This window comes from Micromonospora sp. NPDC005305 (assembly GCF_040607315.1).
Lineage (GTDB): Bacteria > Actinomycetota > Actinomycetes > Mycobacteriales > Micromonosporaceae > Micromonospora.
Map to the genome: position 1 here is coordinate 466,016 of NZ_JBEXGL010000001.1, position 56,307 is coordinate 522,322.

Here is a 56,307-nt window from a genome sequence, read left to right on the forward strand (position 1 = left end):
AGGCGCAGCTGGCAGTAGACAACCGGACGTGGCGCAGGTTGCAAGTTCTCGAGCCGATGGTTCCCCGATAAGTGAGTTCGCCGCGGCGGTGCACGCCCTTCGGGTTCGTATGCCTGAGCTGGGGATAAAAGGTTTGGCGAGATCTTTGCGTAACTCCGGCTGGCCCCAGTGCACTCGCGCTCAGGTGCGCGCCGTTCTCCAGCCGACGCCTTCCGGCGCCTCAAGGACACGAGCGGCTGCGCCGGTATCCCGCGGACCCTCCCGACAGCTGCTGCCGGCCCCTGCCCGTCGGGCAGCGGCGGTGTCTGCCGCCGAGATGTGCCCATCGTGCGGCGTACGCGTGTCAGCTCTGGGGTGGTGCCGCTGCACGTAAGGAGGCCGCGAGAGCCTACCGGGGTCAGGGCAGCAGTGATCCGAGGGTGTCGATGACCTGGTGCGCGGCGGAGTGCAAGAGACCGAACAGCGGGCCGGTCTGCCGCATGGTCAGGTTGGTACGTCAGTACGCGGCCACCAGTAGCACCCGGTCGGGCAGGTCGAGGGCCTGCTGCCGGCCGGGGCCACCATCCGAGATGGCGTCTCCGCGACGTTCGGCGGCCAGCCGGACTAGCTTGCGGAACTGGGCGGGCTGCAGGCCGGTGATCGGAAGATCCACTTGATGTGCATCGGACGTGCGCTGGGCAGCTCGCCTGCTACACCATCGAAGGGCTGATCCGCGCGTGGATACGTGCGGTGTCAACACCGGCGCTGAATCGTGACCCCATGGTCCGGGCGGGTTCCAGGGCGGATTCGAGCAGCCGTCCTGGCCGCCGTGACCGTGGCCCCTTCGCCAGACACGCTGGAAGGTGATCGCGCGCGCAGGGACACCGAGACAGTCGAGGTGCTGCGCAGGGTACGACACGGAGCCGGAAGCCGTTATCATGATCAACCGCCTCCTATGCGCCGACACCGCCGGACAGTGGCGCGAACAAAAACGTCGGGCGGGGCTGGCATCATGCCCCGACATGAGCAGGGATGACAGCGACGAGGCCTATGTGATCGGGCTGTGCAACGAGGTGCTGGGCGAGCAAGCCGCGACGCAGCACCGGTTCGCGTGGCTGCTGGGCGATCCCTCCACCAACGGACGGCGAGCGACTCTACCTGTCGATGGATACTGGCCAGCTCATCAGCTCGTCGTCGAGTATCGCGAGCGCCAGCACGACCAGCCCGTGGCACACTTCGACAAGCCCGACAAGCCCGACAAGCTGACCGTCAGCGGAGTCCACCGCGGCGACCAGCGAGCCCTGTACGACGCGCGGCGAGACACCGACATCCCCGCCCACGGACTTCGGCTGGTCGTGATCCGTCCCGCCCATCTGGACGCCGACAGCCGAGGCCGGCTGCGCCGCAGCAGGGCATCCGATCTCCAAGCCATCCGCAAGCTGCTCGGCCCCAACAGCGACGAAGACCGAGTCACGGACGCGTTCCGGACCTGGTTGATCTCGAAAGGCTGGACGCCTGTCGCGCCGACCGATCGGTTTACCGACATCGAAGCCACCCGGGGAGGGGAGCGGCTGATCGGCGAGGTGAAGGGAAAGACCAGCGATCCCGGCATCGACGTCGACACCGCATACGGCCAGCTGCTGCGCCGCATGACCGAGGTCTCCAACGACGTCCGCTACGCGCTGATCATTCCGACCGCATCCGTCAAAGCCGCCCAACGGGTTCCCGCCCACGTGCGAAACCAGCTACGCATACACCTGTACGAAGTGACCGGCGACGGCCAGGTACGGCAGCTCGACTGAGATGTAGGACCGGAGCCGCCGTCCACCATCGAGATGCCGGGCCCGCATGACTGAATCCGTCGACCGCCCATAATTCAATTATTGGCACACGTCGCCGGGTCGAGGCCATGTTTTCCGACGATGCCCGGCCGTCGGTCAACTGCAATCGCAGCTCTGGCATTTCGAAGCCTCGGCCCTCACTGTGCGGTGGGACGACACTGACGGCAGGGCTCGCTGGCTCGCGAGGGCGACTGACGCGGTCAAGTTGCCTCCGCCGCTGGCGCTCGGCTGACGCAGGGCCAGTTCGTGCACCTCCGCTGGAAGTAAGAGCCCCGGCCTCCCGACCTCCCGCGTCAGCCCGGCGTGGTCCCTGACCTGCGGAAGCGCCTTCCGTCAGTTTCCGGCATCTTCCGCCGTTGCTCGCGCTCGGTTGTGCCGCATTTGTGCCATGTGATCATGACGAGCTTGTCAGCTCCCGCAGCCGGTCGATGTCGAGCAGCGCCACCGGACCGACGGGCGACGCAGTGGCAATCCGTCGCGAAAGCTACAGAGGTTTCGAATCCCCTACCTGCGACCACGTGCGAGATCGGCCCCCGACCAGCGAAAGGCGTTCGGGGGCCGATCTTGTCTGGTCTCACTGAGTCCAGCCGTTGCCCGCCGCCGCTCACAGACCGGACGTATCGGGGGAGGGATCGGGAGACGAGCTGGTGTCGGCGGCCCGTCGGCCTCCGATACCGCCCGCACCCCTGTTACTGCATCAACTGCACAACAGCCGTGAGCGGGGTGGCAGCCCCGAATCCCAGCAGACTGATCGCGATTATGATGATCACCAGGATCAGTGTGAGACGGATGGTCGTACCCCATCCTCCGGTGACGGCGGCCTGCACCGTGGACCACATGGTCGGTCCTGTCGGTGCAGGCCGGTCCTCGGCCGGTGAGTCTCGTTGAGTCACTCGTACCCTCCCTTCCTTTGTCACGCGGGATTACCTCCACGCCTTCCCGTCGCCGGCGCTCGCGGCGGCCTGCAGCGTCTAGATCTCACACTCGAAGTCGGCGAGCGAGTCGAAGGACCGGTAGACGCTGGCGAACCGCAGGTAGGCCACCTCGTCCAGGTCGCGCAGCGGCCCCAGGATGGCCGACCGGACTTCGTGGCTCGTGATCTCGGCGGCCCTCTTGGCAGTGAGTAGGCCACTGAGGTTCCGGATTCACTCTCGGGCAGCAGCGGAGCCAGAACAGCCCACTGCCGGTCGGTCAGGTCATGCCGCCTCGTCACCGCTACGCTGGCCACGAGGTCTCCGGTATGAAGTTCTTGCTTGGTCGCAGAACCAGATACCGGAGGCCTCTTCAGTTATCGATCACCGCCACGCCGTGACTTCGACCGGCCCATGGGACTTACGAAACACGCCTTAGTCCACCGCTACCCACAGATGTCAACCCCGTGCGCTCGCACACACATAGGCGACCAGGAGTAGGAACCACTCGCCAGGGCTTGGCCTCCATGGCCGCCTTGGCTATGGATTCCCGGCGACGTGGTTGGTGACGCACGGCTTAGGAAAGCAGTCCCGCTGCGAGGGCAACGGTGGCCTGAGCAGCAAAAATACCGCCGAGTCATCCCCTGGGCCCCTAGATCACCCCGTGCACCGCCCGGATTTGTCGGACGCTCTCCCTTGACTGGATCTTTCGGCGCGCCAGCCACGGCGGCAGTATGTCCATGTGACATCGGTGGAGAGAGAACCGCGGCTCCTTGAGGCGCTGGTGCACTTCGTCAAGGAAGTGCGATCTCATGGCGAGGACTTCAGGCACCTGTCAGATCAACAGGTTGCAGAGCAGGTCGCCCGGCTGGATGCCACGCACGAAGTGAACCGGCGGGCAGCCAGCGCTGCGCAACGCGGCAATTACCTACACCGGCCTCCTGCCATTAGGTTCGACGGAAAGCCGGTGGGCGGAGAACGCTGGGGAAGGCAACTCGACGCTCAAGCGCTGCATCGACTCGGGCTTGTGGGGGTGCTCCGCGGCTCCCGAATCCCGCCCAACCTCGTTGACCAGCTCGCAGACTACCTCGCTGGACCGTCGATCCCGATCTGGCGATACGTGGTCACCGATGCACACTTGGCGCCGCTACCACCTTCCACCAGCGTGGCCGGCTGGAAGTTGTACCAGCCATCCAACCGCACCCTCGATCTGCTACGTCCGGTTCCCGCAGCCCGGAAGCATGCCCCTTCTCAGGGCTGGGAGGATGCACTATATCGTGGACAGTGCACGGTTTTGGCACGAATAGACTGTTCAGCGAAGGCCCTGCCCCTGTCTCCGTTCCCTCGGTCCCTCGTAGCAGATTTATGGGAGCCGGAACACAGACTCCTTGCCTGGGAGCCACTACTGTTGCTCAATCTGTTCTCGACCCAGCGCGTGCTAGTGGCTTCAGAGTATGAGGTAGAGCCTGGGCGCTACCTCGAACGCCTCAGCGGGACTGGATTGGACCTAGTGCCAGACATCCCGGAAGGCGAAGATGAGGTACCCGCCTTTGGACCCTTGGGGCTCGACCCCGACGAAGTTCAGGGATTTCTCCGCTTTCTCTCGATCATGTCGCCCCTACTCCTCGCATGGCAGGCGGCCGAGCACGACCCGAGGCCTCGCAAGAAGGCGGCGGAGCGGCTGAGTCGAAGCGCACACAGGTTCCTCGCATTAGGGCAATGGCTCGGACCCGACGGCGACGTAATCTATGCGAGCAAACGGGCTGAGGTAATTTTCTGGTACGTAGCTGCCCTAGAACACCTCGTTGCAACGGATGGGGTTGAAGGCCTCACGCGGAGGGTCTCGCAAAGAACGGCAGTTCTCATTGGACGAGGTGACGACGAACGTATCACTGTCGAGAAACAGGTTCGCGAGGCCTATAGCGTCCGGTCTAAGGTCGCGCATGGAGATACACCCAGTAACACCGATCTCCAAGATCTTGCAATGACAATGCGCCGGATTACTCGGAGAGCATTTCTTCGCCTGATCACACTCGGGCCGAGTTTCGATGTAGCGGCGAACTGTGACGAAGCCTTGCTATCGCGGAGGGCGCGCGAACGGTCCATAGAGAAGCCTTTGTCTTCAACACTCTCTCGTCTCGATAGGGTCTTCAAGGGCATTGGCTGAGCCACGCGGGTACATCGACCTACTCATTACGAGTCAGTACCCCAACGCTGGTCCACCGCCTGGTCCTCCTGCTCACCATCGGGTCCAGGTCCGCGGTCGTTCGCTGCTGCTCGCGGCATTGGCTGCTCGCGTGGCTGCTCGCCGAGCTGACGATCTCCCGTCGCCAGTGCTTATCCTCCCCCTGCGGCCGTCCGTGTTCGGCTCGGGCGACAGCGGCTCGACGAGCGACCACCGGGCGTCGGTCAGGTCGGAGGGGTAGCCACGGCGAGCAGACCCTGTCCGGCCTGTCGATCGAGGCCATGCCGCTACGCCGTCCACAAGAGACCGTTCCAAACATGCTCTAAGGGCAGTCATCCGAGGTCCGTCCGTGACTCTTGCAGCTCCAGTCACTGCCTGCAAGATCGCGAACCTCGCCGTTCGGGCAGTAGCTCGATCAGCGGGGCCGGCCAACCTCTTCGCTTGTGGCGCCGTCGCCGGCTTCGTGCTCGTCGCTGGCTCCTTCCTCGGCGACCGGGTTCGAGTCCTCGGCAGAAAGTCCTGCTCGCGCTAGGCGAAGCTCCTCGCCTTGAGCTCCCGGTACCCGAAGGCGCTCCCGCCGCGAGGCTCAAACGATCGTCGCGCCGGCAACGATCGTTTCGCCCTTGGCGCCCTTGGTGAAGCCATCATCGAAGCCCAGGACGAACGGCAGACCGGCGACCGCCGCTACCTCGCCAAAGGCGGCAAGGCCCAGATCAGCGTCCCCGCGAAGGCCCTCGCCAGCGAACTCATCGCGGCGGACCAGACCCGTTGTCAGCCCGACAACGATCCGGAAACCTGAACAGCGCACGGAGGCCTCAGGCAGGCGACCTACACCACGCTACCGGGACGTGATCCTTGCAGCTAGGCGACCTGTAGCCTTGGTCTTCGCCTTGACCCCCCGGAAGGACACACAGGTATGACGGCACCGCAAGCGCCCGCAGTCACGAACCGCGCCGGCGCCGCTAACACCCAGAAGATCGCTTCGTTCATCTGGGGCATCGCAGACGACGTATTGCGCGACCTGTATGTCCGCGGCAAGTATCGGGACGTCATCCTTCCATTCACAGTATTGCGCCGCCTCGACTCGGTCCTTGAGTCCACCAAGCAGAAGGTTCTAGACCTCAAAAAGGTACTCGACGATGCCGGGATCGTCGACCAAGATCAGTCACTGCGAGCCGAAGCTGGTCAGGCGTTCTGGAACATCTCGCCATTCACACTACGTGAACTGCGCGGCCGTTCTTCACAGGCCCGCCTGCAGCAGGACTTCGAAGCGTACCTGGATGGGTTCAGCCCGAACGTGCAGCGCATCATCGAGAACTTCGAGGTGCGTCGACAGATCCCGAAGCTCGCCAAGGCTGATGCCCTCGGTGCGCTCATTGAGAAGTTCCTCGACCCAGCGCTCGACCTTAGCCCGGCGGGCTTGGATAACCACGCGATGGGCACCGTGTTCGAGGAGCTTGTGCGTCGCTTCAATGAGGTAAATAACGAGGAGGCCGGCGAGCACTGGACTCCTCGAGATGCAATCCGTCTCATGACCAGGCTCGTCTTCGATCCGATCGCTGACCAGATCCCTGACGGCCTGTACACATTGTACGACGGTGCGATGGGCACTGGCGGGATGCTCACCGTCGCGGAGGAGACCCTGCAGGGGCTCGCGGAGGCAAGCGGCAAGCGCATCACCACAAAACTGTTCGGTCAAGAAATCAACTCTGAGACCTATGCAATTGCGGTAGCAGATCTGCTCCTCAAGGGTGAGGGCGCGAATGCCGATGGCCTTGTGGGTGGCCCAGAGTACTCGACTCTGTCCAACGACGCCTTTTCCGGAAAGTCGTTCGACTTCATGCTCTCCAACCCGCCTTACGGCAAGAGCTGGGCAACCGACCAGGAGCGCATGGGTGGCAAGAAGGGGATTATCGACCCGCGATTCGTCGTCGACCACGGCGGCGACGCCGAGTTCAGTCTAATCACGCGATCGAGCGACGGCCAGATGCTCTTCCTAGCCAACATGGTGTCGAAGATGAAGAAGAGCACAGCGTTGGGCAGCCGCATTGCGGAGGTTCACAACGGTTCATCGCTTTTCACGGGCGACGCCGGCCAGGGCGAGTCCAACATACGCCGCTGGATCATTGAAAACGATTGGCTGGAAGCAATCATCGCCCTGCCACTCAACATGTTCTATAACACTGGTATCGCGACCTATATTTGGGTGCTGACCAACCGTAAGCCTGAACACCGCAAAGGCAAAATACAGCTCATCGACGCTTCGGGATGGTACACGCCCCTTCGCAAGAACCTCGGCAACAAGAATCGCGAACTGGGACTCGACGACATAGAACGCGTCGTATGCACCTTCCTCGACTTCGAGAAGTCCGACGAGGATGGCGAGCACTCCAAGGTGTTCGCCAACGCCGAATTCGGCTACTACAAAGTCCAAGTCGAACGCCCCCTTCGACTCGCCCAAGCAGATCCGGCCACTGTTTATAGCGCCGCTCAGGTGCAGAAACTTCTCAAGAACGGCGCAGAGCGTGATCCGAGCGCTGCACCTGTCATTACTAAGGTCTACCCCAAGGGCACCGCGGCTGACCCGTACGTCGGCCGGTTCGAGGCGACGTTCAAGGGTGATACTCGCGTAGTTTCCTACGCGCCCGACTCCCAGCTCCGCGACATCGAACAGATACCACTGCTAGAGCCCGCTGGAGAGTGGCGCGACGGCATTGAGGCGTTCATCCGACGCGAAGTCCTGCCGTACGTGCCCGACGCATGGGTCGACGAGGCGAAGATCAGAATCGGCTACGAGATCAGCTTTACTAAGCATTTCTACAAGCCCGCAGCGCTACGCACACTCGACGAGATCCGCGCCGACATTCGCGCCCTCGAAGCGGAGTCCGACAATCTCATCGCGGAGATCGCCAACTGATGTTTCAGGACCTGAAGCTCCGCGAGGGCCTAGTATGCACCGACATCCCGTGGCTACCCCATGTTCCGATCGAGTGGCCTTTGGTCCGACTCAAGCGACTGCTGCACGAGTCGAAACAACTAGTTGGCGAAGGGTGGAGTACCGCCCAGCTGTTGGCCCTCACGAAGCGCGGCATTATCGACCGCGACATGGACAACCTCGAGGGAAAAATCCCTACCTCGTTCGCGGGATACCAGATCGTCGAGCCATCGGACCTCGTGTTTTGCCTATTCGATATCGACGAAACCCCACGCACGGTCGGAATGGCAACTCAGCGTGGGATGATTACTGCTGCCTACACGCGCTTTAAGGTGCTCGAGGGCGTGCTGCCACGGTTTCTTGAACTGCTTTTCGCCTCACTCGATGATCGAAAGCTTCTTCGCCCTTTGTATACCGGACTCAGGAAGACCATTCGTCCGGCCGATCTTGTCGCGAGCTTCATCCCACTTCCTTCTATCGGCGAGCAGCAGGCGATCGTCACCTACCTCGCGCACGCGCATAAGCGGATCAATGAGGCGATTTCCGCGAAACGTCGCCTTATCGCGTTGATGGAAGAACAGAAGCGAGTTCTGGTAAACCGTATCGTCATGCGAGGATTCGAGGCGGATAATCCGGTGGTGGATTCAGGTATCCCCTGGATCGGGGCGATTCCTGCCCACTGGGAACTCCTCCCGGCGCGGTACCTATTCAGGCCCGTGACGCGTCCGGTGGATCATCCGGACCTTCCGCAGCTTTCACTCACACGCGCTGCCGGCTTGATCATAAGCGGAGCTGAGGGATCGAACACTAAGGCCGCCGAAGAATCGCGGAATTTGCAGGAATGCGTGCAGGGCGACTTTGTGCTCAACAAGTACCGGGCACACCTGGGACTCTTCCGCTGGTGCCGTGACCCGGGACTTGTGACGAGGAACTACACCGTGTTAGTGCCGACCACGCGTGTGGACCGAGACTACTTCGAGTATCTCTTCCTCGATCCGGTGTTCTCCGACGGCCTCCGGATCAACGCACGCGGCGTCGGCGAAGGGATGAGCCCGTTGTATACGGCGACGCTCATGTCAATGAAGATGCCGGTCCCCCCTCTGGGCGAACAGAGGGCAATCGTGGACCGGATCAGGGCAGAGACAGCGCCGATCGACGCCGCGGTTTATTTGGCAGGCCGTGAGCTCAAGCTTCTCGACGAGTTCAAGGTTCGACTCACGGCAGACGTAGTAACGGGGCGGCTCGACGTTCGAGATACCCACGCGAAGTCGGCGCCGATCGATCTAGATGAGGCCTTCGCCGCAGTTGAGCCCATGCCGGACGATGAAGGTGACGGTGTCATGGGTGATGACCTGGGGGATGCATGAGCCCTACATTGATGAATGAGGGGAGCCTGGAGGCCGTCATCGTCAAGCAGATGGTGGGGGTCGGCTGGACGCAGGGTGTGGCGTCGGACTTCAACGCAAGCTACGCGCTCGACGTGAGGCACCTCGCGTTGTTCCTGCAGGAGACACAGCCCGCGATTGCTACCGCGGTCGGGCTCGGCGACGACTGGGCGGCGGAGAGCCCTGCCCGCACGAACTTTCTTGCCAAGTTGCAGGGGGAGATTACGAAGAACGGCGTCGTGCACGTCCTGCGCCATGGTTTCGGCCACGGCGCGGTGCCGCACATCGACTTCTACTACCCGATCCCAACTCCGGGGAACCTCATGGCCGTAGCACGGCACCAGACGAACCGCTGGGTCGTTTCGCGGCAGGTGCACTATTCGCCGGTAGACAAGGGCAAGTCGCTAGACCTAGTCGCGTTCGTGAACGGGCTGCCGGTGGCGACGTTCGAGTTGAAGAACTACATCACCAAGCAGACGGTGGCCGACGCTATCGCGCAGTACCAGGTCAACCGCAACCCGAAGGAACTGCTTTTCGTTCCTGGGCGGTGCCTGGCTCACTTCGCGGTCGACGACAAGCGCGTGAAGTTTTGCGCTGAGCTCGCCGGCCAGAAGTCGTGGTTCCTCCCGTTCGACCGTGGGTACCAGGGGGGTGCTGGCAACCCGCCGAACCCCGATGGTCTCATGACGGATTACCTTTGGCGGCAGATACTTGCGCCGTCGTCGCTCGCCGACATCATTGAGAACTATGCCCAGGTCACCACAACGAAGGACCTGAAGACGGGCAAGAAATCGCAGAAGACAATCTTTCCGCGCTACCACCAGCTCGACGTAGTACGGCGCCTGCTCGCGGACGTCGCTGCGAACGGTGTCGGGCGTCGTTATTTGATCCAACACTCGGCTGGGTCGGGCAAGTCGAACTCAATCGCGTGGCTGGCCAACCAACTCACGGAACTGCAGCACGACGGCGGCGCCGCGGTGGACTCCGTGTTGGTAGTGACGGACCGACGGGTACTCGATGGGCAGATCAAGGAGACGATTAGGTCGTTCACCCAGGTCCGCTCTACGGTGGCTCATGCCGAGCACTCCAGCGACCTTAAGGCCGCAATCGAGCATGGCAAGCGGATTATCATCACGACGGTGCAGAAGTTCCCGTACATCGTGGGGAGCCTCGGCACCGAGCATCGCGGACGAAAGTTCGCCGTCATCATCGACGAGGCCCATTCCTCACAGACCGGAAAGGCTGCCGCAGCGCTTTCGGGCTCACTGTCCGCCAATGGCGCGCAGGGTGAGGATGAGACCGCTGAGGACATGCTCCTACGCCTAGCCGAACAGAGGAAGCTTCCCGCCAACGCTTCCTACTTTGCTTTCACGGCGACGCCGAAGAACAAGACGCTCGAAATGTTCGGCAGCCCCATCCCCAACGAGGACGGCAGGCAGCCCTTCCACTCGTACACGATGAAGCAGGCGATCCAGGAGGGCTTCATCCTCGACGTACTTGCTGGTTACGTGCCTGTCGAAAGCTACTACATGCTGGTCAAGACTGTGGACGACGATCCCGAACTAGACGCGAATAAGGCCAGCAAGAAGCTGCACGCGTATGTCGAGGGACACCAGACGGCGATCCGCAAGAAGGCCGAAATCATAGTCGACCACTTCCACACCCAGATCATCGGCAAGCACAAGGTCGGCGGCAGGGCCCGCGCGATGGTCGTGACCAAGACCATAGCCCGTGCGATCGACTACTACGATGCCATCCGCGATTACTTAGTGGAGCGCGGCAGCCCGTACAAAGCGATCGTCGCTTTCTCCGACTTCGAACGGGATGGCAAGTCCGTCACCGAGGCCGACTACAACGGCTTTCCAGGCAAGGAGATTCCGGCCCGGATCCAGGAAGACCCGTACCGCATCCTCGTCGTGGCCGACAAATACCAGACCGGATACGACGAACCGCTGCTACACACGATGTACGTGGACAAGCCGCTTTCTGGGGTGCTCGCGGTTCAGACACTGTCGCGGCTCAACCGCGCAATGCCCGGCAAGACCGATACGGCAGTTCTCGACTTCGCCAACACTGCCGAGGGGGTCCGGGCGTCGTTCGAGCCGTACTACCGAGCAACGCTGCTAGTGGGTCAGACCGACCCAGACAAGCTCCACGATCTACAGGCAGCGCTCGGGCAGGTGGGCGTCTATGCGCCCGAGCATGTAGACCGGTTCGTCGAGCTGTTCCTCGGCGACGCCGACCGCTCCCAGCTCGATCCGATGCTTGACCGCTGCACCGCCGAGTACGTCGAGCACCTCGACCAGGACGAGCAGATCTTGTTTAAGAGCATGGCCAAGGCGTTCGTGCGGTCGTACTCGTTCCTCTCACTCATCCTGCCCTTCACTAACATCGGTTGGGAGAAGTTGTCGATCTTCCTCGGGATGTTGATTCCCAAGCTGCCGGCTCCGGAAGAGACCGACCTGGCGGCCGGGATCCTCGAAATGATTGACATGGACTCGTACCGCATAGAGAAGCGCGAAGAGATGCAGATGGTCCTAGCGGATGGCGAAGGGGAACTGCACCCGGTCCCGACTGGCGGCGGAAGTCACCTTGTCGATCCCGAGCTAGAGCGACTCTCCGAAATCCTCAGCCAATTCAATGACCTGTTCGGGAACATCGACTGGGAGGACGCCGACCGTATCCGTGAGCGGATCGCGTCCGAAATCCCGGAGAAGGTGCTCGCTGACCAGGACTACGTTAACGCACGTGCGAACAATGACGCCGACAACGCCAAGCTCGCGTTGAACCTGGCCCTCCAGCGGGTCATGCAGGGCATGCTTCGCGACGAGACGCAACTATTCAAGCAATTCGTTGACAACCCGGACTTCAAGGCATGGCTAACGGATGCGGTCTTTAGAACGACCTACGAGAAGAAGGGGATATAGCTAGGGCCTGCGACCGCACTGGGACGTTCTGCTCAGCGGCGCGCTCTATCGCCACCTGGTCCTCCCTTGCCCAGCAGATACGCCGCTACTTGTACGGTCCCCGCTCGTCACCGTCGCCGGCAATGTGTCCGACTCCGGATGATGCGTTACACGGCGGCTTCACAGATGCGTGACACTCCGCCGAGTGCTGGTGGAGGTGAGCGTGGCCGAACCGCGGTATCGGGCCGTGTCGGAGGTTCAGGCCGGGCTTGCGGTGACGGAGGTGGCCGGCCGGTTCGGGGTCTCTCGGCAGGCGGTGGACCGGTGGCTGCGCTGGTATGCCGAGGAGGGCTTGGACGGGTTGGCGACAGCTACATAATCGCCGACTACCTCCGCACGGACGGTCACCGGCTGCGCCGGCTGCGAACGGCCGGCCACGGGCTGAGCGAACTGCAAGGCCTGAGCCGGCTACGGGAAGGACCATGTCCGCGCCCGCACGGCCGCGACCAACCAGCTCGCCGCACTGCTGGAGGCCCTAGTAACTCGCAAGGCGAAGCTCGGCTTGCGGTCGCCCGGTGAGTGGCCAGGTTGTGCCCGATCTGTTCCGTTCCCACCGTTTCGGGCCGGCTTAGCGTTGCAAGTCAACGTCCGTTTCGACAACGATCCGGGGTGAGCCCGATCAAATAGAAGGCCCGGGCCGAGTGGACGCGTGGAGTCGGTCGCCGACCATCTGCCAGTTGGGATCGCTCGTCATCGACGTTGCCTGGACGCCGGCACTCACTAGTTGTCTCAGGTGTCGGTCGTAGCTCGGGTGGGCGGCAAGCTGAGCCTTGACGTTCGGGAAGGCGTATACCGGGATGCCGGTGCCGAGTGCCTCGTTGAGGATGCCGAGCGCGAGCGTGTCGTTGATCCCCAGCGCCCACTTGTTGATTACGTTGAAGGTCGCCGGCACCACGGCAACTACATCCGCCGACGGATGCGGTTCCGGCTCACCAGGCGTTCGCCACTTCACCCGCACCGGATACCCCGTCTGGCGCGCCAAGGCTTCCCGATCAATCCACGTCGCCGCTGTCGGAGTAGCGGTGACGCAGACGGTCCATGCGTCTGCGAGCAGCAGTTCAATCAGCTCATCGATCCGCAGTACGGGAGGAGCCGCACACACCACCAGCGCCAGCACACCAGGTTCAGTCATGCCAGCAGCCCAGCCCGCTCCGCCAGCGGCCGCAGCCCTGGCGTAGGCGCCCGCCGTTCCTTGGCCAGCAGGTCCAGCAGCAGCGTTCGCGCCTGCACGTTGGCGTAAACCACTTCGGCGCCCACCCGCTCTGCCTCAAGAAGGTGCAGCACCGAGACTGATCGATCGCCGGAGGAGATGAACGCCGCTGCCGCCATGTCGACGTGTACCTGGGCCCTTCGGCCGACCAGCACCGCCGGTAACCGCGACGTGTCGAGCCGCGACCCGATCTCCAGCGCCTGATCCGTATTGCCAGCTCGAACTGCAGCCGAGACCGCGTGGATGATGACATTCGTCGGACCAAACCCGGTCCACAGCCGGTTGCGATCTGAGCCGAGAGCCGCCGCCAGGTCTTGGGCCTGTGCAAGGAACTGGCCCGCTTCCTTAGAGCTGCCCTTTCCAGCGGCCATCACGGCAGCCAGCAGTAGCAAGGCTCCCTGCGCAGACAACAGATCCGGGTCATCAACGGCACCTAGGCGGTTGACGCTGCCGAGCACGATCTGTTCGGCGTCGTCCGCTCTCCCGGGCAGCCGCATGAGCCCGCATGCCGCCTGATAGGCGGCCACGGCTGCCAAGCCCTGGTCGTCCGCCAACCGGGCGGCGGTGGAAGCCCGATCGGCGGTCAGCAGGGCGGTGTCACCGTCACCGACCTTGGCTGCCAGCTTCGATGCCGCGATGTAGGCGGCAGCGAGTAGCCGAAACGCGCTGCTGCGATGCAGTCCGCTGGCGTGGCCAGTCATGGCCGTCGCCTGGCTGAGCACGTCCGGCAGCAAACGAGCGGCCGACGTGTAGCTCGCCCGCTGGTAGAGGTTGTGTACCCGGCCAACGCCCCGCCGCACGTCGGCAATCGATGGCATTGGCCCGCCAGGCGCGGTCAGGTAGCTGGTGAGGAAGGTGCGTAGGCCGCTGAGCAGCTCCGGCCGAGCGGCGCCGGAGGGGGCACTACGAGCGTCATCTCCCATGGCCTGCCCTCGATGTGCTGGCACCGACACGTCAACAAGCATGTCGTCGAGCTGTTCGAGCGTAACTCCCAACGCGGAGGCGATCCGGGTTCGATGCCACGGCTGAGGATCTGTTTCGACGTTCTCCCAGCGCACCACGGTTGACCGTTCCACGCCGAGCAGTTCGGCCAGGCGCTCCTGGCTGAACCCGAGGGCCTTGCGTCGCTGACAGAGCCGGTGCCGCTTCAGGGCCACGCCCAATCTCCCTCCGGTCTGCCGCCACTGTAATAACACCCCCGTCGATCCGGCGGGTACGCAAACGCCTCACTTCTGCGTCACTGAGGCTCCTCCGGCGCTGTAGTTCCGGCTCAGCAAGAGCACGAGGCTGGACGCATGGCCCGGGGCGGGTGCTGGGCTCCGGCCGCGTCGTTCCCCCGTACGGCGGCGGCCGTCCCCGCCCGCCCCGGCGCCACTCCACGCACCCCACCACCGGAGGCGCCCACCGATGTCCGCCGTACTCGCCGAGAGTCCCGTGCTGATCCCGGTCACCGACGAGGACCTGGCGCTCGCCGTCCACACGGTCCGGGTCCACGCCCCCGAGCTCTGGCCGCAGGGCCTGCTGTGCCGCAGCGAACGCGTCCCGTACCCGTGCCGCCTGGCCCGCTGGGCCCACGCCGCGATCCACGCCGCGGGCCTAACGGGGGAGCAACTCGGGGAGCAGGCGTGACGGAACAGGGGACACCCGAGGCGGTCGCCCGCTGGCTCAGCCTCGTCGCGGCGGACGCGGAGCTCTCCCCGTACCTGATCGGGGTGGACCGGGACCGGCTGACGGAACAGGTGGCACGAGCGTTGGCCACCGGGACCGACCTGCCGTACCTCGGCTGGTCGGAGGCCGAGCACCGCCGCGCGGAGAGCTATCTGCGGCGGCGCTCGTTCTGGGAGGAGGTCGACGACCGCTGCCGGGGCCTGCTGCCCGAGCGCGACGCCCCATTGCTCGGGGCCGCCCTGGGCCGCCTCACCGGCCGGCCGGACCGCCCCGAGAAGCTGGCGCTGCTGAGCGTCCTGGGCCGCGCGTACCGCCGCTTCGGCCTGCGACCAGAGCATCAGACGGTCATCGACGACGCGCTACGGGCCACCGTGCCCTGGCAGGAAGTCGAGTCGGCAGCCACAACAGCGGGGGACGGCCCGGCCTGGTGGCCGGTGGAGGTGCTCGACCACGATCTGGCCTGTGACGGGGTTGCCATCATCACGGTGCGGCCGTGGCGGCGGCTGCCCTACCGGCCCGGCCAGGCGGTGCCGGTCTGCACGCCGCGCAGGCCCGGCCGGTGGCGTTGGCTGTGCCCGGCGAACGCGCCGCGCCCGGACGGCACCGTCGAGCTGCACGTCCGCGCGGTCCGCGGCGGCGCCGTCTCCACCAGCCTGGTCCACCAGGTACGCCCCGGCGAGCTGCTCCACCTCGGCCCGCCGGCGGACACCGGGCTGAGCCTGCACGGCGGGGACCTGCTGCTGATCGCCGGCGGCACCGGGCTGGCACCGCTGCGCGCGATCGTCGAGCAGGTCGCCGCCGCCCCGGACGGCCGGCAGGTGACGCTGATCGCGGGAAGCCGTGACGTGGCGGGCCTGTACGACGCGATCACCCTCGACAAGCTCCAGCAGGCCCACGACTGGCTGACCGTCGTGCCGGCTTTCTCCCACGACCCGCTCGCCGAGCCGGGGGAGCGGGGCGACGCGCTGACCGTCGCCCTCGACCACCTGCGAGGTGAGCAGCAGGTCTACGTGTGCGGGCCGCCGGCGATGCTGGCGGGCTCGAGGTTGCGGCTGCTCGCCGCCGGGGTGCCGGGCGAGCGGATCCACCTGCCGGATCGGATTCCGTGGCGGTGACCGTCTACCGCAGCCGGCACTCCCTGCGCGGCCCGCTCACCCCGGATCGGATCGCCGCGGTGCCGTTGCCGTCGACCCGACGAGGGCGGCGCGGCTATCGGGTCGACGAAGTCGATGCCCTGCTGCACCGCCTTGCCTTCGAGCTGCAGCGGCGTACGCGCGAGCGGGACGACGTGCGGGCGGAGAACCAGCGGATCAAGGGTGCGCTACGGGCGTGGCAGTCGGAGCAGCGAACGTACCCAGCTCCCTGATCTCACGGCTGGACTCGCCGCTTGGTCGCGGGTGCCCGCCGGGTTTCCGGTCCTCCCGCATCCGCCGGCACGGAGTAGACCGTGTGAGCAGCCCGGGCAACCGGGCTGCTCACACCGTCACGGCCATCAGGATGCTCGCTCGTGCGGGCCGGGCGCGGTGCGGGTGGGGAACTCTTGGTCGTGGTGGGTGTCGGTGTAGGGCAGGTCGATGAGGCGGCGACGGCCGGCACCGACACCGACCAGGTGCCATATCTGGTCGGCGGGGCTCACGCCGGCGGCGGCGCGTAGGTCGGCGGTGGTGGTGGCGATGAATGCTCGTGGCGTGGTGCCGGTGAGGCGGTGGTGCAGGTTCGCCTCCCGTCGTGCGGACGGTAGGTGGAACAGGACCGGCCATGCCCAGGTGCTCATCGCATACAAGCGTTCGTACTTGGCGATCTTCTCGGTGAGGATGTCGAGGCGTTCACGGCCGGTGTCGTATTCGAGGAAGAACGGCACCGAGCGATCCTGCTCGGTCCACACCCCGGCGCCGTCCGGGCGGGGCAGGCCGCTCGGACCGTGGACCATGAGCTGCGGGTCCCCGCCTCTGCGGTAGAACACGCCCGGTTCGTGGAAGGCGGACGCGGGCTGCCAGCGGTCCAGATGGCTGTCGGGGTGGGTGCGGGCGTGGGCGGCCAGGTCGATGAAGACCTGATTGCCGCCAAGCAGGTGGGGTAGGTCCGGGCGGGACGTGAGGGATTGTTTGCGGCGGCGTGCCTGGTCCCGGCGTGGCGGGCCGAGGCCGCGTTGGGCGCGGACGTGGCTGTAGCCGAGCTGGTCCAGGACGTAGTGGTACGGGTAGGAGCCACCATCGGGTTTGTTGGGTCGGAACCGGTCCACCGCGCGAAGGACGGTGAGGCGGCGTAGCCGGCGTTGAGCGAAATCCAGGGACGGGAACAGGGCGGCGGCGATCTGGTCGGTGGTCAGCAGTCCGTGGTCGTAGAGCCAGCCGAGGAGTCGGTCGTCGCGGGCGGTGATGCTGGCCTGCAGGCGCAGCAGCGGATCCGGTGCCGGTAGCGGTTTACGCATGGGCGGCCCCTGGGGAGACACCCCACCCATGAGGGTGTGTCTGGAACCGATCGGCGCCGCTGACAGCGGGCCCGACCTGCGCTGTCAGCGAGAACAAGGGGTCGGCGTGGGGGTCAGTATCAAGGCGGACGGTGAGACGGGGATCGACACCGCCACCGGCATGGCCGGTCACACCGCGTGGAACCCGGGTTGAGAGGGCGGGGGATGCGAATCGGGGTTGGCGCGGGTGGCGGTCGTTGACCTGGATCAGCATGCTCGTTGCTCCTTTGCGGGTCGGGATTCGGTGGATGGGGCGGCAGGTGCACCGGCTGCTGCGCCGCGGCGGGCGGGACGGTGGTCGCTGCGACAGGCCTGGTCAGGTTCGGTCAGGCGGCCGGCTTCCTGACAGGTGGTCTGACCGGTGCGGTTCGGTCTGACAGGAGTCACGGGTTGTCGGTCTGTCACGCGGCCTCCGGGTGGGACAGGTTCGGCGAGGCCGGGGCCAGTGGGGTGGCGGCCTCGGCGCGGAGGACGCGCACGAGTGCGGAGGCGGTGGCGTTGGACAGGCGGTGCCCGTCCGCGCGGAGTTGCCGGGCGAGTTCCTTGCGGGACAGCGGCGTCCCGTGGGTGGCGAGCGTGCGAGCGGCGGTCCGGGCGGCCGGGACCAACGCGGTGATCTCTGGGCCCTGGTCCCGGACCGGCGGGCCGCCGCGGCGGCGGTCCGGGACCGCCCGGTCCTGGTCCGCTGTAGCCGGGACCGCGGCGGTGCGGTCCCGGACCGTGGCAGTGCTCGTGGGGACCGGCAACGGCGGTCCCGGGGCCGGTTTGCGAGTGTCCGGGACCGCGGAGTCCACGACCAGCAGTGGTCCCGGCCGGCCCTGCGTGGGTCGGGCGGTGTGGTCGGGTGGGGCGGGGTCGGCGCGGCCGAGGGCGATCTTCACCATCGTCAGGAAGCCGAGCGCCGGCAGCGCGGCGGCGACCCAGCCGATCACCGACGCTTCGGCCTCCACGACCTGGGCCGCGAGGGACAGGAACACCGCCACGGTCAGCACGGTCGCCGGGAAGGCGACGCTCTTGCCCCAGCGCCGGTTGCGGCGCAGTTCCAAGCCGGCGGCGATGGAGGCCAGTTCCAGGACGACAGCGTCGGCCCAGGCGAGCCAGCCCGGCTGGCCGTGCGCCGCAGCGACGTCATGGACGTGGCGGAACGAGGCTGCGCCGGCCGCGCCGCCGATCAACAGCATGATCAGCACCTGGATCCGGTTCTCCAGCCGCTCCCGCCTCGACCGCGCCTCCTTGGGCGGGTCCGGGGGTCGCTGCTTACGTGGTGCCAACGGCCCACCACCTGTCCACACGCCGTCCGGGTAGAGCCTCGAATGGCGTCACCCTGGTCCGGTGGACCGGTGAGGCAACCGCCAGCCCATTCGGATTGACGAGGATCGAGATCATGTTCGTGCTCCAGCTTCACGTGTAGGTATTCAAGAGCGATGAGGCAGGGCCACCGGTTGCGCTTGCGTGAACCGGGCAGGTTCTCGTGCGGACGCTTGCCGGGGAGTGCCCGGCGCGGTGGGACCCTTTGGGCGTGCGGGCGCCAACCAGCACTTCTCTGTCATCGAGCCAGCAAACCGGGCAGGCACCCGGGCGGCGGGTGTCGCTACAACCCGTACTGCAGGCCAGGATCAACGGGCAGGGCAGGAGGGCGACGGCCAGATTGCGTCACCAGGGTCACGGCTTACGTCACCGGCAGCGCTCGACGAGCGCCACAGTGGTGTGGCTCAACTCGCCGACGAGTGATCCTTCATGCGGGACCTCCCATCTCTCCATGTCCCCGGCAACACCAGCGCGAACAACAGCAGGCACCCGTGCTGAGAGCGCCCGCGCTTGTCTTTCTGACCGAACACCGTAAGCCGGCGGTGCGGGAACGTACATCGAGTACGCCCCGGGAACGCCTGCCGAGTCAACCTCGATTTCCGTGCGGCTCATCACCAAGCCATGACGCCAGTCCAGTGCGTGCAATCCGTCAGGGCGCGTGCCGCCTGGCCGGCGACAGGTGTCCTGGTCCTGGCCCTCAAGCCCCGCTCGAGCCGGCAGCTGCCGAAGCCTCGCCGTCCCACCGGAGCGGCGGATCAGCGACGTCCGCACGATGGAAGGGCTTGCCCTGGTCAGCGATCATGCCGGGGAGGAGGGCACCATGATCGAGGCGGGTGTCGGGTTCAGCGGCGCGCTGGCGTGTTCCAGCGGGACCGGCGACGGGGGAGCTCTGGTCAGTTCCTTCGCACGCAGAACTCGTTGCCGTCCGGATCGGCCAGCACGACGGTGCCGTCGTCACCGACCTCGAGCCGAGTGGCCCCGAGAGACAGCAGCCGTTCGACCTCCGCCTGCTGGTAGCCACCGGCCGGGGCGCGGTCGAAACGCTGCCGGTTCCGCCCCTGCTTCGGGGCCACGGGCGGGCCGCCCCACGCGACCTTCGTGCCGGCGTGCGGTGACTGGATCGCAGTCTCCTCGTTCTGGTCCCACACCAGCGGCCAGCCCAGCGCCTCGCTCCAGAAGAGGCCGACGTCCCGGGTGCCTTCGCAGGTGAGCTCCCCGAGGAAGCCGCACCCGGCGAGGTAGTTGTTGCCCGGCTCGATCACGTCAAACTCGTAGCCCTCGGGGTCGGCCAGGACGACATGCCCCTCCTCGGGGCGCTTCCCAGCGTCGAGGTGACTTCCGCCGAGCCTCAGCGCCGTCGCCACCGTCTGCTGCTGGTCGTCAAGGCTGGCGCTGGTCAGGTGGAGGTGCATGCGGTTCGGCCGCGCCATCTCCGCGCCGCTACGGGCGAACCGGAGACTGAGCTGGGTTTCGTGTCCCGGCAGGAGCACACCACCGGCGTCCTCGAGGATCTCCCGGCCGAGTATGCCGGCCCAGAACTGCGCCACGCGGTCCGGATCGCGCGCATCGAACGTCACCGAGAGGAGTCGCGAGCTCATCGCCCCACGCTGGGCGCGGGCCGGCAGGGCGACAATGCCATTTTGACCGGCACCAAACCTCGGCCGGCGCGACCGCGCCGGGCCTGTCACCGGCTCCCGCCGCCCACGCGATGTAAAAGCTTCTAGACACGGTGTCAAAGACACCTTACTCTAGGCGTGTCAAGGATTCTTTACATGGGGAGTCGATCATGACGCATGAGGAGAAACGCGCCTGGACCATGCTGGTGGTCAGCGTCGTCGGGTACGCGGTCTACGCGGCGGTCGTCCTGAGCCGGGTCGACGGTGGGCCGCTCTCCGCGACCCCATACGCCGGCGTTCTCCTGTGGACGGTCGGCGGCGCCATCGTCGCGAACATCGTGGCCGAGATCGCGATGGGCGTGGTGAACCCGCGGGCGTCCCGCGTCAAGGACGTTCGCGACCGGGAGATCGGGCGGCTCGGCGACCATGTTGGCCAGGCATTCGTGGTCATCGGCGCGGTGTCGGCGATGCTCATGGCGTTGGCCGAGTGGGACTGGTTCTGGATCGCCAACGTCATCTACCTGTGCTTCGTCCTGTCGGCGGTGGTCGGCTCCCTGGCGAAGGTGATCGTCTACCGCACGGGTGTCCCGCAGTGGTGAAGCCGACCCAGGTCACGAACAACATCCGCGCACTGCGCTTCGCGCATGACGAGATGACCCAGGCCGAACTCGCCGAGCGGATCGGCGTGACCCGGCAGACCGTCATCGCCATCGAGCAGGGCCGCTACTCGCCCTCGCTGGAAATGGCGTTCCGGATCGCCCGCGTGTTCGGCGTACGGCTCGACGACGTGTTCCAGTATCCCGAGGAGGCGGCACCATGAAGGCCATCGTCCAGGACACCTACGGCCCGGCGGACGTGCTCCAGCTCCGCGACATCGGACGGCCGGCCATCGGCGACGACGATGTCCTCGTCCAGGTCCGCGCGGCCGGGGTCGACCCCGGAGTCTGGATCTTCATGGCCGGCCGCCCCTACCTGGCGCGGCTGGCGAGCGGGTTGCGCCGGCCCCGGGTGCCGGTGCGCGGCCGGGACCTGGCCGGGGTGGTGGCCGCGGTCGGCGCCCGGGTGACCCGGTTCCAGCCGGGCGACGAGGTGTACGGCACCTGCCTGCGCGGCTCGTACGCCGAGTTCGCTAGCGCACCGCAGCGGCGACTGGCCCGCAAGCCGGCCAACGTGGCGTTCACCCAGGCCGCCGCGGTGCCGGTCTCCGGGATGACGGCGCTGCGCGCCGTACGCGACAGCGGCGAGGTGCGCCCGGGGCACCGGGTGCTGGTGATCGGCGCATCGGGCGGTGTCGGGTCCCTGGCCGTGCAGATCGCCAAGGCGTACGGGGCGACGGTGACCGCAGTCTGCGCCCCGGCCAAGGCCGATTTCGTCCGCTCCCTCGGCGCTGAGGACGTCCTCGACTACACGAGCGAGGAGATCGACCGCGACGGTCCGGTGTACGACGTGGTGATCGACACCGGCGGTGATCGGCCGTTGTCATTGCTGCGGCGTGCGCTCACCCCGCACGGGACGCTGGCGCTGGTCGGTGGCGCGTACGCCAAGGGCCCGATGCTCAGCGGTTACGACCGGCAGATGATCCGCGCGCCGCTGCTGTCCCTGTTCGTCGGCCAACGGCTTCGCAGCGTGAGCGCCGTGGAGCGGGCCGAGGACCTGGACGAGCTACGAGATCTCATCGAGTCCGGCGCGCTGACCCCGGTGGTCGACCGCACCTACCCCCTTGCCGAGGCATCGGACGCGATCCGGCACCTCCGGGACGGGCACCCGGCAGGAAAGGTGGTCCTCACCATCTGAGCTGCTTGTCATAGCGGCGCGCCAGCCTCGCCGCCTTCCGGCGCCGCGACCCGTACGCCGGCACGACCCAGCTGCTCGTCGAGCTGCTGGCCGACCCCTCCGGCCTGGCAGGTTGGCTTCTGCGTCTGATCGATGTCGATCCTGAGGCGGCACTTGTCGTCGGCCAGCGCCGCCTGCCCGGGGTCGCCTGACCGGGCGCCACACGACGCTGAGCCGGTGGACCGCCGCCTTCGAGGCGTTCTAGCTGGGGTAGTCCTTGAGCGGCGCAAACGTGCGGCCTGAGTATCGGCGGCCACCCTTTGTGGCCGCCCTGGTTGTCAGTTGTCGGCAGCCCAGAATCGGACCCGGAACCGTTCGGCGTCCATGATCGGGATGGGGTGGTCTGGTTGTGCTGCGATCCGGCACAACTGGCTCCGTCCGGTGACACTGACCTGGGCGTGGTAGCGGCCCGGCGGCCCGAGCGTCAGGATCGGGCTGGCCTGGAACTCCAACATGCCGGACACGTGCACGGTGCCCTCGCTCAGGGCCAGGGTCACCTGTTGCTGAGCATCCGCGTCCTGCCGGTCGTCGGGTGGGGTCGCGGCCCAGGACTCAAGCACGACCCGGGCGCAGTGGTAGGAATCCGAGGCGCTCATGAGGTACAGGATGTCGTCGCCGGCGGAGCAGAGCGGCACCTCACCGGCGAAGAGGTCATCCAGGAAATCGGCGGCCGCACCGGCAACGATGATGATGCCGTGCTCGGGCGGTAGCAGCGCCTCGACGCTGTCCAGCGGTCCTGTCATCGCCCCTCACAGTAGTTTGTGGGACCTCGCTCTAGAGCGGGCCGGACGGTGGGGTACAGCGGCAGCGGCGAGCCCGGTACTAGGGTCTCCGTTGGCCGTCGAAGCGGCGGCTGGCCGACACGGGGAGGTGTCATGCGGCGTCGTCAATTGCTGGCGTCCGGAATGTTCACGGCGATCGGGCTCAGCGCCGGCGAGCTACTGACAGCAGCGCCGGCCGCCGCCGAGACAACCCCGCTGAAGAGCGTGGGCACCCAGCTGCCGGTAAACGACCTGCGCGCGATCGAGCTCGACGAGGCGCGCGGCCGCCTCTACATCGCCCAGGGGGTCGGCGGCGGGCTGCCGCTGGTGGTGACCGACCTCGACGGCCGGCTGCTGAACCGGGTCACGGCCATCGCCGACATCTCCGACCTCGTCCTCAGCGACGACGGGCGCATACTGTACGCGGCCCAGGACTTCAACCGGATCATCGCGCTGGACACCGCCACGCTCACCACCATCGCCAGCTACCCCGCACCCCCCGGCGCCCACTTGTACACCGTCGAACCGAGCGGCGACAAGGTCGTCGGCGGGTTCATCGACGCCGGCATCGGCTCCGGAGGTCTGCTGATCTGGTCCGCGCCCGGCACCCCGCCGGTGGTCTACACCGGCGGCCCCAACTACCACCCGATCATCGACGCCAGCCCCGGCGCGCCCGGCCTCCTCGTCGCCGGCGACACCGGGTATTCGCCCGTCACCACGTACGTCATCGACGTCTCCGGGGACAGCCCGAGGATCGTCGCCCGGCGGGACAACACCGGCAGCAACCTCATCGACTACGCCGTGAGCCCGGACGGCACCGAGGTGGTGGAGACAGTTGGCCACCCGTACGAGCATCACTCGTACCGGCTGCCGGATCTCGCCGACGCCACTGTCTATCCCAGCGGGGTCTATCCGCAGGACGCCGCCTGGTCCGGGGACGGCTCCACCGTCGCCATCGGCCGTGCCTCGACCGCTACCGGTGACGCCGATGTCTACCTCTACGCCAAGGGCAGCACGGTCCCGACGTACGCCGTCGACTTCCGGAGCAACGACAGCCTCTGGGAGGGCACGCTGCTGGTCAACCAGGCGGGCACCCGGGCCTGGGCAATCAGCTCGACCGACCCCTACCAGGAAACGCAGCTGCTGCACTCCTTCGGGCCGGCGCACCCGCCGAGGCCGCCGGTCACCGACCTGGCCGTCACCGCCCAGGTGGGGACCGGCAAGGAGAAGGGCACCGCGCAGCTCACCGTGACCTGGAGTTCGCCGATCGGCGACGACAACTACTGGTGGATCACTGCGTCGACCAACGGCGGGGCCGAGCGGGAGTTCTGGCGCGGCAAGATGGATGCCAGCGGCAGGTACGCCCTCACCTACTCGCTGCCACGCGGTACCACCACGTTCACGGTCCGGTACCGCGACTACTGGCAGTTCTACCCCGACGGGTACGCGACCGCAGCGCTGCAGCGGTGAGCGCACCGATCCGGCCCCGCGGTCCGCTCGCCCGCCGCAGCGCATTGACGCTGCTGCTGCTTGCCACCGGCCTTGCGGGCTGCGCCCGACCCGGTGCCGCCGGAGCCAGCGCCGTCTGGGACGCCCCAGCGCCCACCGCCGCGGCGACGGGGAGTGCCGTTGCGGCGACGACGAGCGCAGCGGCGTCACCAACGCCGAGCAACCGCTCCGCGAGCGCCTCCGCCAGGCCGAAACCACGCCCGTCGGGCGCAGCGCGGGGCGGCTCGGCCGCCGCCCCGGCGCCGGCCCCGGCCGCCCGGGCCACACCGGCCCCGGAGTTCCCCCGCGGCTACACCCTGCTGTCGCAGACCTGCACCCTCCAGGTCGGCCAGCAGGTGTACGTCTCGCGCAGCGGCAAGACGAAGGGCAATTTCCGCTTCTGCACCCAACGGCTGCGCAAGAACGACACGGGCGGGTACTACCTCAACCCGTACGTCTTCGTCGAGCCGTTCTTCCTCGACGGCAGCCGATGGCTCCCGGACTCGCGTGAGCCGGTGAGCCTAACCATCACCTGCCGGGTCGTTCACGCCGGCGAACAGGACTACTCCCTCACCGCCACCTCGCCGAGCGGGAACGGGCCCGGGCACACCGCGTCCTGCGGCCGGCTGGTGCCGCACGCGGTCACCCCGACGACCGGCGGCGACGCCTACACGATCCGATTCAGCGGATACACCTCGGGCGGTTACTACGGGGTGCTCGCCTTCGACACCGAGGTGCACTTCCCGGGCGCCGGCAAACCGACCCCGGAGCAGCAGGTGACCGTACCGCGCTGACGCGGATGTACCACGACCGCGACCCGTGCGGTGCTTACTCAACGCCCCTCATCGTCAGCGGTGATCGACAGGTGACTTGAGCAACTTTCACTACTAGCGTCGGTCGAACCTGGACAGTCACTACTCGGGGAGGACGTCCAATGTTTCGTCCACGCCACCACCGGAGCGCCCGATGAGGGCGCGCCCACTTGCCGCCGCGGCGACGGCCACCGTCCTGGTCGCCGCCGGCCTCACCATCAACGGCGGCACCGCCGTCGCTCACGGCCCTGGCTACTCCGCCCTGATTCAGCGCGCCTCGTACGGCGTACCGCACATCACCGCCCACGACTTCGCCAGTCTCGGTTACGGCGTCGGCTACGCCCAAGCCGAGGACAACATCTGCCTGATCGCCGAGCAGATGGTCACCGTCCGCGCCGAGCGATCCCGCTCGTTCGGTACGACCACCAGCAACGTCACCAGCGACCTGTTCCAGCAGAAGGCCATCGACGCCCGCGCCGCCGAGCGCTGGCTCACCGGCCCGCGCGACGGCATCCACGCACCCTCCACCGAGGTACGCGACCAGATCCGCGGCTTCGTCGCCGGCTACAACGCCTACCTCCGCAGCGCCAAGGACAAGATCACCGACCCGGCCTGCAAGGGCAAGGACTGGGTACGCCCGATCACCGAGCTCGACATGTGGCGGGCGAACTGGACGCGGATGATCCGGGCCAGCTCCGGCGCGCTCGCCGACGGCATCGTCGCCGCCGCACCGCCCGGTACCGGCGGAACCGCGAGCGCCCCGCAGGCCGAAGCCGTCGTCGCCGCCCGTGACGGCGCGCCGGCCGGGGTGGGCAGCAACGCGTACGGCCTGGGGCGCGACGCCACCGCCAGCGGCGGCGGCATGCTGCTCGCGAACCCGCACTTCCCCTGGGACGGCGGCGAGCGCTTCTACCGAATGCACCTGAAGGTGCCCGGCCGGTACGACGTGGAGGGCGCGGCCCTGGTCGGCGACCCGATCGTCGAGATCGGCCACAACGGCCGGATCGCCTGGTCGCACACCGTCTCCACCGCCCGCCGGTTTGTCTGGCACCGGCTCACGCTCGTGCCCGGCGACCCGACCAGCTACCTCTACGACGGCCAGCCCCGGAAGATGACCGCCCGCACCGTCACCGTCCAGACGCCGGGCGGCCCGGTTGCCCGTACCTTCTACGACACCCACTTCGGCCCGGTCGTCGTGGTGCCGGGCACCTTCGACTGGACGGCGCAGGCCGCGTACGCGATCACCGACGTCAACGCCGCCAACAACCGCGCGCTCGATGGCTGGCTCGCCATGGGGCGCGCGAAGTCGGTGGGTGAGCTGCGGACGGTGCTGGACCGGCGGCAGTTCCTGCCCTGGGTCAACGTCATCGCCGCCGACCGCGACGGCAATGCCCTCTACGCCGACCACTCTGTCGTGCCCCGGGTCACCGGCACCCTCGCGGCCGCGTGCATCCCGGCGCCCTTCCAGCCCCTGTACGCCAGCAGCGGCCAGGCCGTCCTCGACGGCTCCCGCTCCGCCTGTGAGCTGGGCCGGGACCCGGACGCCGCGGTGCCCGGCATTCTCGGCCCGGGCAACCTGCCCGCGCTGGTCCGCAGCGACTACGTGACCAACTCCAACGACAGCTACTGGCTGGCCAACCCGGCTCGCCCGCTGGAGGGGTATTCGCGCATCATCGGCGACGAGCGGACCCCGCGTAGCCTGCGGACCCGGCTCGGCGTGCACCAGGTGCAGCAGCGGATCGCGGGCACCGACGGGCTCCCCGGCAAGGGCTTCACCACCGGCAAGCTGTGGGACGTCACGTTCCGCGACCGGGCGTACGGGGGTGAGCTGGTCCGCGACGACCTGGTCCGGGCCTGCGAGGCGCAGCCGACCGCCACCGCCTCCGACGGCACCACCGTCGACCTGGCCGCCGCCTGCGCTGCCCTGCGCGGCTGGGACCTGAAGGTCAACCTCGACAGCCGGGGCGCGCACCTGTTCACCGAGTTCGCCCTGGCCGGCGGCCTGCGCTTCGCCGACCCGTTCGACCCGGCCGCCCCGCTCACCACGCCGAGCCGGCTCGCCGTCGACGACCCGAGGGTACGCACCGCCCTCGCCAATGCCGTCCGCTAGCTGGACGGCATACCGCTCGACACCCGCCTCGGCGACATCCAGACCGAGCCGCGCGGCGCCGAGCGCATCCCGATCCACGGCGGCCGAGCGGAAGCCGGCGTCTTCAACATGATCATCGGGGTGCTGCAGCCCGGCGTCGGCTACACGAAGGTCCAGCACGGCTCGTCGTTCGTGATGGCCGTCGAGCTGGGCCGCAACGGGCCGTCGGGCCGGCAGATCCTGACCTACTCCCAGTCGGCCAACCCGAACTCGCCCTGGTACGCCGACCAGACCCGGCTCTACTCGGGCAAGGGCTGGGACACCATCAAGTTCACCGAGCGGCAGCTCAAGGCCGACCCGAACCTGGTCACGTACCGGGTGGGGGAGCGGTAGGCCGGCAGCACCCGCTTCGCCAGCGAGGGTCCGGCGGCCGGCCAGCCGGCCGGCCGTCGCGCCCAGCTCAGCTGCGATCGTCCCCAGCGGTCGCGGCGCGGGGCGTATGGTCGGCGCTGTGGTAGGAGCGGGGCATCGATACCGCTACGTCGGCCCGGCCGACGTGCGGGCCTCGGTCGCGGACGCCCCCGAGGGCTGGCCCATCCGATCACCGGCCGATCTCGACGCCTACCTGGCCGCGGCGGATCCACGCGACCGCGACGAGCCCTTCACGTACGTCATCGACCCTGCCGGCACCCTGCGGCTCGCGTCGAGACGCAGCGAGCACGTCGCCTGCGCCGGCGGTGGGGAGGTCCTCGGCGCGGGCGAGATCGCCTTCACGGGCGAGCGAATCGACTGGGTCGTCACCGAGGTGAGCAACCACTCCACCGGCTACTGCCCCGATCCCACCTCGTGGCTGGCGGTGGCGGCCGCCCTAGACCGGGCAGGTCTCGACCACCCGGAAGGCTTCACCGTGGCAGTCGTCTTCCGGCGCTGCCTGGACTGCGGCGATCGCAACCTCGTCCGCGACGACGACTACAACTGCGCGCTCTGCGGTGCCGAGCTCCCGGAGGATGTGGAACCTCGGCTGGCGGCCCAGCCGGCGACCGACCAGTGTTCGCGCTGACAACAGGAGCCGGCTGATCGACAAGCGCTCCCTTAGGTGGCCCGTCCTCGTCGACTTTGACTCCACCCCGGACCGACTTGAGATCACTGTCGACGCCTATGATCAGATCGACGTCAACGGATGGGCGCAGCTGGAGGTGCTGCACGAGCTGCTGGAGTCCATGGGTCGACCCGGCTGACACCGGAGACCGACAACCCGGAGGCGACGAAGGAGGCCCTGGCCCTGGCCCTCGAGCCCCGCTTCAACCGGCAGGTGCCCAAAGCCGCGCCGCGCAGCTGGCAGCGGCGACTAAGAAGCAGGCCGCGAAAACCGGATCACCGGTCCCGCTCGGGTCAGGTCACGCCGTCTACGGGATGGCGAAGAAGCTGAGGAAACGGAAGGCCAGCCACGGCTTACGGCCCCACGCCCGCAGCTTCCCACGCGCGATCAACGGCCACTGGCCGCTCAGGCCCGCACTCAACAGGAAGAACGACACCGGATCGACCGAGATGGTGCAGTCGATGCGCCCCGGCGCCGTGTCGCTGACCTCGGCCACCCCGTCGGTGAAGAGCACCCAGAACCGGGAAACGCCGCGCAGCCGCAGCTCGTAGCAGGCGCTCAGGCCCCGCACGGCGGCCTGGTCGACGAGGCGAGGCATCGTGGTGTGGATGAACGGCAGGATCAGTTCGACGTGCCGCGGCCGGACGATCGGCGGCTGCCGGAGGGCAGCGGTGATCGCGCTGCCGTGGCTCAGCATGTGCGCGAGCAGATAGCAGCCGAACGCCCCCAGCGGCATCGGGCCCATGGGCGTGTCGACGATCTCCGCAGCGGGTCGGGCGCGGGCCGCCTCGAGGAACGCGGCAGCCTGTCCGGCGATCCGCTGCGCGAGGACGGCGGGGTCGCGCTCGCCGTCCGCGCTCAGCGCCTGGGCGTTCGCGGCGGCCAGCCCGGCCTTCGTCCCATCCCCGTGCGTCGCCGGTCGGCCGGCGGCGATCGTCGCCATGAGTTCGTTGGCCATCGCCAGATGTGCCGCCGCCTCGGCGACGGTCCAGTCCGCGCCGGGGATGGGGATGTCGGCGTCGGGTAGCGCGCCGATCAGGTCGGCCAGCCGCCCCGCCACGGCAAGGATTTCGTTGGACAGGTCGCCGTGCTCGGTGGGGTCAGCCGTCGTCTGGGCCATGACCGCGAATCTTGACCGATCCCGAACCTCCTGTCCAGGGCGCCCTGACAACGGGCGTCCAGCGGCTCGCCTGCGCGACCAGCGGGATGCCCTCGCGGTAGGTCGGCACCGCCGCAGTTCAGCCCAGCTCGCGTTTGGCCTTGGCGTTGGAGACGCGCATCGACGTGGTCATCATCGCGTGGACGTACGGGATGGGCCGCAGCCGAGTTCGAGACGCGCCACGGCCGGCGCGCACCGAACTCGGCTGCGAGCGCCACAGGCAGCCGTCGAGCACCCCAGCCAACGCTCGTACCTGCTGGTGCGACGGTCACCGCAGGGCCGGAGCGGCCCTCCGCCGCCGGCCCGTCCCGCCCGAGTCCCTTAGCGGGCGCTCTGGCCGGCCAGGATCTGGCGCTCGAGCTCGAGGCGTCATCCGCCCAGCGCGGCGATTTCCGCGGCCGAGGCGTTGCCGCCGGTGCACACCACCGCGACGCGCTGGCCGGCGAACGTGTCCGGGCGGGCGAGCACGGCGGCGAGCACGGCGGCTCCGGCGCCTTCGGCGAGGGTGTGCGCGTGGCTGGCCAGCAGCCGTTGCGCGTCGCCGATCTGCTCGTCGTCGGCTGTCCACACTGCACCGATCGCCCCTGGCGGCGGGCGCTCAGCGGCTCGCGCTCGCGATCAGCGGGATGCCCTCGCGGTAGGTCGGCACCGCCGGAGCCCAGCCCAGTTCCCGCTTGGCCTTGGCGTTGGAGACGCGCATCGAGGTGGTCATCATCGCGTGGGCGTACGGGATGGGCCGCAGCATCCAGCTCGGGACCCGCCACGGCCGGCGCGCCCCGATCGCCGCCGCCAGCGTGTCCAGGTAGTCGCCCCAGCGCACCGGCTCGTCGTCGACGATGTTGTATGCCTGCCCGGCCCGCCCCTTCTCCAGCGCGGCCACGGTCGCCGCGGCGGCGTCCTCCAGGTAGATGAAGTTGGCGTAGCCGCCCCCGGAGGGCACGGGCAGCCGGCGCTTGCGCACCAGGTTGACGATCATGTCGGTCATGCGGTCCTGCCCGTAGAAGAACCCGTAGCGCAGCGCGACGCCCTCCACCTCGTCGGCCGCGAAGACCTGCTCCTCGGTGGCGCGGATCGCCGCCACCGCCTCGCCGAGCTTGCCGCCCGCCGGCTCGGCGAACGGGTCGTCCTCGCTGATTGCGCGCGGGCCGTGATCCCGGTAGCCGTAGCCCAGCACGATCGACTGGGTGACGAAGCGGTGGGCGCCGACCGCCCGGGCCGCCGCGAGCAGGTTTGCCGTGCCGGTGGTACGCAGGGCGTTCGTGCCCTGGAGCGCCTCGCCCATCTTCGTGGTGCCCAGCGCCGTCAACTCGTGGACGACCGCGTCGGCCCGCACGTCGCGTATGGCGGCGAGCAGGTTCTCTCGATTCATCACGTCGGCCACGACGGCCTCGGCGCCAGCGTCGCGCAGCCGCTCGGCGTTGCCTGGGCTACGGCTGATCCCGACCACCTGGTGGCCGCCGGCGATGAGTTGGCGGGTGAGGGGCCGACCGACGGCGCCCGAGGCGCCCGCGAGCAGAACTCTCATGGCTGGGGTTCCCTTCTTCGGGTGTCACCCCGGTAGACGAGCGATCGGCCCGGCATGTGATGGCCGGTCGGTGTGTCGTCCGCCACCGCCGGCCCCGGCCCACCCCTTGCCAAGCCGCGGCGGAGGAGCTACCTGCGGGATCAGGCGTCGTTCGGCGCCGGCTGCCCGTCGAGGCAGGTGTGCGACGCGAGTCCGGGTGGGTGTCCGAGGAGTGGCTCGCCTACCTGGCCTGGGCGACGGAGCAGGCGCACGGCCGGGGCATCGAGCCCGACGAGGTGGAGATGGCACTGTTTCACGACCGTTGGGTTTGACGGGGGCAGGTGCAGGCGGGGGCCTCTCTGCTTAGCAGGTCGTCAGAGCCTGTTCTTGACTGTGGTGTGCACGCCGTCGTACGTCGCGACCGCCTCGCAGGTCAGGCCAACCGAGGTAGGCGTCTGGCCCAGCAGCGCCGACGTGAGGGTGTAGTTGGCGGTGCTGTTCACCGACCAGCCGTTCTCGGTCTCCCACGCTTCCTGGAGCTCCACCCCGGTCATCGACACGAGAATGTCGTGCCGAGGCCAGCGCGCCTCTCGGCATCCCGCTCAATCGCGGTCCGGCACTCCCGCTGAGCTTGCTCCTTGGTGAGGTCGTTCCGACCGACGAACCAGGTGCATTCCTCCACCGGGTCAGCCAGTCCGAACGAGACGGTTGAGCAGTCCGGCACCAACGCACAAATGATCAAGGCCGCGAGATGGCCGTTTGTCAGCCGCCCGGATGATGACGGTCCCAGCACGGGACACCAGGGTGTTCCCGTGCAACCTCAACAATTCACTCCAGGCAACAATCAGCCTCAGGTGCCGGGCCCGGCCCAGCCGCAGGCTCCATACGCCGGCTCCGACGTCACGGCCGCCCCTCAGCCGGCAGTCCCGTACTCCGCGCCGCCGGTTGCCCATCCGCCGCAGTCGGCGGTGCCCTACTCGGGCCCGCCCGCCGCCTACCCGCCGGGCCCCTACGCGCCCCAGCAGGCATATCCGTATCCGGCCCAGCCGGCGCCATACCCGCCGCAGTTCGCCGCGCCGCTGCCGCCGCCGGTCTACACCCGGGAGTACATCGGCGCTGGGTTCCACGCTTTGCACATCACGCTGAGTGTCTTCACGGGAGGATGCTGGCTCCCGGTGTATGGGCTGCTCTACTACAAGAAGTCCCGGCCGAAGACGGTGACCACCTACGGTCGGTGAAACACCCGATCGCGGTCGAGGGGGCACCCCGGGGCGAGGGCCGCTGGTCAGAACCCCTGCGGCCGTAGCGCCCGGTGGTGCCCACCAGGCGGTATCTCCCGGGTCGCCTGCGACTGCGCCGTGGATTGACACAACCGCAGCTCGCCGGCCTGGATCTCCACTCCGCCCTCGTCCAGGCCATGCTTTATCCAACCAGCGCGGCCCAGCGAGGGCGGTTCCCGGATGGGGGAGCGCCGCCACCGACAGACCCGGCTCGTATGGTGGCGGGGCGCGGCAGTCGGCTCGGGGAGGGTGTTCCATGCTCGCGGAACTGGCAGCTCCGCCGGCCGTCGAGGCCGAGCGGGTGATCACCGCCGTCCTGGCCGACCTGCGCTCCGGTGACCACCGGGGCGTGGTGGTCGACTCGCCGCCGGGCGCCGGCAAGTCCACCCTCGTGGTCCGCGCCGCCGTCGAGCTGGCCGCCGGCGGTGAGCCGCTGATCGTCGTGGCGCAGACCAATGAGCAGGTCGACGACCTCATCGACCGGCTCGCCCGCAAGGCCCCCGAGCTGCCCATCGGCCGGCTCTCCGCGACCGACTACCAGCCCACCGACCGGGTGAAGGGCCATGAGACGGTCCGGGTGGCCGCCAAGGTTGCCGACCTCGGCGGTGCGGCCGTCATCGTCGGTACGGCCGCGAAGTGGGCCACCGTGGCCGAGGGCGTCTGGCCGTGGGCGATCGTCGACGAGGCGTACCAGATGCGGTCGGACGCGCTGCTGCGCGTGGCCGGGCGGTTCGAGCGGGCGCTGTTCGTGGGCGACCCGGGGCAGCTCGACCCGTTCTCCACGGTCGAGACCGCGCGCTGGACGGGGCTGACCTGGGATCCGATGCAGTCGGCGGTGGCCACCCTGCTGCGGCACAACCCGGAGCTGCCGGTGCACCGGCTGCCGGTGTCCTGGCGGCTGCCGGCCACCGCCGCGCCGGTGGTGGCCGCCGCGTTCTACCCGTTCACCGGGTTCCGCGCCGGCACCGGGCCGGCCGACCGGGCGCTGGCCCTCACCGAGCCGGGGCCGGGCGACCCCTTCGACGCGACGGTCGAGGTGGCGGCTTCAGCCGGCTGGGCGCTGCACGAGCTGCCCGCCCGGCACACGCCGCGTACCGATTCCGAGGCCGCGGCAGCGTGCGCCGCCCTCGCCCGGCGATTCCTGGACCGTGGACCGGTCGGGTTCTCCGAGCAGGCGCCCGACGGTGCGCCGGTGACCGCGGACCGGATCGCCGTCGGGGCCGCGCACCGCGACCAGGTGGCGGCCATCCGGTCGCACCTGGGCGCGGCCGGCGCGGGCATCACCGTCGACACCGCCAACCGGCTCCAGGGCCGGGAGTACGACGTGACGATCGTGCTGCACCCGCTCTCCGGCCGGCGGGACGCGACCGCGTTCCACCTGGAGTCCGGGCGGCTCTGCGTGCTGGCATCCCGGCACCGGCACGCGTGTGTGGTGGTGGCGCGGGCGGGGATCGCCGAGCTGCTCGACGCGCACCCGTCGACCGAGCGGGTGCACCTGGACGTGCCGGTGAAGTTCCCGGACGGTTGGGAGGCCAACCACACGATGCTCGCCCACCTCGCCGCGCGCCGGGCCTCCTGACCAGGGATCGCCGACTCAAGGAGCGGTTGCGGGAGAACCTCCTCTCCCGCACCGATGCCGAACACGAATGGCGCACCCGGTCGGGTCGTCCCGTCCATACGGCCATTCCGAAGCGCCGCCACTGCGAACGCATCCACCGTCAGCTCAATGCCGACATGGTGGGGTTCTCCACAGGACCTGCGGTGGCCCCGGGTAGCCACGTCCGACCCCGCGCCGGAACCGATTTGGATCTCCCAGGCAACCCTGTTGTACTGACCAGTCAGTACAACAGAACAGGGAGTCGTGGGTGAGGAAGTGGTTTGTCGCGTCGTTCCTGGCGCTCGTCATGGCGGTGGTCGCCGCCGTACCCCATCCCGCGGTGGCCGCGCCCGCAACGGGGTCCACCGCGTCCACGCAGGACCGTCTTGTCGCGTTCCGGGCGTGCCTCGATCGCGAAGGGGGCTCGTCGCTGCTGCGTCGGGTGGCCAACCTGCGGGAGTGCGCGGAGGAGGCCGGATACTCCGTCGAGGTCCTGCGGGGGTGCCTGGCCGCGGGTGAGGGCGCCCCGAGCCTGGCCGACCGGATCACGCGGGTGAGTGACTGCCTGGACGAGGCCGGCCTGCACGTGGCCTCGGTGATCGGCCGGCTGGCCCTCTACGTCGAGATCGTGGACATCTTCCGGTCCGCCGCGGTGGCTACCGCCACCGACGCGCGGGACCTCGCGCAACGGGTCGAGGCGGACCTGACCGCCGGCGGCCGGAACCTGGCGGAGCTGCGCGCGGCAATGGAGCGGCAGGTCGGCCGTCCACTGAGCGTCATGGGCGCCATCGGGGAATGGTTGCGGGTGGCGGCCGAGCTGGGCGAGCTGTTCGCCGACGCCTCGACGGCCCTACCCGAGATCAACAAGCATCTCGACGAGGCCAACCAGGGGGTCGCCCAGGCCAACGCGGCGCTGCGACAGATGAACGGCGCCATGGTCACGGTCAACCAGGCGTTCGCGGAGATGAACGCCGGGCTGGCGCTGGCGGACCAGGGCATGACCCAGCTCAATGCCGGCATCGCCCGGGCGAACGCCGGGATGCGGCAGGCCGTCAAAGGTGTCGAGCAGGCCAACGCCGGACTGGCCGAGGCGAACGCCGCGGTGGCCCGGCTGCGCCTCCTCGCCCCCTCGTTCACCGGCCTCGGTGGGATCGGCGGCCGGCTGTTCGACGGGCTGTGGGAGGCCTACGACCGGCACACCGCCGTCCAGCCGCAGTACGACCTCGCCGACTTCGCCGGCCGGCCGCTGGAGGACGCGCTTGCCTCGCTCGTCGCCGACCTGATCCCCGGCGTCGGCGACGTCAAGGGCGTCAGCGAGGCGGTCTACGGCCGGGACCTGGTCACCGGTCAACCGCTCAGCGGCGTCGAGCGGGCCCTCGGCGCGATCGTCCTGATCCGCTACGCCAAGCCGCTCTACAAGGGCGCCGACAGCGTCTACAACGCGGCGCGGCTGCGCGGGGTCTTCGACGCGATGCAGAAGGGCAACGATGTCGTCGACAGCCTCCGCAGCACCGGCAAGCTTCCCCCGAACTACATCACCCAGGCGGAGGCCAGCTCCCGGTACGGCTGGGAGAAGGGCAAGGCCCTCGCTCCGCGCGCCCCGGGCAAGGCACTCGGCGGCGACGTGTTCCGCAACGACGACCTGGTGCTCCCTGACGCGCCCAGCCGGGTCTGGTACGAGGCGGACATCGGCCAGAACTACGCCATGACCCGGGCGAAGAACGCCGGCACCCGGCTGCTCTACTCCAGCGACGGCCTGATGTACGTCACGCCCGACCACTACGAGTCGGTCTACTACGTGGGCCGCTACAAGTAGCCCGTTCCGGCGGGGAGCCGGCCGGTCGCCGGCTTCCCGCCACTCCGCGCCGAGCCCGAGGAGTCGACATGCCGCACGACGAGGACCCCGCCCCGCCGGAACGCCTGACCATCGACCTGTCCGGCGTGTACGACGTCGACCAGCTGCACACCGTCCTGCGCCGCGAGCTGCGTTTCCCCGGCTGGACCTCGCGGACCTGGTCCGGCTTCAACGACGTGATCCGGACGATGGTCGAGCTGCCTCGCGAGATCACCTTCACCGGCTGGGCCGCGCTGTCCGAACGGCTGCCCCGCGACAGCCGGATCCTGCGCGAGCTGTTCGACGACTACCAGGCGGCGCACCGGGGCGAGCCTGGGTGGGAGTCCACGGTCCACTACCGCGACTAGCGTGCTCTTCGCCGGTGCGGCGGCTGTCACTTGCCGTGCGGGTCGTGCGCGTTGAGGGTCGCGACGACCTGGTCGTAGTCGCCGCGCGCCTCGCCGTAGCGGAGGAACTTCACCCGCTCGACCTGGATCTCCCGGGCGTCGGGCTGCGCCTCGATCAGCGCGACGACCTCGCTCACGAACTCGTCGAGCGGCATGGCGAACTCGCTGGTCTCCTGCCCGGGCATCAGCGCGGTACGCACCGACGGCGGTTCCAGCTCCACGACCTTGACGGTCGTGTCGGCGAGCTGCAGCCGGAGCGACTCGCTGAGCATGTGGATGGCGGCCTTGGACGCGTTGTAGCTCGGGGTGACCCGGAGCGGCGCGAACGCGAGGCCCGAGGAGACGGTCATGATCGTCGCGTCCGGCTGTGCCCGCAGGTGCTCGATGAACGCGGCGATGAGGCGGATCGGGCCGAGCAGGTTGGTCGTCACGGTCGCCTCGGCGGAGTCGAGGAACGACTCGGGCTGGTGCCAGTCCTCGACGCGCATGATGCCCGCCATCGTGACGAGGACGTTGAGGTCCGGGTGCTTCGCCAGCACCTGCGCGGCCGCCGAGGCGATGCTCGCCGGGTCCGCTGTGTCGATCGCGACGGTGTGGATGTCCGGGTGTTCCGCGGCGACCTTCTCGAGCAGGTCGGTGCGCCGGCCGCCGATGATGACGGTGTTGCCCCGGGCCTTGAGTTCGAGGGCGAGGGCGAGACCGATCCCGCTCGTGGAGCCGGGGACGAAGATGGTGTTTCCGGAGATGTTCATGCCTCGAGCCTGGCCCACCCTTGCGGTTCGGGGGCAGAGACCGGTTATCGGGGGATCGGCAATCTCTGGTTGGCCCGCACGGCGGGCGGATACTGGGATCATGGACCGCGCAGCCCTGGCCGACTTCCTCCGCCACCGCCGTGAGGCGCTGCAGCCCGCGGATGTCGGGCTGGCCACGGGTGTCCGGCGGCGCGCCCCCGGCCTGCGGCGCGAGGAGGTGGCGGCTCTGGCCACCATGTCGACCGACTACTACACGCGGCTCGAACAGCAGCGCGGCCCGCAGCCGAGCCCGCAGCTGCTGGCGTCCCTCGCCCGGGCACTGCGGCTGAGTCGCGACGAACGCGACTACCTGTTCCGGGTGGCCGGCCACAACGCCCCGGCGTCGATCTCCACCGCGACGCACGTCGCCCCGGCGCTGCTGCGGGTGCTGGACCGGCTGGCGGACACCCCGGCGCTCATCCTGTCCAACCTCGGCGAGATCCTCGTGCAGAACCGGATGGCCGAGGCCCTGTTCGGGGACCGGTCGGGCCACACGGGGCTGGCCCGCAGCGAGATCTACCGGTGGTTCACCGACCCCGCCGAGCGGTCCCGCTACCCGGAGGAGGACCGCGACCGGCAGAGCCGCGCCCAGGTGGCCAACCTGCGCGCCGCGTACGGGTCGATGGGGCCGCAGTCGCGGGCCGGCGAGCTGGTGCGGGCGCTGCAGAAGATCAGCCCCGAGTTCGCCGAGCTGTGGGAGCGGCACGAGGTCGCCCAGCGCTTCGCCGACCACAAGACGCTGATCCATCCCGAGCTCGGCCCGATCGAGCTGGACTGCCAGGTGCTGTTCACCGAGGACCAGTCCCAGGCCCTGCTGGTGCTCACCGCGCCGCCGCGCAGCGAGGGTTACGAGAAGCTGCGGCTGCTCGCCGTGCTGGGCACCGAGCGTTTCCCCGCCGACACGGCACCCCGCTGACGGGCCGCTGACTCAATGCGCCGCCGCGCGTGAATCCGGCACAGGAGGGACCATTCACGCCGCCGGGGATTCCCGGCTTTCCTGTCGGCCTCCCGTCACGCAGGGTGTTCATCTGATCCGTCTCGGTCGATAGCGTCGGTGCACTGGCCGTCGACGAAAGGCCGACGATGAACCACAACCCGTACCCGTTCTCGCGTCGGCGCCTGCTCGCCGGCGCGGCGGCGGCCTCGGCGGTCACCGTGACCGGCGTGGCCGTCGCCCCGACCGCCGCCACGGCGACCCCCGTCCGCGCCACCGCGCCGCTGGTCACCCGGGACCGGGTCGCCACCGCGGCGCTGCGGGCACCCGACGGCACCGCCGCGGCGGCGGCGTTCAAGGCGGACTTCCACGCTCGGCTGTCCGCCTGGCTGGCCTTCTGGTCGGCGAACTCACCCCGCGCCTGGAGCGCCCCCGTCCACGTGGTCGGCCGGGTCGCCCCGGCCGGCGACGCCCTCACCCTGCACGCCATCCGCTACCGGCGCGACGACGAACTGCGCGCCGGCTTCGTGGCCGGGCGGCGGGACCGTGGCCACACGGCGACCGTGGCCAGCCTGCACCACCACTTCCCGAGCGTGCGCGTCCTGCCCGACGGCGCGGTCCGGGTCGGCGACGGGCCCGCCGGGTTCACCGGCGCGCCCGGGCAGGTCGCCTTCGCGGTCGCCGCCTGCCGGGAGCTGTGGGGCGACGGCGACGCCACCGCCGCGCGCTGGGCGGAGCACGCCGGCCGGGCGCTCGCCCGGGCCGGGCAGCCGGCCGACGCCGCCTCGCACGCCGGCTGGGCGGCCTTCACCCGGATCAGCCTGCGCCGCGGGCTGGGCACCGAATCGTACGAGTGACCGGAGGTAGTACATGTCCCGCAACGAGTTCCGCTTCGTGGTCGACGGCGTCGACCTGACCCCCGAGCAGCAGACCCTCATCGCCGGCGAGATCCAGAAGGCCGGCCTGGCCGCCCTGGGCACCGCCAACGCCAAGCTGACCAACCCGCTCACCCTCGGCCACGGCAACCTCAAGCTACGCCCCGAGTGGTACGGCCTCTGGGTGCTCGACGGCCCGTTCGCCCAGGACCTCGGCCAGAAGATCAACGACATCGGCTTCTGGATGCAGCGGTGACCGACGCCGTCGGGCGCACCGACCCGCCGGAGCGGATGTGTCCGAGCACGCCGGCGGCGAACGCCACGGTGTTCCTCGGCATGATCACTCCGGCGGGGCGGGTCGCCTACGTGACGCCGGCCGTGCCGGCCGAGGTGGCGCTCGCCGCGGCCGGCGACTCCGACGCCCCGGTTGAGTCGCGTGTCCGGCTGGCCGGCCCGTGCGTCACGTCGTCCTGCGGCTTCTGGACCGGCGAGCACTGCGGCCTGGGCGCCCGCATGGCCGCCTCCTACGCGGAGACGGCCGAGCCGGGCGAGGAGCAGTTGCCGAAGTGTGCGATCCGGCGCACCTGCCGGTGGTTCGCCGAGCAGGGCCCGGCGGCCTGCCCGGCCTGCTCGCACGTGGTCACCGACGCGCGCTGAGATTCAGTCGCCCGGGGGCGTGTAGTCGGTCTGCGTCCGGGTCGCCTCGTCGACCTCGGCCGGGGTCAGCAGCGGTGTGACGCGGGTCCGCAGCCCGCGCGCCGCGCCGATGCGGATGGCCAGCGCGGCGGCGGTGCGGTGGTCGGGCAGGTCGCACAGCACGTAGGTGTCGTCGTCGGCGAAGGCGAAGTGCATCGACATCAACTGCCCGCCGGCGTCCTCGACCAGTTTCCGAACCACCTCGGCGCGCTTGGTGCCGCCGTCGCGCGTCAGCCCGCCGATCCCGTCCGGGGTGTAGACGGAGCGCAGCAGGAAGGCGGGCATGTCAACTGCCGCCCTGCCGCTGCACCCGCTCGGCGCCCTGGACCTTGGCGCGGCCCTGGTCCCGTTCCGAGCCCGCGGCGCCGGTGGCGGTGTGCAACCGATGCCGCTTGCCCGTACGTTCCATCTCCGCGCCCTGGCGGCCCGGCGCGCCGCTGCCCGGGTGCCGGTTCGCCCGCGCCGACTCGCCGCCCGGATCGTGCTTGTTCTGCTTGTGGCTACCCATGGGCCGCGGTTACCCGCTGCCTCCACCGCTAGTCATGAACCCGTCCCGGCCACGGCGGTCGTGACCCCCGGTACGTGCCACGGCCGTGGTGCGGCAGCGGCGTCCCGACACGGGTCGGCCGTCGCTGGTTCCCGTGGCCGGGCTCCCCGCGTTGTCGGACCGGTCGACTACCGTCGGGACGTCATGGAGCCGCGGTTCGGCGAGGCCATCATCGGGCGGGAACACCCCGCGGCCCTGCTGCGCGCCGAAGTGGACCGGGTGAGCACCAGCCACGGCGGTCTCGTCCTGGTCGCCGGGGAGCCCGGCATCGGCAAGACCACGCTGGTCAGCGCGGCCGCCGACGAGGCTCGGCGGCGCGGGGCGCTGGTGCTCGGCGCGGCCTGCTGGGACTCCGACAGCGCCCCCGGCTACTGGCCATGGGTGCAGGTGCTGCGCCGCCTGGGCCGCCACCCCGACGACTGGGCGCGGGCGCAGGACGCCGCCGGCCCCGGCCTCGCGGCGCTGCTCGGCGAGGGCACCCGCGCCGACCCGGCCGGCGAGGAGCCCGGCGACGACGGCGGCCGGGCGGAGTTCGCCCTGCACGACTCCGTGACCACCGCGCTGGTGGCCGTCGCCCAGCACCGGCCGGTCGTCGTCGTCCTCGACGACCTGCACTGGGCCGACCCGGCCTCGATGCGGCTGCTCCAGTTCGCCACCCAGCACACCTGGTTCGAACGGCTGCTGCTCGTCGGCACCTACCGGGACGCCGAGGTCGAGTCCGGCGAGCACCGGCTCCGGCCGCTGCTGCTGCCGCTGACCGCCAAGGCCACCACCATCACCCTCACCGGCCTGGCCCGCGACGAGGTCGCCGCGCTGATCCGCCGCACCGCCGGCCGCGACCCGGGCACCGACCTCGTCGACGAGGTGCACCGGCGCACCGGCGGCAACCCGTTCTTCGTCGAGCAGACCGCCCGGCTCTGGCACACCGACGGCCTCGCCACCACCATCGCGCCCGGCGTCCGCGAGGCCGTGCGCCGCCGGCTCGACCAGCTGCCCGCCCCGGTGGTCGAGGCGCTCACCGTGGCCGCCGTGCTCGGCCGGGACTTCCACCGTCAGGTCCTCGCGGCCTGCGTACCCGGTCCCGTCGCGCAGGTGGACCGGCTGCTCGACCGCGCGGCCACCGCCCGGCTCGTGCTGGCCCGCGGCGGCGGCCGGTTCGCCTTCGCCCACGACCTGGTCCGGGAGACCCTCTACGACGGGCTGACCGACGCCGAGCGCCGCGCCCGGCACGCCACCGTGGTCCGCGCCGTCGACCGGTCGGCGGCGCTGGCCGAGCGGCTCATCCCAGCAGACCTGGCCCGCCACGCCTGGCTCGCCGGCGCCGACCTCGACCCGGCGCGCACCGTCGAGCTGCTGGTCACCGCCGCCCGGGACGCCGGCGGGCGGCTGGCCGTGGAGGAGTCGGTGCAGCACTTCCGCCGCGCGCTGGAGGTCGCCGAGGAGCCGGCCGGCCGGGTCAAGGTGATGCTCGAACTCGCCCAACTGCTGCAGCACGTGGGCACGCAGGCCGAGGCCGAGCGACTGCTCGCGGCCGCCGCGGCGCTGGCCCGCACGCTGGACGAGCCGGCCGTACTGGCCCGGGTCGCGCTCACCGCCTACCGGCAGGAGGCGGCGGCCCGCCGCCGCACGGGCGCCGCCGAGCTGGTGCGCGAGGCGTACGGGCGGTTGATCGGTGAGCCGGAGCCCGGGCGGGGGACGAGCGCACTGGTCACCGACCTGATCACCGCCACCGAGACGTTGGCCCGGCACGGCCGCGACGACGAGGCGCTCACCTTCAGCCTGTGGGCCCGGCACGACACCACCTGGGGGCTCGGCACCGCGGAGGACCGGGCGGTGGTCACCGCGGAGATCCGGGAGGTGGCCCGCCGCACCGGCGACCGGGAGACCGAGCTGTGGGCCACCTCGCTGCGCTGGGTCGCGCTGCTGGAGCTCGGCGACCCGCGCTTCCACGACGAGCTGACCGCGTTCGTCACCGGCTGCCGGCAGGGCGAGGTCGCCCGCCAGCGGATGGCGGCGGCCATCGACAGCGGCATCATCGCCGGGTTCCGCGGCGACTTCGCCGCCGCCGAGGCCCACTTCGCCGAGATGGACGGGTACGGGGAGTGGGAGCACTCCGACCACGCCTTCATGGGTCAGCACCTGCGCTGGTGCCTGCTGCTGCTCCGGGGTCGTCTCGCCGAGGCGGACGCCCTGCTCGACGAGCCGGTGGCGGCCGGTCACCCGCAGCGGGAGCTGCTCCGGGCCATCACGGCCGCCGAGCGGGGCGACGCGGACAGCGCCGTGCGGCTCACGGCCGGGATCGAGGCGGCCGGCACCACGTACCCGCGGCCGGTGTCGCCGCTGTGGCTGCGGCTGCGGGCACAGGCGGCGGCCGCGAGCGCCGACCCCGACCGCTGCGCCGAGGCGCGGGCGGCGCTGGAGCCGCACCGGGGCCGCTGGATGGCGGCGTTCTTCGGCTGCGACATCAGCGGCCCGGTCGACCTCTGGCTGGCCGCCGTCGACGCCGCCGGGCAGCGGTGGGACGACGCCGTGGCCGGCTACGAGGCCGCCCGTGACGCCGCCGACCGGATGGGTGCCCGGCCGTGGTCGCTGCTCAGCCGGGCCGGGCTGGTGGCCGCCCTGACCGCACGCGGGCGGGCCGGCGACGCGGTCACGGCGGCCCGGCTGCGCGCCGACACGGCGGCCGAGGCGCGGGGGCTCGGCATGACCCAGGTGCTGCACCGGCTGGGCGAAGTGGACGCTCCGGATCTGGTCAGCGCCGGACCCCCGGCTCGACCACCCGGCGCGGGCCTCGCCGGAGCGGCGGCGGCCGGGGCGGATCACGCCGTTGCGGTGCCGGTATCGGCCGGAGCGGGCCACGGCGTCGGAGTGCCGGCCGGAGCCGGTCAGGCCGTTGCGGTGGCGGCGACCGCACGAGCCGACCATGCCGGCGGGGTGCCGGCACCGGTCGGAGCGGGACGTTCGACCGGCGGCTCGGCCGATGCGCGCGTGATGGGCGCAGACCGGGACGCCGAGCCGCAGCCCGCCGCCGCGCCCGAGTTTCGGAGGGACGGGGCCGTGTGGCGGCTCGCGTACGGCGGCACGGTCGTGCACCTGCCCGACGCCAAGGGCCTGCACGACCTGCGGCTGCTGCTGGGCCGGCCCGGTGTCGACGTGCCCGCGGTGGAACTGCTCGACCCGGCGGCCGGCCCGGAACTCGTCGCCGCGCGCCGGCTCGGCGGGGATCCCGTGCTGGACGACGAGGCGAAGGCCCGCTACCGGCAGCACCTGCGGCGGCTCGACGACGAGATCGACCGGGCCGCCGTACGCGATGACGCACCGAGGCTGGCCGCCCTCGACGCCGAGCGCGCCGCGCTGCTCGACCAGTTGCGGGCCGCCGCCGGGCTGGCCGGGCGCAGCCGCCGCCTCGGCGACCAGGCCGAGCGGGCCCGCAAGGCGGTGACGGCCCGGATCCGGGACACGCTGCGCCGGATCGACGAGCGTCACCCGGGGCTCGGGGCGCACCTGCGGGAGTCCGTCGCCACCGGCAGCACCTGCCGCTACCTGCCACCGGAACCGGTGCCCTGGCGGCTGTGACGGTGGGGGGCGTCGCCCGGTGCGGGCGACGCCCCCCACGTCAGCGGCGGTTGTAGCGGTACATGGTGAGCGTGCCGAAGACGGCCACGAACCCGGCGCTCCACAGCAGCAGCCACATGGTGTTCGTCGCGTCTGACGACCCGGCCATGGCGGCGCGGACGGCCGCGACCAGGTGGGTGACCGGGTTGGCCTTGACGAACGCCTGGAGCCAGCCCGGCATGGTGACCGGGTCGACGAAGACGTTGCTCAGGAAGGTCAGCGGGAACAGCACCATCATGCTGACCCCCATCACCGACTTCTCGCTGCGCAGCACCAGGCCGAAGAACGTCCACACCCAGGAGAACGCGAACGAGAAGATCACCAGCAGGCCGATGCCGGCCAGCACGCCGACCGGCCCGCCGGCGGGCCGGAAGCCGAGCACCAGCCCCACGCCGAGGATGACCACCGCGGCGAGCACGTAGCGCAGCACGTCGCCGAAGATCATGCCGACCAGCGCGGCGGGCCGCCAGACCGGCAGGGTACGGATGCGGTCGAAGACGCCCTTCTCGATGTCGTTGTTCAGCCCGACGCCGGTGTACATGGTGATCATCACGACGCTGGTCACCATGATGCCGGGCAGGAAGAACTGCAGGTAGTCCCGTGGGCTGTCGGCGAGGGCGCCGCCGAACAGGTACGTGAACATCAGCACCATGATGATCGGGAACGCGGTCACGTCGAACAACTGCTCGGGCACGTGCTTGATCTTCAGCATGGCCCGCCAGCCGAAGGTCAGTGACGCGGACAGCGCGCCCGGCCTCGGCGGACGCTCGCCCGGGGCGAGGACCGTGGCCAGCGCCTCGGCCGACGGGACGTAGATGGACGGGGGCCGCCCGGTCGTGGTCGCGGTGTCGCTCATCGGGCCGCCTCCAGTTCGTCGTCCCGCTCGTCGGCCCCGACGGCGGGGTGGTCGGTCAGGGCCAGGAACACCTCGTCCAGGCTCGGCTGGCCGAGGGAGAAGTCGTCCACCACGATGCCGGCGCGGGCCAGCTCGCCGAGGGCGCGCGCGGCCTGCTCGCCGGCCTCCAGGTCGGTGCCGTCCTCGCCGACGCGGGCGGTGAGCGCCACCGGGTCCGCCTCCAACTGCACGGGCACGCCCAGCGCGGCCCGCAGCACCTGCTCGGCCCGGGTTCGCTCCCCGGCGTCGCGCAGTCGCACGTGGACGGTGCCGGAGCCGACCGACGACTTCAGCTCGCCCGGGGTGCCCTCCGCGATCACCCGGCCCTGGTCGACCACCGCGATCCGGCCGGCGAGCTGGTCGGCCTCGTCCAGGTACTGGGTGGTCAGCAGGACCGTGGTGCCGTGCGCGACCACCGCCCGGATGATCTCCCACACCTGGTTGCGGCTGCGCGGGTCCAGCCCGGTCGTCGGCTCGTCGAGGAACAGCAGGTCCGGCGTGTTGAGGATGCTCGCCGCGATGTCGATGCGCCGCCGCATGCCGCCCGAGTACTTCTTCACCTGCCGCCCGGCCGCCTCGGTCAGCCCGAACGCGGCGAGCAGCTGGTCGGCCCGCTGCCGGGCCGCCGGCCGGGCCAGGCCGAGCAGCCGGCCCAGCAGGACGAGGTTCTCCGCGCCGGTCAGGTCCTCGTCGAGCGAGGCGTACTGGCCGGTGAGGCTGACCCGGGCGCGGACCGCGTCCGCCTCCGCGACGACGTCGTGGCCGAAGACGCGGGCCCGCCCGCCGTCCGGGCGCAGCAACGTGGCCAGCACCCGCACCGCGGTGGTCTTGCCGGCGCCGTTCGGCCCGAGCAGGCCGTAGACGGTGCCGGCGGGGACCTGGAGGTCCAGGCCGTCGAGCGCGCGGGTCGAGCCGAACGACCGGACCAGGCCGTCGGCCTCGACGGCCAGGCCGGTGTTCCGGTTACTCATGATCACTACCTCTCTTCGTGTTCTCAGGAGACGTACGGGCGCGCCGCGCGGCCCTCGCGCAGCGCCAGACCCCACCAGCAGAGCTCGTCGAGGAGCACCAGGGCGTCCTGCCGGAGCTGCTCCTCGACCCGCCCCGTCGGCTCGCCGTCGAGCAGGTCGACGCCGACGGTGTCGCGGACGGTCGTCGCGTGCAGGGCGGTGAACACGGTGCGCAGCTGGTCGACCGCGTGCAGGCCGACCGACCGGCAGCCGTACGACACGAAGCCGACCGGCTTGGCCTGCCACTCGTCGTAGGCGTAGTCGATCGCCTGTTTCAACGACGCGGGGAAGCTGTGGTTGTACTCCGGGGTGACCACCACGAACGCCTCCGCGCGGTTCACCTCCCCGGCGAACGACCGCATGGCCGCCGTGGGCTCGGCCGGCAGGCTCGCCGGGAAGTCGTACCCGGCGAGGTCGAGCACGGTCACCGCCAGCCCGTCCCGGCCGCGCGCCTGCGCGACGAACCAGCGACCGATCCGGTCGCCGATCCGTCCCTCCCGGGTGCTGCCGATGATCACGGCGAGCCGCAACGGCGTCATGCTCCCTCCCCGCTGGTGTCGGGCCTCAACCCGCAGGCGCCAGACGCCGACCGGCGGCCCGCCAGATCCGATCTGGCGGGCGCGTGTCGGGGGCTGCTGCTTCAATCGGCGCCGGAGACAAGGGGGGTGGCATGACCGAGGTACGCATCGCGCGGTGGAGCGCCGACGACCTGGCGCTGCTGCGGCAGCTCAACGCGCCGGAGGTACGGGCGCACACCGGTGGCCCGGAGACCGACGAGCAGGTGCTCGCCCGGCACGAGCGCTACCTGCGCGGCCCCGGCCCGCGCAGCGGGCACATGTTCACGATCGGGCTGCCCGACGGGACGAAGGTGGGCAGCGTCGGCTACTGGCCGCGCGAGTGGCGCGGCGAGCCGGTCTACGAGATGGGGTGGGCCGTGCTGCCGGCGTACCAGGGGCGCGGGCTGGCGAGCGCGGCGGTGCGCGCGCTGATCGCGGAGGCCGCGGCGCACGGCGACCGGCGTTTCGCCCACGCCTACCCGTCGGTGGACCACCCGGCATCGAACGCGGTGTGCCGCAAGGCCGGGTTCACGCTGCTCGGCGAGACGGAGTTCGAGTACCCGCCGGGGCACCTCATGCGCTCCAACGACTGGCGTATCGAGCTGACGCGAGAGGGATGAGGCGGGCACGACCGATTTGCCTCTTCGCACGGGAGGTGCGGCACCGCCGCCGAATACCGGATTGCGGACAGTGCGCGACCGCCTGGTCGCCCTACGCTGCCGACGGCACATGACGCACGGGGGCGTGTCTCGTCAGCTGCCCCGCGGATCCCCGTGCGCACACCGACCGGAGAGGGGACCTCCTGTGTCCGTCGCACGTCGAAGTCTCGCCGCGTTCACCGTCGCGGTTCTGGCCGCCGCCCTACCGGCCACCGCCGCCTCCGCCGCACAGGAGCAGGATGTCGGGCTGCTCCGGCTCACCGTCACCCAGCCCGACGGCACCGCCGCCCGGGGCAGCGTCGACCTCGCCGCCACCGACGACAGCCACTCCGAATTCCTGCAACTCGACGAGTCCGGGCAGCTCAGCGTGGAAATGCCCGCCAACGACTACAAGATCATGATCACTCCGGCGTACGTCGACCCCGACCTGCCGGACGACGGGCTGCGGCAGTGGGTGCCCGGGAAGACCGGTTACGCCCAGGCCCAGGCGTTCCGCGTGACCGCGGGGGGCACGACGGACGTCACCGAGCGGCTGCTCCCGCCGAGCCCGCTCACCGTCCGGGCCCGGGACGCGATCACCGGCGCGCCGATCACCCGGGTCTGCGCGTACGCCGACGGCCGCGGCGGCAACTGCGGCGACAGCGAGCTGACCATTCCCGGGCTCGTCCCCGGCCCGCAGCGGATCCGCGTCTACACCGAGGACGGCAACCACCTGGCCACCGACGCCGAGGTGACCGTGGTCGAGGGCGACACCGCCACCGCGCTGGTCGACCTGACGCCCGCCGCCCACCTGGCGACGACCGTGGTCGACGCCACGACCGGCGCGCCAGTCGTGGGCGCCTGCGCGACAGTCGCGCCGGCCGGCACCGGCGAGCTGCCCAGCGTCGGCCCGCTGGCCTGCTCCGACGAGACCGGGCGCCTCCGCCTCGACTCCGTCGAGGCCGGCTCCTGGAACCTGTTCGTGCGTCCGACGGGCGACTCGCCGTACGGGGCGCAGTGGGTCGGCCGCAATGCCGGCACGGGTGACCCGACGAGGGCCCGTACCGTCACCGTCGCCGCCGGCCGGACCGTCACCGTCCCGCCGGTCCGCCTCGACCGGGCCGGGACCATCACCGGCACCGTGACCAGCGCCGCCACCGGCGCGCCGGTGACCTCGGGTGAGGTCTCCCTCGCCCACTCCTCGGGCCTGTCCCACCTCAGGTGGGGCACCTACCTGGACGGTCAGGGCACCTACCGGATCGACTGGCTCGGCCCCTACCGCTGGCCGCTCCTGTTCACCACCACCGACCACGCCCTCCAGTGGTCGGGCGGGGTCCCCGTCCGGGGCCAGGCGAAGCCGGTCACCGTCCGGGCCGGTGGCAGCACCTCCTACAGCCCGGCGCTGAAGCGCGGCACCCTGGTGACCGGCGGGCTGACCAACCCCGCGGGGCGCCCGGTCAACGCCGTGCTGACGTTCCACAACGCCTCCACCGGCGAGGTGGTCGGGTCGACGTGGGACTACGACGGGCGGTACGAGACGCGGGTGCTCGGCCGGCAGACCGTCACGGTCGACTGGCAGTGGGGCGGGTTCGCCCACTACGCCGGTTGGTACGACGGCGTCGCCGACGCCGCCGGCGCGAAGCGGGTCACCGTTCCCGCCAGCGGCACGCTGACGGTCGACATCGGGCTGCGCCCGTTCCCGCCGGACTGAGCAGACGGACCCCTGGTCGGGTGTGCGGCGCACGCCCGACCAGGGCCGTCGTCAGCGGGCGGTGTCCAGCCGGGTCCGCTGCTCCGGGGTCAGCTCCAGCTCGACCGCCGCGAGGCTCTCCTCCAGTTGCGCGACCGAGGAGAAGCCGACCAGCGGGATCGCCGGCACGTCCCCGCCCAGCAACCAGGCGAGCACCACCTGGTTGACGGTCGCCCCGGTCTCGTCGGCGACCGCGCGCAGCGCCGCGAGCCGGGCCGGGGTGCTCGGCAGGGCGTACTCCTCGCCGAGCCGTTCCGGCTTCGCGTAGGCGCCCTTGAGCAGCGGCGAGTACGCCACCAGGGTGAGCTGCGGCTCGGCCCGCAGGTAGCTGGCCAGGTCCGGGCCGACCCAGCCGACGTCGCCGTCCGGGTCCAGCTCGCTCGGCAGGTCCGGCCGCCGGGGCAGGTAGCTGCGGTGGTACTGGAGCACCTCGTACCCGGGCAGGCCGGCCGCGGCGGCGAGTGCCCGCGCCCGCTCGACCCGCCAGGCGCGGTGGTTGCTCGCGCCGAGCAGCCCGACGGTGCCCTCGGCGACCAGCTCCGCGAAGCCCTCCACGGTCTCCTGGAGCGGCACGGCCCGGTCCTCGATGTGCGCGTAGAGCAGGTCGAGCTTCTCCACGCTCAGCCGTTCCCGGCTGCGCTCAGCCGACTCGCGGATCACCTTGGCGGACAGGCCCTCGGCGTTGTCCAGGTAGCTGGTGCCCGGGGCGAGGGGACGGGCGCCGAGCTTGGTGGCGATGGCCACCTCGTTGCCGATCCCGCGGCTGCGCCGCCAGCGGCCGAGCAGCTCCTCGCTCTCCCCGCCCTGGCCGCCGTTGTGCCAGAACGCGTAGTTGTCCGAGGTGTCGATGAACGTGCCGCCGGCCTCGACGTACCGGTCGAGGATCGCGTACGAGGTGGCCTCGTCGGTGGCGGTGCCGAAGAGCATCGCGCCGAGGCTGAGCACGCTGACCTCGCGCCGGGTGGCCGGGTCGGTGCCGATGGTGCGGTAACGCATGGGTTCCTCCCCGTCGAGACGTTGCCACCACCCTCCACCTTCGAGTGCGCGCGAAGTCAAACCTCACCAGGGGAGCACCCCGTAGCCGCCGCCGGCGTCCATCTGGTAGCCCCAGAGCAGGCCGCTCGGCCCGTCCGCCGGCAGGGTGGCCAGGTGCACGCTCACCTCGGCGCCCTCCTCGGGGGTGCGGAAGCCGCTGTGGTGGTTGAGGTCCGTGGCGCAGTGGCCGGGGTTGGCCGCGTTCACCTTGATCGGGGTGCCCCGCAGCTCCTTGGCGTACATGGCGGTGACCATGTTCAGCGCCGTCTTCGAGGACGGGTAGGGGATCGAGGTCAGCGCGAACAGGGCGCCCTCCGGGTCGGTCATCACCGCGATCGAGCCGACCTCGCTGGAGACGTTGACGATCCGGGCGGCCGGCGCCCGGCGCAGCAGCGGCAGCAGCGCGTTGGTCACCGCGACCACCCCGAACACGTTCGTCTCGTACACCTCGCGCAGCGTGTCGAGGGTGGTCTCGCTGGGCAGCCCGGCGCCGTCGGCGCGGATGATGCCAGCGTTGTTGACCAGCACGTCCAGGTGGCCGTACTCCCGCTCAACCAGCTCGGCCGCGGCGGCGACCGACGCCGCGTCGGTGACCTCCAGCGGCACGAAGCGGGCGTCCGCCCCCTCGGCGCGCAGCTTGTCCGCCGCCTCCCGGCCCCGCGCGGCGTCCCGCGCCCCGACCAGCACGGTCATCCCGCGCGCGCCGAGCTGCCGGGCGGTGGCCAGGCCGATTCCCTTGTTGGCCCCGGTGACCAGGGCGATCGTCGTCGTCATGCCGTCGAGGCTGCCGCCGGTCGCGAGCCGGCGGAAGAGGCCCGCCGAGGCTGGTACCGGCGGTACCAGCCTCCGCGGCCGGCGGTGCGGCAGGCTGGGGGGATGAGCACACTGCGCCGCGACGAGCTGGCGGGGTTCCTGCGCACCCGCCGCGCCCGGTTGCGCCCCGCCGAGGTCGGCCTCCCCGAGGGGGTACGCCGCCGCACGCCGGGCCTGCGCCGCCAGGAGGTCGCCCAGCTCGCCGGGATGTCCATCGACTACTACATCCGGCTGGAGCAGGGGCGCGGACCGCACCCGTCCCGGCAGGTCCTCGCCGCGCTGGCCCGGGCGCTGCTGCTCAGCCGGGACGAGCGGGCGTACCTGTTCCGGGTCGCAGGGGAGAGCCCGCCGGACGCCGTCGGCCCTTCCCGGGAGGTGCCGGCCGGGTTGCGACACCTGCTCGACGCCATGACGGAGACACCCGCCTACCTGGTCGACGCCGCGTACGAGATTCTGGCCTGGAACCGGCTGGCCGCCTGGTTCGTCGGTGACCTGTCGACGGTGCCGGCCGGCGAGCGCAGCATGGTCCGCTGGATGTTCGGCCGGGAGGTGCCGGAGTCGCACTGGGCCGACCCGGAGGTGCTGCGCTTCGCCCGGACCACGGTGGCCGACCTGCGGGCCGCGTACGGCCGCTACCCGGCCGACCCGGCGCTGGCGGGGCTGGTGACCGAGCTGCTCGGGCTGTCCCCGCGGTTCGCCACGCTCTGGGCCGAGCACGAGGTGGGGGAGCGGCGCCCGACCGTCAAGCGGGTCGCCCACCCGGAGCTGGGCCCGCTGGAGTTCGAGTGCCGGGTGCTGCACGTCCCCGAGACCGACCAGCGGCTCATCGTCTACGTTCCCGAGCCGGGGTCGCCGACGCAGTCCGCGTTCCGCCGGGCCGCCGAGCGGGTCGGCTCCTGAGCCCGCGACCGGGGCCGGCGGCCCGGCCCCCGGTCGCGGTGGCGGCTCAGTCCGGGATGTAGTCGAAGGTGTCCGGGTTCGGCCCCTGCCGGCCCGCCTCACCCTTGTCCAGGCCGTTGATCCGGTCCATGGACGCGTCGTCCAGCTCGAAGTCGAAGATCCGGAAGTTCTCCTCGATCCGGCTCGGCGTGGTCGACTTGGGGAAGACGATGTCGCCGCGCTGCACGTGCCAGCGCAGCACCACCTGGGCCGGGGTCCGCCCGACCTCCTCGGCGATGTCGACGACGGTCGGGTCGTCCAGCACCTTGCCCTGGGCGATCGGCGACCACGCCTCGGTGAGGATGTTGTGCGCCTTGTCGTAGGCGCGCACCTGCTCGTTGGCGAAGTAGGGGTGCACCTCGATCTGGTTCACCGCCGGCGTGATCTCCGCCTCGGCGGCCAGCCGCTCCAGGTGGGCCACCTGGAAGTTGGACACGCCGATCGACCGGACCCGGCCGTCGCGCTGCAACTCCTCCAGCACGCGCCAGGTGGACACGAAGTCGCCGTCGTAGCGGGTCGGCAGCGGCCAGTGGATGAGGAACAGGTCGAGGTAGTCGAACTTCAGCTCGGTGAGGGTCGACTCGAACGCCTTGCGGGCGTCGTCCGGGCGGTGGAAGGCGTTGCTCAGCTTGCTGGTGACGAAGACCTCGCCCCGGTTCAGCCCGGAGGTGCGCACGGCCTGCCCGACCTCGGCCTCGTTGCCGTACATCTCGGCCGTGTCGATGTGGCGGTAGCCGATCTCCAGCGCCGTGCTGACGGCCTGCACGGTGTCCTTCGGCTCGATCTGGAAGACCCCGAAGCCGAGCTGCGGGATGGTGTTGCCGTCGTTGAGCGAGATGTCGGGAACGCTGTTCGGGGCCATGAAGCCTCATCTCCGATCGTCCGGGTGCCCGGGAACGCTTCCACGCGCGGCGCCGGGCCTTGCCACCCGGGTTCTCTACCCGCTGGTCCCGGCTCGTCACGGCCGCCGCCGGGTGATCTGCGCCGCCCGGGCCGGTTCAGCCCGCCTGCGGCTGCTGGCCGGCCTCGAAGAGCACCGGCCAGGGCCGGGCGGCCGCCGCGAGCGCCGCCGTCGCCGGTGGCGGCTCCGCGGCGGCCAGCACCTCGGCCGCGAGCTGCCCGAACATCGGGGCCGCCGGGTGCCCCGCCCGCGCCGGCCAGGCCGCCGAGGTCCGCCTGACCAGCGGCGCATCGACCAGCGGTCGCCAGGCGATCCGCGGCTCGCGGCGGGCCACCGGCTCCGGTTCCAGGGCGACCGCGCCACCGGCCAGCAGCAGCCCGAACAGGAACTCCGGGTTGCGGGCGGACCGGACCCGGGCCGGCGCGAAGCCGTGCCGCCGGCAGACCGCCAGCAGGTGCCCGTGCCAGCCGGGCGCCGTGGCCGGCGGCGCGGTGATCAGGTCCAAACCGGCCAGGTCGGCCAGCTTCACCTCGCGGGCCCGGGCCGCCGGCGCGGCCCGGGGCAGCAGCACCCCGACCGGCGCGTCCACGGCGGGCCCGAAGCGCAGCCCGGCCTCCTCCACCGGGTGGTGCAGCAGGCCCACGTCGAGCCGCCCCTCGGCCAGCATCCGCCGCTGCTCGGCGCTGGTCAGCTCGTGCAGGTCCAGGTCGAGTCCGGGCGCCCGCGCGGCGAGCCCGTCGAGCAACGCCCGCAACGTCACGGCCGGGGTCTCCGGGGGTACGCCGGCGCGCAGCACACCGAGCGCGCCACGGCGGACCTGGTCGACCAGGTTGCGCAGCCGGCGCTCCCCGGCGAGCAGCTCGTCGGCCTCGCCGAGCAGGAGCTGGCCGGCCGTGGTGAGCCGGACCTGGCGCCCCGACCGGTCGAACAGGGTGGCGCCCAGCTCGCGCTCCAGCCGCTGGATCGACTGGCTCAGCGGCGGCTGCGCCATGCCCAGCACCTCGGCCGCCCGCCCGAAGTGCAGCTCCCGGGCCACCACCACGAAGTGCCGCAGGTGTCGCAGCAGGTCCACGACGGGCACCCTACGCCCGCCCCGGTCGCCACTGGTTAGCGTGTCGGGGTGAGCGGGGAGCGGATCGAGGAGATCTTCCGGCGGGCCGGGATCAGCGGCTGCCTGCACGTCGAGGACGTCGACGCGCCGGGGCGGGAGGTGGCGTTGCGGGCCGACGAGCAGGTGGTGATCGCCTCCGTGTTCAAGATCCTGCTGGTGCTGGAGTTCGCCCGGCAGGCCGTCGCCGGCCAGCTCGACCCGGTCGAGCGGGTGCTGGTCGGCGCGGCCGACCGGCTCGGCGGCTGGGGCGTCGCGGGCTGCGCCGACGACGTGGAGGTGTCCCTACGCGACCTGGCCTACTTCGCCATGTCGGTCAGCGACAACACCGCCGCCGACCTGCTGCTGCGCCGGGTCGGCCCGGACGTGCTGCCGATGCTCGCCGCCGAGCTGGGCCTGCCGCGTACCCGGATCGTCGGCGGCCCCCGCCAGCTCGTCGAGACGATGCTCGCCGACGTGGGGGCCCGCACCGAGGCCGACTTCGCCCGGATCTTCCCCACCCTGCCGCCGGAGCGGGTCCGGGCAATGCGGGTGTTCGACCCGGAGCACACCACCTCCAGCACGGCCCGGGAGATGACCCGGCTGCTCGGCCTGATCTGGCGGGACGAGGCGGGGCCGCCGGCCGCCTGCGCGATGGTCCGCGAGCTGATGGCCCGGCAGCTGTTCTGGACCCGGCTGGCCGCCGGCTTCCCGCCCGGCGTCCGGGTCGCCGGGAAGACCGGCACCCTGCCCGGCCTGCACCTGGAGGCCGGGGTCGTCGAGTATCCCGACGGCGGCCGGTACGCGGTCGCGATCTACGCCCGCACCGAGCGGCTCAGCACCCGCCGGATCGACGTGGACCTGGCCATGGGCGAGGCCGCCCGGGCCGCCGTCGAGGCGCTGCGCGCCGGCTGATTTCCCTCGCCGAGCCGCCCCGTACGAACGGCCGTGACCTGCGGTGATATCGGAACGGGTATCGAGCCTTCCGCCGGCCGATCTTGGACACCGGCGGGCGGCCGGTGGTGGGGTGGGCGGACCGATCAACCTGTCCCGCACGGGGAGGACACTTCATGCTCGACAAACGGCCCTACGACCGTCGCCGGTTCCTGCGCGACGCCGCCGTCGGCACCGCCGCCGTGTCGACCGCCGGCCTGGTCGCCGGCGCATCCGCCGCGCCGGCCCAGGCCGCCCCGGCCGCCGCGGCCGGGCCCCGGCGCTCCGGCGCGGTCAGCTTCCGCTGGTGGGGTACGTCCGGCTGGCGGATCGACATCGGCGACCGGACGGTCCTGGTCGACCCGTACCTGAGCCGCTACGACACCGGCCTGTTCACCGGCGCGTTCGACGAGAACACCCCGCTCACGGTGGACACCACCGTCGTGGACCGGATCGTGGACCGGGCCGAGAACATCCTGGTCACGCACACCCACTGGGACCACTTCAACGACGTGCCCCACATCGCCGGGCGCACCGGCGCCCGGGTCGTCGGCACGCTGACCGCCTACCACCTCGGGCTGGCGTACGGGCTGCCGGGCGGGCAGCTCGCGCCGGTGCGGGGCGGCGAGGTGCTCGACTTCGGCGCGTACACGGTCGAGGTGGTCAGCTCGCTGCACAGCCGCAACGGCGCCTGGTCGATGGCCTTCCCCGGGGTGCGGGTCACCCGCCCGCCGAAGCCGGAGCGGATCTCCGACCTGCCCGAGGGCGACACCCTGGCGTACCAGATCCGCGTCGACGGCGGCCCGTCGGTGTTCTTCATGGGGGCCAGCGACTTCGCCGAGCGGAACCTGGCCGGGCTGGCTCCTGACGTGGCGATGGTGGCCTCCGCCGCGACCACCGCCACGGCCGACTACGTGCCCCGGCTGATGGCCGCCCTCGATCATCCGAAGGTCGTGGTGCCGGTGCACTGGGACAACTTCGAGACGCCGCTGACCAACCCGCCGACCGTCGCGCCGAACGACCGCAAGCGCCTCGACGACCTGATCGCCGCGGTGCGGAAGGCGTCGCCGCGCAGCCGTGTGCTGGTGCCGGAGTACCACACGGCGTACCAGTTCTGAGGATCGGTCGCGGAGGGGCCGGGCCACGGGGGCCGGTCCCTCCGCTCAGCCGGCGGTCAGGTCGCGCAGGGCCAGCACCGACTTCCAGTTCCGGGTGGTCGCCACCACGCCCAGCTTCTTCTCCAGGTGAGCGTTGGTGAACTTCGTCCGCCCGTAGCCGCCGTCGGGGAAGTGCAGGTGCACCTCGCGCCCGTCGACCGTGAACTCCAGGTTCTCCCCGGCCGGCGCGGCCAGTTCCTTGACCCGGGCCGGGCTCGGCGCGGCCGAGAGGAACGCCACCAGCATCCGCGTCGGGTCGTCCTGCTTCCCGGCGTACGGGCTGGCGGCGGCGACCGCCGCCAGCTCGTCGCCGCTGCGCACCAGCACCGGCACGCGCAGGTCCAGCTCGTCGGCGAGCTTGCGGGCGATGCCCTCGGCCAGGAGGTCGTCCTTCGTCGGCGGGCTGCTGAAGACCACGTTGCCGCTCTGCAGGTAGGTCTTGACGTCGGAGTGCCCGAGGTCGGTGACGATGCGGCGCAGGTCGGCCATGGCCAGCCGGGTGCTGCCGACGTTGACGCCTCGCAGCAGGGCGGCGTAGCGGGTCACGGGGCCTCCTCGCGCTGGCGTCACTCGACCACCAAGCCTAGAGCGTGTGGCGGGCCCGGACCCGAACGGTGGTGGCTCCGGCCCGGTCGGGACAAGGTGGACGGCCGGGCGGACCTCGGCCCCTCGGCCGATCCGTCGACCCGGATCGGCCGGCCGCCGGCGGGGGTCGCACGTGCGGTCAGGTGACTCGCCTTCGTGACGAATTTGTGACCTGCGGCCGCCTCCCCCGCCACCGTCGCAAGTGGTTGCCT

51 protein-coding genes and 4 pseudogenes are annotated in these 56,307 nt (G+C 70.4%); 32 read left to right on the plus strand and 23 right to left on the minus strand.

The features are described 5' to 3' along the window. Positions 1-403: 403 nt before the first annotated feature. A pseudogene (locus ABZS80_RS02205) lies at positions 404-652 on the minus strand (transposase family protein); the annotation flags it as partial. Positions 653-1,001: 349 nt separating this feature from the next. Between ABZS80_RS02205 and ABZS80_RS02210 the strand changes: the two are divergent. After that, positions 1,002-1,781 carry a hypothetical protein gene (locus ABZS80_RS02210; RefSeq protein ID WP_355054031.1) on the plus strand — a complete coding sequence of 260 codons (780 nt, stop codon included), beginning with the start codon at positions 1,002-1,004 and terminating at the stop codon, positions 1,779-1,781. A 1,010-nt stretch (positions 1,782-2,791) separates the two neighbouring features. Here ABZS80_RS02210 and ABZS80_RS02215 read toward each other — a convergent pair. Further along, positions 2,792-2,944, minus strand: a pseudogene (locus tag ABZS80_RS02215) (transcriptional regulator NrdR); the annotation flags it as partial. Between the two features lie 1,195 nt (positions 2,945-4,139). Between ABZS80_RS02215 and ABZS80_RS02220 the strand changes: the two are divergent. From ABZS80_RS02220 to ABZS80_RS02245, 6 genes and pseudogenes are all read left to right on the plus strand, one after another. Continuing rightward, the gene (locus ABZS80_RS02220; protein ID WP_355054032.1) at positions 4,140-4,898 is read left to right on the plus strand and encodes a hypothetical protein; all 759 of its coding nucleotides are present in this window, start codon (positions 4,140-4,142) and stop codon (positions 4,896-4,898) included. 565 nt (positions 4,899-5,463) lie between these two features. Further along, positions 5,464-5,715, plus strand: a complete 252-nt coding sequence (locus tag ABZS80_RS02225) for a hypothetical protein (RefSeq protein ID WP_355054033.1) — start codon at positions 5,464-5,466, stop codon at positions 5,713-5,715. 117 nt (positions 5,716-5,832) lie between these two features. Next, complete coding sequence (locus tag ABZS80_RS02230) at positions 5,833-7,833, plus strand: class I SAM-dependent DNA methyltransferase (protein WP_355054034.1); 2,001 nt, start codon at positions 5,833-5,835, stop codon at positions 7,831-7,833. Then, entirely contained in the window at positions 7,833-9,218 is a 1,386-nt protein-coding gene (locus ABZS80_RS02235) for a restriction endonuclease subunit S (RefSeq protein WP_355054035.1), read from the plus strand. Before ABZS80_RS02230 ends, ABZS80_RS02235 begins: the two co-directional genes overlap by 1 nt. An 11-nt stretch (positions 9,219-9,229) precedes the next feature. Beyond that, on the plus strand, positions 9,230-12,163 hold the full coding sequence (locus tag ABZS80_RS02240; protein WP_355054036.1) for a type I restriction endonuclease subunit R: 2,934 nt from the start codon (positions 9,230-9,232) through the stop codon (positions 12,161-12,163). A gap of 184 nt (positions 12,164-12,347) precedes the next feature. Continuing rightward, positions 12,348-12,494 (plus strand): annotated as a pseudogene (locus ABZS80_RS02245) (helix-turn-helix domain-containing protein); the annotation flags it as partial. 327 nt (positions 12,495-12,821) lie between these two features. Here the strand turns inward: ABZS80_RS02245 and ABZS80_RS02250 are convergent. Both ABZS80_RS02250 and ABZS80_RS02255 read right to left on the minus strand, forming a co-directional pair. Further along, positions 12,822-13,334 (minus strand): flavoprotein, encoded by a 513-nt coding sequence (locus ABZS80_RS02250; protein ID WP_355054037.1) that lies wholly within the window; start codon positions 13,332-13,334, stop codon positions 12,822-12,824. Further along, complete coding sequence (locus tag ABZS80_RS02255; RefSeq protein WP_355054038.1) at positions 13,331-14,569, minus strand: helix-turn-helix transcriptional regulator; 1,239 nt, start codon at positions 14,567-14,569, stop codon at positions 13,331-13,333. Before ABZS80_RS02255 ends, ABZS80_RS02250 begins: the two co-directional genes overlap by 4 nt. 250 nt (positions 14,570-14,819) lie before the next feature. Between ABZS80_RS02255 and ABZS80_RS02260 the strand changes: the two genes are divergently transcribed. The 3 genes from ABZS80_RS02260 to ABZS80_RS02270 are packed head-to-tail and all read left to right on the plus strand — an operon-like array spanning position 14,820 to position 16,446. After that, positions 14,820-15,041: a hypothetical protein gene (locus ABZS80_RS02260; RefSeq protein ID WP_355054039.1), complete on the plus strand. Its 222-nt coding sequence runs from the start codon at positions 14,820-14,822 to the stop codon at positions 15,039-15,041. Then, positions 15,038-16,195 carry an FAD-binding oxidoreductase gene (locus ABZS80_RS02265; RefSeq protein ID WP_355054040.1) on the plus strand — a complete coding sequence of 386 codons (1,158 nt, stop codon included), beginning with the start codon at positions 15,038-15,040 and terminating at the stop codon, positions 16,193-16,195. The genes ABZS80_RS02260 and ABZS80_RS02265 overlap by 4 nt, the downstream gene beginning before the upstream one ends. Next, entirely contained in the window at positions 16,186-16,446 is a 261-nt protein-coding gene (locus tag ABZS80_RS02270) for a DivIVA domain-containing protein (RefSeq protein WP_355054041.1), read from the plus strand. Before ABZS80_RS02265 ends, ABZS80_RS02270 begins: the two co-directional genes overlap by 10 nt. Before the next feature lie 126 nt (positions 16,447-16,572). Here ABZS80_RS02270 and ABZS80_RS02275 read toward each other — a convergent pair whose 3' ends face one another. The 3 genes from ABZS80_RS02275 to ABZS80_RS02285 form a co-directional block, all read right to left on the minus strand. Beyond that, entirely contained in the window at positions 16,573-17,511 is a 939-nt protein-coding gene (locus tag ABZS80_RS02275) for a replication-relaxation family protein (protein ID WP_355054042.1), read from the minus strand. A gap of 440 nt (positions 17,512-17,951) precedes the next feature. Further along, on the minus strand, positions 17,952-18,821 hold the full coding sequence (locus tag ABZS80_RS02280; RefSeq protein ID WP_355054043.1) for a DUF2637 domain-containing protein: 870 nt from the start codon (positions 18,819-18,821) through the stop codon (positions 17,952-17,954). Positions 18,822-19,751: 930 nt separating this feature from the next. After that, positions 19,752-20,456: a VOC family protein gene (locus ABZS80_RS02285; RefSeq protein ID WP_355054044.1), complete on the minus strand. Its 705-nt coding sequence runs from the start codon at positions 20,454-20,456 to the stop codon at positions 19,752-19,754. Positions 20,457-20,644: 188 nt separating this feature from the next. Here ABZS80_RS02285 and ABZS80_RS02290 point away from each other — a divergent pair, with 188 nt between their 5' ends. The 3 genes from ABZS80_RS02290 to ABZS80_RS02300 are packed head-to-tail and all read left to right on the plus strand — an operon-like array spanning position 20,645 to position 22,268. Beyond that, positions 20,645-21,073 carry a hypothetical protein gene (locus ABZS80_RS02290; RefSeq protein ID WP_355054045.1) on the plus strand — a complete coding sequence of 143 codons (429 nt, stop codon included), beginning with the start codon at positions 20,645-20,647 and terminating at the stop codon, positions 21,071-21,073. A 23-nt stretch (positions 21,074-21,096) separates the two neighbouring features. Then, complete coding sequence (locus ABZS80_RS02295) at positions 21,097-21,294, plus strand: helix-turn-helix transcriptional regulator (protein WP_255352245.1); 198 nt, start codon at positions 21,097-21,099, stop codon at positions 21,292-21,294. Then, entirely contained in the window at positions 21,291-22,268 is a 978-nt protein-coding gene (locus ABZS80_RS02300) for an NAD(P)-dependent alcohol dehydrogenase (RefSeq protein WP_355054046.1), read from the plus strand. The genes ABZS80_RS02295 and ABZS80_RS02300 overlap by 4 nt, the downstream gene beginning before the upstream one ends. Positions 22,269-22,585: 317 nt before the next feature. On the opposite strand, the gene ABZS80_RS02305 is transcribed toward ABZS80_RS02300, so the two are convergent. Next, entirely contained in the window at positions 22,586-23,050 is a 465-nt protein-coding gene (locus ABZS80_RS02305; protein ID WP_355054047.1) for a hypothetical protein, read from the minus strand. Between the two features lie 132 nt (positions 23,051-23,182). On the opposite strand from ABZS80_RS02305, the gene ABZS80_RS02310 reads away from it, so the two are divergent. From ABZS80_RS02310 to ABZS80_RS02325, 4 genes and pseudogenes are all read left to right on the plus strand, one after another. Then, positions 23,183-24,538 (plus strand): hypothetical protein, encoded by a 1,356-nt coding sequence (locus ABZS80_RS02310; RefSeq protein WP_355054048.1) that lies wholly within the window; start codon positions 23,183-23,185, stop codon positions 24,536-24,538. Next, positions 24,535-25,350 carry a hypothetical protein gene (locus ABZS80_RS02315; RefSeq protein WP_355054049.1) on the plus strand — a complete coding sequence of 272 codons (816 nt, stop codon included), beginning with the start codon at positions 24,535-24,537 and terminating at the stop codon, positions 25,348-25,350. The genes ABZS80_RS02310 and ABZS80_RS02315 overlap by 4 nt, the downstream gene beginning before the upstream one ends. A 172-nt stretch (positions 25,351-25,522) precedes the next feature. Next, positions 25,523-27,850: pseudogene (locus ABZS80_RS02320) on the plus strand (acylase). 118 nt (positions 27,851-27,968) lie between these two features. Further along, a complete protein-coding gene (locus ABZS80_RS02325) occupies positions 27,969-28,517 on the plus strand; it encodes a hypothetical protein (protein ID WP_355054050.1) in 549 nt (182 codons plus the stop codon). A gap of 346 nt (positions 28,518-28,863) precedes the next feature. Here ABZS80_RS02325 and ABZS80_RS02330 read toward each other — a convergent pair whose 3' ends face one another. From ABZS80_RS02330 to ABZS80_RS02340, 3 genes are all read right to left on the minus strand, one after another. Then, a complete protein-coding gene (locus ABZS80_RS02330; protein WP_355054051.1) occupies positions 28,864-29,676 on the minus strand; it encodes a maleylpyruvate isomerase N-terminal domain-containing protein in 813 nt (270 codons plus the stop codon). Between the two features lie 408 nt (positions 29,677-30,084). Further along, a complete protein-coding gene (locus tag ABZS80_RS02335; RefSeq protein ID WP_355054052.1) occupies positions 30,085-30,285 on the minus strand; it encodes a hypothetical protein in 201 nt (66 codons plus the stop codon). A gap of 28 nt (positions 30,286-30,313) precedes the next feature. Next, positions 30,314-31,240: an NAD(P)-dependent oxidoreductase gene (locus tag ABZS80_RS02340; RefSeq protein ID WP_355054053.1), complete on the minus strand. Its 927-nt coding sequence runs from the start codon at positions 31,238-31,240 to the stop codon at positions 30,314-30,316. A 59-nt stretch (positions 31,241-31,299) separates the two neighbouring features. On the opposite strand from ABZS80_RS02340, the gene ABZS80_RS02345 reads away from it, so the two are divergent. Next, the gene (locus ABZS80_RS02345; protein ID WP_355054054.1) at positions 31,300-31,551 is read left to right on the plus strand and encodes a hypothetical protein; all 252 of its coding nucleotides are present in this window, start codon (positions 31,300-31,302) and stop codon (positions 31,549-31,551) included. Positions 31,552-31,593: 42 nt separating this feature from the next. On the opposite strand, the gene ABZS80_RS02350 is transcribed toward ABZS80_RS02345, so the two are convergent. Then, the gene (locus tag ABZS80_RS02350) at positions 31,594-31,773 is read right to left on the minus strand and encodes a hypothetical protein (RefSeq protein WP_355054055.1); all 180 of its coding nucleotides are present in this window, start codon (positions 31,771-31,773) and stop codon (positions 31,594-31,596) included. A 414-nt stretch (positions 31,774-32,187) separates the two neighbouring features. Here ABZS80_RS02350 and ABZS80_RS02355 point away from each other — a divergent pair, with 414 nt between their 5' ends. The 4 genes from ABZS80_RS02355 (at position 32,188) to ABZS80_RS02370 (ending at position 36,298) form a co-directional block, all read left to right on the plus strand. Beyond that, positions 32,188-32,457: a hypothetical protein gene (locus ABZS80_RS02355; RefSeq protein ID WP_355054056.1), complete on the plus strand. Its 270-nt coding sequence runs from the start codon at positions 32,188-32,190 to the stop codon at positions 32,455-32,457. A 298-nt stretch (positions 32,458-32,755) separates the two neighbouring features. Continuing rightward, positions 32,756-34,078: an AAA domain-containing protein gene (locus ABZS80_RS02360; protein WP_355054057.1), complete on the plus strand. Its 1,323-nt coding sequence runs from the start codon at positions 32,756-32,758 to the stop codon at positions 34,076-34,078. Between the two features lie 286 nt (positions 34,079-34,364). After that, the gene (locus ABZS80_RS02365; protein ID WP_355054058.1) at positions 34,365-35,912 is read left to right on the plus strand and encodes a pre-toxin TG domain-containing protein; all 1,548 of its coding nucleotides are present in this window, start codon (positions 34,365-34,367) and stop codon (positions 35,910-35,912) included. A 68-nt stretch (positions 35,913-35,980) separates the two neighbouring features. Further along, entirely contained in the window at positions 35,981-36,298 is a 318-nt protein-coding gene (locus tag ABZS80_RS02370) for a barstar family protein (protein WP_355054059.1), read from the plus strand. 26 nt (positions 36,299-36,324) lie between these two features. Here ABZS80_RS02370 and ABZS80_RS02375 read toward each other — a convergent pair whose 3' ends face one another. After that, positions 36,325-37,089 carry an SDR family NAD(P)-dependent oxidoreductase gene (locus tag ABZS80_RS02375; protein WP_355054060.1) on the minus strand — a complete coding sequence of 255 codons (765 nt, stop codon included), beginning with the start codon at positions 37,087-37,089 and terminating at the stop codon, positions 36,325-36,327. 100 nt (positions 37,090-37,189) lie between these two features. Between ABZS80_RS02375 and ABZS80_RS02380 the strand changes: the two genes are divergently transcribed. From ABZS80_RS02380 to ABZS80_RS02395, 4 genes are all read left to right on the plus strand, one after another. Next, positions 37,190-38,044 carry a helix-turn-helix transcriptional regulator gene (locus ABZS80_RS02380; RefSeq protein WP_355054061.1) on the plus strand — a complete coding sequence of 285 codons (855 nt, stop codon included), beginning with the start codon at positions 37,190-37,192 and terminating at the stop codon, positions 38,042-38,044. Positions 38,045-38,211: 167 nt separating this feature from the next. After that, positions 38,212-38,919, plus strand: a complete 708-nt coding sequence (locus ABZS80_RS02385) for a hypothetical protein (RefSeq protein WP_355054062.1) — start codon at positions 38,212-38,214, stop codon at positions 38,917-38,919. A 13-nt stretch (positions 38,920-38,932) separates the two neighbouring features. After that, positions 38,933-39,193, plus strand: a complete 261-nt coding sequence (locus ABZS80_RS02390) for a hypothetical protein (RefSeq protein WP_091269514.1) — start codon at positions 38,933-38,935, stop codon at positions 39,191-39,193. Then, positions 39,190-39,594 carry a hypothetical protein gene (locus tag ABZS80_RS02395; RefSeq protein ID WP_355054063.1) on the plus strand — a complete coding sequence of 135 codons (405 nt, stop codon included), beginning with the start codon at positions 39,190-39,192 and terminating at the stop codon, positions 39,592-39,594. The genes ABZS80_RS02390 and ABZS80_RS02395 overlap by 4 nt, the downstream gene beginning before the upstream one ends. Positions 39,595-39,597: 3 nt before the next feature. Here the strand turns inward: ABZS80_RS02395 and ABZS80_RS02400 are convergent, their stop codons facing one another. Both ABZS80_RS02400 and ABZS80_RS02405 read right to left on the minus strand, forming a co-directional pair. Continuing rightward, a complete protein-coding gene (locus ABZS80_RS02400) occupies positions 39,598-39,918 on the minus strand; it encodes a GYD domain-containing protein (protein WP_355054064.1) in 321 nt (106 codons plus the stop codon). A gap of 1 nt (position 39,919) precedes the next feature. Beyond that, a complete protein-coding gene (locus tag ABZS80_RS02405; protein WP_355054065.1) occupies positions 39,920-40,141 on the minus strand; it encodes a hypothetical protein in 222 nt (73 codons plus the stop codon). Between the two features lie 183 nt (positions 40,142-40,324). On the opposite strand from ABZS80_RS02405, the gene ABZS80_RS02410 reads away from it, so the two are divergent. Continuing rightward, a complete protein-coding gene (locus tag ABZS80_RS02410) occupies positions 40,325-43,756 on the plus strand; it encodes an AAA family ATPase (protein ID WP_355054066.1) in 3,432 nt (1,143 codons plus the stop codon). A gap of 40 nt (positions 43,757-43,796) precedes the next feature. Here the strand turns inward: ABZS80_RS02410 and ABZS80_RS02415 are convergent, their stop codons facing one another. Genes ABZS80_RS02415 through ABZS80_RS02425 form a run of 3 tightly spaced genes read right to left on the minus strand, consistent with a single transcriptional unit; the run spans position 43,797 to position 46,239 of the window. Continuing rightward, on the minus strand, positions 43,797-44,651 hold the full coding sequence (locus ABZS80_RS02415; protein WP_355054067.1) for an ABC transporter permease: 855 nt from the start codon (positions 44,649-44,651) through the stop codon (positions 43,797-43,799). Next, positions 44,648-45,661: an ATP-binding cassette domain-containing protein gene (locus ABZS80_RS02420; protein ID WP_151465444.1), complete on the minus strand. Its 1,014-nt coding sequence runs from the start codon at positions 45,659-45,661 to the stop codon at positions 44,648-44,650. Before ABZS80_RS02420 ends, ABZS80_RS02415 begins: the two co-directional genes overlap by 4 nt. A 23-nt stretch (positions 45,662-45,684) precedes the next feature. Continuing rightward, positions 45,685-46,239 carry an NAD(P)H-dependent oxidoreductase gene (locus ABZS80_RS02425; RefSeq protein ID WP_355054068.1) on the minus strand — a complete coding sequence of 185 codons (555 nt, stop codon included), beginning with the start codon at positions 46,237-46,239 and terminating at the stop codon, positions 45,685-45,687. A 131-nt stretch (positions 46,240-46,370) separates the two neighbouring features. On the opposite strand from ABZS80_RS02425, the gene ABZS80_RS02430 reads away from it, so the two are divergent. Both ABZS80_RS02430 and ABZS80_RS02435 read left to right on the plus strand, forming a co-directional pair. Beyond that, the gene (locus ABZS80_RS02430; RefSeq protein WP_355054069.1) at positions 46,371-46,877 is read left to right on the plus strand and encodes a GNAT family N-acetyltransferase; all 507 of its coding nucleotides are present in this window, start codon (positions 46,371-46,373) and stop codon (positions 46,875-46,877) included. A 184-nt stretch (positions 46,878-47,061) separates the two neighbouring features. Continuing rightward, positions 47,062-48,606, plus strand: a complete 1,545-nt coding sequence (locus ABZS80_RS02435) for a hypothetical protein (RefSeq protein ID WP_355054070.1) — start codon at positions 47,062-47,064, stop codon at positions 48,604-48,606. A 51-nt stretch (positions 48,607-48,657) separates the two neighbouring features. Here the strand turns inward: ABZS80_RS02435 and ABZS80_RS02440 are convergent, their stop codons facing one another. Together ABZS80_RS02440 and ABZS80_RS02445 are read right to left on the minus strand one after the other, a co-directional pair. After that, complete coding sequence (locus ABZS80_RS02440; RefSeq protein ID WP_355054071.1) at positions 48,658-49,641, minus strand: aldo/keto reductase; 984 nt, start codon at positions 49,639-49,641, stop codon at positions 48,658-48,660. Positions 49,642-49,704: 63 nt separating this feature from the next. After that, entirely contained in the window at positions 49,705-50,454 is a 750-nt protein-coding gene (locus ABZS80_RS02445) for an SDR family oxidoreductase (RefSeq protein WP_355054072.1), read from the minus strand. Between the two features lie 102 nt (positions 50,455-50,556). Between ABZS80_RS02445 and ABZS80_RS02450 the strand changes: the two genes are divergently transcribed. Further along, complete coding sequence (locus tag ABZS80_RS02450; protein ID WP_355054073.1) at positions 50,557-51,393, plus strand: helix-turn-helix transcriptional regulator; 837 nt, start codon at positions 50,557-50,559, stop codon at positions 51,391-51,393. A 46-nt stretch (positions 51,394-51,439) separates the two neighbouring features. Here the strand turns inward: ABZS80_RS02450 and ABZS80_RS02455 are convergent, their stop codons facing one another. Together ABZS80_RS02455 and ABZS80_RS02460 are read right to left on the minus strand one after the other, a co-directional pair. After that, positions 51,440-52,294: an aldo/keto reductase gene (locus ABZS80_RS02455; protein ID WP_355054074.1), complete on the minus strand. Its 855-nt coding sequence runs from the start codon at positions 52,292-52,294 to the stop codon at positions 51,440-51,442. 136 nt (positions 52,295-52,430) lie between these two features. Next, on the minus strand, positions 52,431-53,405 hold the full coding sequence (locus ABZS80_RS02460; RefSeq protein WP_355054075.1) for a LysR substrate-binding domain-containing protein: 975 nt from the start codon (positions 53,403-53,405) through the stop codon (positions 52,431-52,433). 48 nt (positions 53,406-53,453) lie between these two features. Here ABZS80_RS02460 and ABZS80_RS02465 point away from each other — a divergent pair, with 48 nt between their 5' ends. Then, positions 53,454-54,335: a serine hydrolase gene (locus ABZS80_RS02465; RefSeq protein ID WP_355054076.1), complete on the plus strand. Its 882-nt coding sequence runs from the start codon at positions 53,454-53,456 to the stop codon at positions 54,333-54,335. Positions 54,336-54,490: 155 nt separating this feature from the next. Next, positions 54,491-55,471, plus strand: coding sequence for an MBL fold metallo-hydrolase (locus ABZS80_RS02470; RefSeq protein WP_355054077.1), 981 nt, complete (start codon positions 54,491-54,493; stop codon positions 55,469-55,471). Between the two features lie 45 nt (positions 55,472-55,516). Here ABZS80_RS02470 and ABZS80_RS02475 read toward each other — a convergent pair whose 3' ends face one another. Further along, entirely contained in the window at positions 55,517-56,056 is a 540-nt protein-coding gene (locus tag ABZS80_RS02475; protein WP_355054078.1) for a DUF1697 domain-containing protein, read from the minus strand. Between the last annotated feature and the right edge of the window lie 251 nt (positions 56,057-56,307).

Bases quoted from the DNA above. Each gene is read 5' to 3' on its own strand.
- ABZS80_RS02310 (WP_355054048.1), top strand. From the start codon at position 23,183: ATGCGGCGTCGTCAATTGCTGGCGTCCGGAATGTTCACGGCGATCGGG.
- ABZS80_RS02235 (WP_355054035.1), top strand. From the start codon at position 7,833: ATGTTTCAGGACCTGAAGCTCCGCGAGGGCCTAGTATGCACCGACATC.
- ABZS80_RS02445 (WP_355054072.1), bottom strand. From the start codon at position 50,454: ATGACGACGACGATCGCCCTGGTCACCGGGGCCAACAAGGGAATCGGC.
- ABZS80_RS02300 (WP_355054046.1), top strand. From the start codon at position 21,291: ATGAAGGCCATCGTCCAGGACACCTACGGCCCGGCGGACGTGCTCCAG.
- ABZS80_RS02415 (WP_355054067.1), bottom strand. From the start codon at position 44,651: ATGAGCGACACCGCGACCACGACCGGGCGGCCCCCGTCCATCTACGTC.
- ABZS80_RS02390 (WP_091269514.1), top strand. From the start codon at position 38,933: ATGTCCCGCAACGAGTTCCGCTTCGTGGTCGACGGCGTCGACCTGACC.
- ABZS80_RS02405 (WP_355054065.1), bottom strand. From the start codon at position 40,141: ATGGGTAGCCACAAGCAGAACAAGCACGATCCGGGCGGCGAGTCGGCG.
- ABZS80_RS02425 (WP_355054068.1), bottom strand. From the start codon at position 46,239: ATGACGCCGTTGCGGCTCGCCGTGATCATCGGCAGCACCCGGGAGGGA.
- ABZS80_RS02340 (WP_355054053.1), bottom strand. From the start codon at position 31,240: ATGAGAGTTCTGCTCGCGGGCGCCTCGGGCGCCGTCGGTCGGCCCCTC.
- ABZS80_RS02430 (WP_355054069.1), top strand. From the start codon at position 46,371: ATGACCGAGGTACGCATCGCGCGGTGGAGCGCCGACGACCTGGCGCTG.
- ABZS80_RS02230 (WP_355054034.1), top strand. From the start codon at position 5,833: ATGACGGCACCGCAAGCGCCCGCAGTCACGAACCGCGCCGGCGCCGCT.
- ABZS80_RS02350 (WP_355054055.1), bottom strand. From the start codon at position 31,773: ATGACCGGGGTGGAGCTCCAGGAAGCGTGGGAGACCGAGAACGGCTGG.
- ABZS80_RS02360 (WP_355054057.1), top strand. From the start codon at position 32,756: ATGCTCGCGGAACTGGCAGCTCCGCCGGCCGTCGAGGCCGAGCGGGTG.
- ABZS80_RS02470 (WP_355054077.1), top strand. From the start codon at position 54,491: ATGCTCGACAAACGGCCCTACGACCGTCGCCGGTTCCTGCGCGACGCC.
- ABZS80_RS02455 (WP_355054074.1), bottom strand. From the start codon at position 52,294: ATGGCCCCGAACAGCGTTCCCGACATCTCGCTCAACGACGGCAACACC.
- ABZS80_RS02370 (WP_355054059.1), top strand. From the start codon at position 35,981: ATGCCGCACGACGAGGACCCCGCCCCGCCGGAACGCCTGACCATCGAC.
- ABZS80_RS02210 (WP_355054031.1), top strand. From the start codon at position 1,002: ATGAGCAGGGATGACAGCGACGAGGCCTATGTGATCGGGCTGTGCAAC.
- ABZS80_RS02345 (WP_355054054.1), top strand. From the start codon at position 31,300: ATGGCCGGTCGGTGTGTCGTCCGCCACCGCCGGCCCCGGCCCACCCCT.
- ABZS80_RS02375 (WP_355054060.1), bottom strand. From the start codon at position 37,089: ATGAACATCTCCGGAAACACCATCTTCGTCCCCGGCTCCACGAGCGGG.
- ABZS80_RS02305 (WP_355054047.1), bottom strand. From the start codon at position 23,050: ATGACAGGACCGCTGGACAGCGTCGAGGCGCTGCTACCGCCCGAGCAC.
- ABZS80_RS02330 (WP_355054051.1), bottom strand. From the start codon at position 29,676: ATGGCCCAGACGACGGCTGACCCCACCGAGCACGGCGACCTGTCCAAC.
- ABZS80_RS02400 (WP_355054064.1), bottom strand. From the start codon at position 39,918: ATGCCCGCCTTCCTGCTGCGCTCCGTCTACACCCCGGACGGGATCGGC.
- ABZS80_RS02450 (WP_355054073.1), top strand. From the start codon at position 50,557: ATGAGCACACTGCGCCGCGACGAGCTGGCGGGGTTCCTGCGCACCCGC.
- ABZS80_RS02250 (WP_355054037.1), bottom strand. From the start codon at position 13,334: ATGACTGAACCTGGTGTGCTGGCGCTGGTGGTGTGTGCGGCTCCTCCC.
- ABZS80_RS02240 (WP_355054036.1), top strand. From the start codon at position 9,230: ATGAATGAGGGGAGCCTGGAGGCCGTCATCGTCAAGCAGATGGTGGGG.
- ABZS80_RS02440 (WP_355054071.1), bottom strand. From the start codon at position 49,641: ATGCGTTACCGCACCATCGGCACCGACCCGGCCACCCGGCGCGAGGTC.
- ABZS80_RS02380 (WP_355054061.1), top strand. From the start codon at position 37,190: ATGGACCGCGCAGCCCTGGCCGACTTCCTCCGCCACCGCCGTGAGGCG.
- ABZS80_RS02420 (WP_151465444.1), bottom strand. From the start codon at position 45,661: ATGAGTAACCGGAACACCGGCCTGGCCGTCGAGGCCGACGGCCTGGTC.
- ABZS80_RS02275 (WP_355054042.1), bottom strand. From the start codon at position 17,511: ATGCGTAAACCGCTACCGGCACCGGATCCGCTGCTGCGCCTGCAGGCC.
- ABZS80_RS02290 (WP_355054045.1), top strand. From the start codon at position 20,645: ATGACGCATGAGGAGAAACGCGCCTGGACCATGCTGGTGGTCAGCGTC.
- ABZS80_RS02260 (WP_355054039.1), top strand. From the start codon at position 14,820: ATGTCCGCCGTACTCGCCGAGAGTCCCGTGCTGATCCCGGTCACCGAC.
- ABZS80_RS02410 (WP_355054066.1), top strand. From the start codon at position 40,325: ATGGAGCCGCGGTTCGGCGAGGCCATCATCGGGCGGGAACACCCCGCG.
- ABZS80_RS02385 (WP_355054062.1), top strand. From the start codon at position 38,212: ATGAACCACAACCCGTACCCGTTCTCGCGTCGGCGCCTGCTCGCCGGC.
- ABZS80_RS02285 (WP_355054044.1), bottom strand. From the start codon at position 20,456: ATGAGCTCGCGACTCCTCTCGGTGACGTTCGATGCGCGCGATCCGGAC.